The organism is Necropsobacter massiliensis (assembly GCF_000827595.2).
Lineage (GTDB): Bacteria > Pseudomonadota > Gammaproteobacteria > Enterobacterales > Pasteurellaceae > Necropsobacter > Necropsobacter massiliensis.
Genome location: NZ_LN776181.1, coordinates 1 through 42,422, shown reverse-complemented (window position 1 = coordinate 42,422; position 42,422 = coordinate 1). Strand labels below are relative to the sequence as shown.

Here is a 42,422-nt window from a genome sequence, read left to right as displayed (position 1 = left end):
TTTATTCTGCGCAATACCAGCTTTGTTTGTGGCGATATCAGCTTTATTTTTTTCAATATGGGCTTTGTTCGAGCTTATTTTAATCTCATTGTTTTGAGTGATGTAATTTAATGCTTTAATATCTCCTTGATGTGCGTCAAGCTGCTCTTGATATTTTTTTGTGGCATCTTGTAAGTTTTTATTTATATTGTCGTTGTCTTCAAGTGATTTTTGTAATTGTTCAATGGATTCTTTATTTTTGATGATATCTCTATCGTGTTGTGCACGGCTTTTGTTTAACGAATCAATTTTATCGCGATGTTGATCTAACGCTTCTTCAATGCTTTTATTTTTATTAGCTACATCCGTAATTTGCTGAGCATTTTTCTGCGCCATATCTTTTGCTGTATCTGCCGCGTCTTTAGCTTTGTTGATATTTTCTCTGTTTTTTTGTTCTGTTAACTCTAGACTCCGTAGTCTCTTACCAAAATAGTCAACCTGGCTTTGATTCGTTGTAGTCTGTTTTTTTAATGCTTCAATATCTTTTTTACTTTGTTCAATTGATTTTGTATTTTGTTCAATTGATTTTGTATTTTGTTCAATTGATTTTGTATTTTGTTCAATCTGCTCGATCTCATCCTTATCCAGATCATCGAGCACATCTGCTACCGCATAACTTGATGTCAGACTGATCAGTAAGGCAAGCGCCAAGGTTTTATTTGTGGTTAATTTTTTCATACCTGTCTCCAGAAAGTTATAAGTTTTATTGTTGTTATGCATATATGGCATATGCAGTGCGCGCATTTTATGTTTAGAAAAATAAGTTTCAATATTTGTGGCAGGGATAAGATGTTTAGCAATGGTTATATTAAATAAAATCAATGTGTTAAAAGTGGTCTGATCTGATTTTGTTTTTTATATAAAATAAGTTTTAGTATAAAATTTATTCTTTTATGCTGGTTTATGGCTAATAATTTAGTTATTTTATCTACTTTTTATCATTTATATAGATATATATTCTGTTTTTATTATTTTTATTTTATGCTTTCATGATTCAGCTATCTGATTCAGGCTATTATTCCATTTGGCGGAGTCGTTATTTTGGCAAAACGAGGTGGAATGATTATCTTGTGTCAAGGTTTTTTATGTTAACGAAAGTGGTTGAAAGGCGGTTTAGAGTTTGTGTTTATTGATTTGAGAATCTGTAAGGAAACAATTGGAAAGGAATATATTCAGCATGAAATCCTACAACCTTGGACTGTTTTGCGCAGGCCAAGGTGCAGGTGAATGATATTGTTTATGATTAGAGACCGGTTATTTCTGTGTTAAAAGTGCGGTCGGTTTTTCTTCTGTTTTTAGCTTATCCTCGACGGGCGGGGTTTTGATGTCCATTGCCGATTTTAAGCTGTCTTCGCGCACTTTGCGCGCTAGATCGGTGTCGCCCTGTTGCTCAAAGACGTAAGCCGCCATGGTGATATCATTCGGTTCAAGGTGAGCCTCACAGGCAATTACTTTTTTGAATGCGTCCGCGGCTTTGACGAAATCGCCGTTGCGAACATGCAAATAACCTAAGGCGCGGTTAATGCAGCAGCATTGCTCTTCATCGGCTTGCTGTGCCCGTTTTTCCACCAGTTTAAGCAGCTTGCTGTTATCTGTCGGTTGTAGGCGAGCAATTTGACGGCACAGTTCTTGGTTCAGCGTAGGCGAGCCTTCCGATTTCTTGAATGCGTCGAGCGCCAATTCATACGCGCTTTCATGATCGTTACAGTCGATCAAGCGACGGACTAAACCAACTTTCACATACAGATCATTGCGACGTTTACGCGGTTGCGCTTCCCACCACGCCAGCAGTCCGTCAACGCCTTCTTCGTTCATTTTTTCATCCATCAAGCCGTCTTCCACCCGATGCTGTAATACGGCAAAATCGGCGGCAGAATACAGATCAGCGTTCTTAATCTGATCTAAAATGTTGTCAAGTGCTTGAAACGCATTGGATTTCAGATAAATTTCGACCGCTAATTTCAATACTTCTTTATTGCGGTGAGTCATGACTAACAGACTGTCAATTGAGCTACGTGCAGCAGGCAGTTTGTTCTGTTGCAATAAAATACGAGTTCGGGCGATTTCCACCACCAAATTATCGGTGCCGGCAAGTTCCGTCGCCTGAATAAGATAACCGTTGGCGCTGAATTCGTCACCACGCTGTTGCGCCGCTTCGGCAGCTTTAATAAAGTTTAGCACCGGCTCATCGGAATGTTTGGCGTTTTTACCAATCAATTTTTCCGCTTTGGAATAATCGCCTTCATTCATGCGCATCAGACCTTCAAGGGTCTGTTTTTGCGCTTTGACTCGTTTTCGCCGCGAGAACCAGCCGTAAGTGTCGCTGCTTAAACGGAAGAAGCGGGTGATAATCCATTCGATCGCGTAAATTAGCGCCATGGCAAGGACGAAAAAGACGACCAGCGTGGTGATGGACATTTCGATGTTATAGGATGCCGTTTCGATCAGCACATAACCCTGTTTGCCCGATAAATAAGGTCCTGCAATTAAGCCGGCAAGCAACACCAGCATTAAAAATAGTGTTCTGAACATAGGATGCTATTTCCTCTACTGTTGTGTGTTTTCTTCAGGCGCTGCCGGAGTTTCCGGTGCAGTGTCGGCGTCATTTGGTGTTGTAGCGTTTTCCTCTTTTCCGTCTTTTGCCGCGGCGGCATCCTGCTCGGTAAGCGCTTTATCCGCCGAAATTTCGATTTTTTGGATTTCCTGCGGCTGTTTGTTCAGCAGTTTATCCAGCACATTGAGGCTGCTCAGCTGGTTCGGGACATCCACATAAATAGATTGCTCCGCCAGCTCGTCGATTTCTTTCAGGAAATTTTGTGCAATTTCAGTATTGGTGTCAAAATAGCTTCTGACCCAAGACGCAACAGTTTCCAGGGATTGTTTGTACAGTCCGTTTTGCTGACGCGGCACGGCCATAATTGCCAGTTGTAAGCGTAGACGGATGTTTTCACGCAAATAAATATCCTGATTTGGCGCAAGCAGCGCTTTTGCCTCGGTATTTCGTGGTGTGATGCGAATAAAGTGGTTGAGGAACGAGGCGGCACTTTTTTCCGCATTTTCTTTCCAGTCCGCCCAAGAATCGCTGAGTTGCCCGTCGTTGCCGTTCGGATCGTCAAAATTGATGTTCAGCACCGTCAGTTCATCTACGCTATTTGCCAGCTGGGATAAGCGTTGCATGATAGTGTTTTGATCCACATTGTTTAATGATAACAATTGCTTCAGATCATTATTAATTGCGGTGCGAACCGTCATAACATGCGGATCAGAGACTTTCTCCAGCGTTTCGTCGGCGACTTTCAATAGGGAAACGGTGGTATCCACATCATTGTCCAACACCAGTTTTCTCAACGCATTGTTCAGCAGAAAATCCGCTTCCGACAGCAACCAGTCGTTCGGCTGTTCCGCTTTGGTTTCTGAATTCAGCCGATTAATCTGGGTTTGCAGCGCCCCGATCGCCTGTTCTTTGATGGACAGTTCTTTTTCCAGCTGAGCAAGTTTGGCGTCCGTGGATTGGGCGGAATCGGTTAGTTTGGCAAGTTGGGCGCGCTGTTGCTCAAATTCAGCGACATCCTGTGTGGCGAGAGCGGAGGCGGGCGTTTTGGCATCCACTTCCTTTTCAAGTGCGGTCAGTTTTTGCTGAAATTCTGTGACTTGTTGCTGACCGAAATAATATCCGGCACCGCCCAAACCTAAGGCAATCAGGATTGCCAGCAGCGCTAAACCGGCACCGCCTTTTTTCACCACAACGGTGTCGTTATTGCGGTTCGCCGGCGCGTTACCGGCTTTTTCCGCGTTTATTTCGGCTTTTGTGGCATGCGCCATCTCTGCTTTCGGTTCACCGTTTTGTTTACCCGCTTGCGTATGGGGTTCGTTATTCGTACCGGCGGTCTGAGTTTTCGTGACTTCATTGTTCTCAGAAGTTGTTGCGTTATTTTCAGCCATATCCTATTCCTTAATGATTATTGAAAATGAAATGCAATTAATTTGATTGCAATAAAGTATGTAGTAACGTCTGATTATCCGCCCGCGGCGCGATGATCACATTTTGCCAGCCGGACTGTTCGGCGAATCGACCGATTCTTCGGCTGACCGTAATCAGCCGGCAGCCGGTCAACCAATTATGTTCGTTTTCGGGCACAAAATCCATCAGTGCGGTTAAAATCTCCATACTGGTGGCGACGATGGTATCGACGCCGGCGCGTTTGCACAGGCTGGTTTGCTCCGCATTATTGTAAATAATGGGAATACGCCGGTAACATTCCACGTATATCACTTCGGCACCGCGCGCGTCGGCTTGCTCTGCGAAAAATTCCCGCCCGCCGTTACCGCGTAAAATCAGGATAGTTTTGGCGTGCAATTCTTGCATCGCTGGCAGCGTTAGTAGGCCTTCACTGTTTTCCTGCCGAAAAGGGTAAGTGACGCACTGTTCGCTTTGACCGGCAAAGTATGCGGCGGTTCGCTGACCGACGGTAAAATAATGTAAATCATTGCGCCAATGAAATCCGGTATGCTTTAAGGTTGTAGCGGCGTAATCCACGGCATGTTTGGACACCGCAAAAACATAATCGCCGCTTTTTAATTGATTGACTTTATTCGGCAAATCGTTCAACTCGGTACCTGGCTCAATGGCAAACAGCGGCAAGTGAATAGCCGCGATACCGGCTTTATTCAGCATCTCGGTCAGTTGTCCGCCCCGTTCGTCGGGGCGCGTAATGAGCACCGCCATGAAGTTTCCTCCGAATCAGTCCTGATAAATCGAGCGTAAAATCCGATCCGCCCCTTGATGTAATAGTTGTTCGGCGATCTCAATGCCCAATTCTTCCGCATTTTGCACCGCACTTTTGCCTTCTGCGCGGATGATCTCCGTGCCGTTCAGATCGCCGACTAATGCGCGCAGATAGATTTCGCCTTGTTGCAAGACGGCATAGCCGCCGATAGGTACTTGACAGCCGCCCTGTAGGTGATTATTCATGGCGCGTTCCGCTGTTACACAATAAGTTGTCGCTTGATCAGCCAGCGGCGCCAGCAATTGTTGTACTCGACTGTCCTCAGTCCGGCATTCGATACCAACTGCGCCTTGTCCGGCGGCGGGCAGGGAGATTTCCGGTTCGATAAACGAAGCGATGCGTTCAGATAAACCTAACCGAATTAAACCGGCGGCGGCAAGGATTATGCCGTCGTATTCACCGTTGTCCAATTTGCTCAGGCGTGTGCCCACATTGCCGCGCAAGGAGCGAATGTTCAGATCCGGGCGACGCTGTTTCAATTGGCATTGACGGCGCAGACTGGAGGTTCCGACCGTTGCGCCAGTGGGCAATTCGGTCAGATTGCGGTAGTTATTGGAGACAAACGCGTCGCGCGGGTCTTCACGTTGACAGATGACACTTAATCCTAAACCGGCGGGAAATTGCATCGGGACATCTTTCATTGAGTGTACGGCGATATCTGCACTGCCGTTAAGCAAGGCGTTTTCCAGTTCTTTTACGAACAGTCCTTTGCCACCGATTTTCGCCAGTGGCGTGTCTAAAATCACGTCGCCTTTGGTCACTAGCGGAAGTAATTCCACTTGTAACGTAGGATATAAATCCAGCAGGCGATCCTTGATATAATTCGCCTGCCATAGGGCGAGCGGGCTTTGTCGGGTGGCGATTTTCAGCGTGTTTTTTGTCGTCATAGCAACTCGGATCCGATTATCAATGTTAGGCTTATCCTATCATTGTTGCTGAAAAATGTCAGTTTTGATTTAAATTTTTTGCTTTCATCGGAACCAAGTGATAGAGTAGAGGACCGAAGATAAACGGGTTCCGTTTTACCGAACGGTAATTTACTGTTGCAATCATGTAATGTGATTTTCTGCGATGTTAAAACCTTCCCCAATTTCTAGGATATTGTTTGAATTACGATTTTAAGCGTGCAAGAAAACAAGTGGAATACTTGGATAAATTGCGTTTCGAACGTGCATTATCGGGCAGCTCGGAACAGTTCCAACAAGTGTTTCAAGTCATTACCTTGCTGTTAAATATTAATCATATCAATTTACCGGGTTATGTCGAAAATGCCCCGGCAGGGATCGCTGATTTCAAATTATCCGCCTACCAGCATCATTATTTGTTTTTACATTTGCCTGAGTCGGAGGCCGCCGCATTGGAGGCGAAAATTAAAGCATTTTCCGACCGCACTTTGCCGCCGATGCTGGGTGTGTATGTTATGGGCAGCATTGCTTCCGTCAGTCAGACGCCGAACTCGGATCTGGATATTTGGGTATGTCATCGCGAAGATTTAACCCTTGAGGCGAAAAATCTGCTGCTTAAAAAAGCCGATTTATTACGACACTGGGCATTAGGGCTTGGGGTAGAGATAAATTTATATTTTATGGATCAGCAGCGGTTTCGCAGTTTCCGTTATGTGGAACCGCTGACCGCGGACAATTGTGGTTCGGCGCAATATATGCTGTTGCTGGATGAATTTTATCGCTCGGTTATCCGTCTGGCGGGCAAGCCTCTGCTATGGCTACATTTGGCGGTGGAGCAGGAAACCGATTATGAGGCGGAAGTAGAACGTCTGGCGCGCGCAAAAGTCATCAATATGGACGACTGGGTGGATTTCGGCGGATTGGGGGCGTTTTCCGCCAATGAATATTTTGGTGCGAGTTTATGGCAGCTGTACAAAGGTATTGATGCGCCGTATAAATCCGTCTTGAAAATTTTGCTGCTGGAAATCTATTCGTGGGAATATCCGAACACCTATTTGATTGCGCAGGAATTTAAGCATCAATTGTTGCGCGGTGAGCTGAATCATCATTTTGATCCCTATTTGACCATGCTGGAACGGGCGAGCAAATATCTCAACAGTTTAAATGAATTTAAACGCTTGGATTTTCTGCGCCGCTGTTTTTATATTAAATCCAATGAATATGGACAAAGTCCGCGGGAAACCAACTGGCGTTTTCTGCGCTTAAGCCGACTGGTGAAAGACTGGGGCTGGTCGGAAGATGTGGTGGCCGAATTAAATTGCCATGCCTGCTGGAAAATTAAACGTGCGCGCGAAAGTTATAATAATCTGATTAAATTCTTAATGCACAGTTATCGCCATTTGGTGCAGTTTGCGCGCAAATATAAGGTTAACGCCTCAATTATGCCGCAGGATATCAGCATTCTGACACGTAAGCTGTACACCGCGTTTGAAGAATTGCCGGGCAAAATCACCTTATTGAATTCTATGATTTCCGCCGATTTATCGGAGAAAAATTTAACCTTCATTGAGGTAAAAAATAATAAATTCTTTAAAGACGGCTGGTACATGGTCAATCAAACGCCCGATATTAAAGGATTTGAGCAGCAGCGTTATGTGGAATATGGCGAGAGCCTGAACAAGCTGGTTGCCTGGGCGTATTTTAACCGTCTATTGACATCCAATACCGGACTGCATATTTCCAGCCCGAACCTGAGCAAAGATACATTGCGCCGGTTTGTCACCGATTTGCGTTTATCGTTGCCGGTCAGCGTGCCGTCGGTCAGCAACGGGGAACTAAACCGTAATTGTGAAATCCGAAATTTGGTGGTGGCGATCAATCTGGTATCCGATCCGACCGTGCACCTGCAACAGGCGAAGTCTACTATCGTACCGAGCGATCTGTTCAGCTTTGGACCGGCGGAAGAAAGTTTGGTCGGCAGTATCGATTTGACCTACCGCAATGTTTGGAATGAGATCCGCACCCTGCATTTTGAAGGGCCGAACGCCATTTTGCTGGCGTTAAAAGTCTTGTCGAATAAAATCTATCGCGGCGCGGCATCGCCACAGTCGGTCAATGTGTTCTGCTACAGCCGTTATTACCAGAACACGCTGCGCAATATCGTGACCGCTTTAATCAATAAATGTATCAGTATTCAAATCGGTACCAGCGATGTACCGCAGAACAATTTATTGCGCGTTGCCGGCAGAAACTGGCAGTTTTTCTTTGAGGCGCGCGGTATTAGCCTACAGGAAATTCAAGGAACAAACACCAGAATTTATAATGAGGATTTCAATACCGCGTTACAAGGCACCATTGAAGAAAAAGAAGCCGAGGTGTTGGCCAATAAGAAACGCTATCCTTATGAAATCGATGCTTTTGCCAGCGAAGGTTTTTTACAGTTTTTCTTTGAAGATAACCCGAATAAATCTTTCAATGTGTATATTCTGGACGAAGCTAACCGAATTGAGATTTATCGGCACTGTGAAGGCTCTAAAGAGCGCAAAATTCATGAGATCAATCACATTTATCAATCGGCGGGATTTGACGGCGGCGATAATCCGTATAAAATCGTCCAACGTAATTTTAATTATCCGCAATTTTATCAATTATTATCCGGTGACGATGGGGTGAAAATCTTGCCGTTTCACAGTCGCCGGGTATTGTCATGATCGGGGGATATATGTCTGATAAAATGAAAGTCGTCATCATTGATGATCATCCGTTAATGCGTCGCGGCATTAAGCAATTACTTGAGCTGGATGTGATTTTTGAAGTGGTCGGGGATGCCGGCAACGGCGCCGAGGGCATTAATTTAGCGTTACGTAGCGCACCGGATTTGATTATTTTGGATTTGAATATGAAAGGGCTGTCCGGGCTGGATACGCTGAAAGCGCTGCGCGATGAAAATATCGATGCACGAATTGTGATTCTGACCGTTTCCGACGATAAAAACGACATTTTCAAACTGATTGATGCTGGTGCGGACGGCTATCTGCTGAAAGATACGGAGCCGGATACGCTGCTGGCGCAGATTAAGCGTATTGCTCAAGGTGAAGTGATTTTAAGCGATTCCATTAAAGATTTATTACTGGAACAGCGCCCGCAGCAGGATCCGATTCATTTGCTGACCGACCGGGAAATGGATGTGTTGCGCTTGATTGCCACAGGCTTGTCTAACAAGCGGATTGCTGGACAGCTGTTTATCTCGGAAGAAACCGTGAAAGTGCATATTCGCAATCTGTTGCGTAAGTTGAACGTGCATTCGCGCGTTGCCGCCACCGTATTGTATTTTAAACATCATGGCGCATAACGATTATCCGAGGGAGCAGCCGGTGATTTACCGGCTGTTTTTTTATGTAAATTATCGTAAAACCGACCGCACTTTGCATTGCTAACCCTTGATCTTAAAAGTAAACTAGGGACAACTTTCGCTAGGGGAATTTATGTATCACAAAAAAAAGTTTTTAGCGGCCCGTTTTGCCGTGCTTTGCGCCTGCTGCGCGCTGAGTTTACCCTCTTTGGCCGAGCATACGGTTGATCTTAAGGTGATCGGAGTAAAGGGCGTTAAAGCGATCGAAAACGTCAATATTTATACCGCCATGATTGATAAAGAAGAAGCCGACGGTTCCGAACGTTATCAACAATTGGTGCGCGAGGCGATCAGCAAAGCTTTGCGGGTGTACGGTTATTACAATATTCAAATTGACTTTTCGTTACAACCGGCTCAATCGGGCGGAAAGCGTCCGCTGCTGGTGGCGGATGTGAATGCCGGCAAGCCGGTACGCATTGAAGCGACGGATATTACCCTGCGCGGACAGGCAGCAGAAGATGAGGCTTTTCGCGCGTTAGATAAAAAATTGCCGAAAAAAGGCGATATGCTGTATCACTCGGTTTATGACGGCTATAAAAGCAGCCTGCAATCCCTCGCGCAGGGGCGCGGTTATTTTGATGCCGAGTTTGAACAATCCCGGCTGGAAGTTAAACCCTCCACCAATCAGGCGTGGTGGAAAATCATTTTCAACAGCGGTGAGCGTTATCGTTTTGGGCGCTTTAGCTTTGCCCGCTCGCAAATCCGTGAGGATTACCTGCGTAACATTATGCAGATTCAGCCGGGTGATCCGTATTCCATTAATGATTTATCGGCGCTGACCAACGATTATACCTCCTCCAACTGGTTCAGCTCCGTGCTGTTACAGCCGAAATTGGATGAAGAAAAAAAAGTGGTTGATGTGGATGTGTTGCTGTATCCGCGCAAAAAAAATGCCATGGACGTGGGGATCGGCTATTCTTCCGATGTGGGACCGCGCTTTCAATTCGGCTGGACTAAACCTTGGATTAACGACCGCGGACACAGTTTTCATACTAATCTGTATTTATCCGCGCCTAAGCAAACGCTGGAAGCCACCTATAAAATGCCGTTGTTGAAAAATCCGCTGAAATATTACTATGAGTTTTCCACCGGTTTTGAGCGGGAAAACGACAATGATACGGATACCACAGCAGCGACTTTTGCCGCACTGCGCTACTGGAACCGTCCGACCGGCTGGCAACATTCTCTGGGGCTGCGCATGCGATATGATTCTTTTACCCAAGCAAGCGTATCGGATACCACATTCTTACTGTATCCCACCGCCTCCGCTTCACGAACCCGTTTGCAGGGCGGGCTGTTTCCGACTTGGGGCGATTCGCAGCGGATTACTCTGGATTTAGGGCAGAAGTTGTGGTTATCGGATGTCAACTTCCTCAAAATTCAGGCGTCTAGCGCGTGGATTCGTACTTATGCCGAAAATCACCGCGTTGTTGCCCGTGCCGAAATCGGCTGGCTGCATACAGCAAATATTAATAAAATTCCGCCCGCACTGCGATTCTTTGCTGGCGGTGATCGCAGTGTGCGCGGTTACGGTTATAAAAAAATCTCACCCAAAGACGCTGCTGGCAAATTAGTTGGTGCCTCACGTTTGGTGACCGGCTCGCTGGAATATCAATATCAAGTTTATGATGGCTGGTGGCTGGCGACTTTTGCCGATACCGGGTTAGCCGCCAATTCTTTCAGTGCCGCCGAGTTGCGTTACGGTGCCGGCTTCGGTGTGCGCTGGGCATCACCGGTCGGGGCGATTAAACTGGATATCGCTACACCGATTCGCGATAAAGACGACAGCAAAAATATTCAGTTTTACATCGGATTAGGTTCGGAATTATAAATAGGTTCAGGCATGACAGAGCACATCGAAGAAAAAGACAAGCGCGCGGAAGACGGTGACGGCGCGACGGATAAAGCCGGTAGAACAGGCAACAGAAAGCGCTGTAAGCGGGCATTGTGCGCGGTAAGTGCGGTAGTTTTTTGCACTGTTTTTGGTTTGTCCGCCACCTTCATCACGGATGCTGGGCAACGCGGCGCGCTTCGGCTTGTGGATAAACTGATGGACAGTCTTGCCATTGAACGGATTGAGGGCGGTCTGCAAGATGGGCTGGTGCTGAATAATATCCGTTTTCAGTCGCAGGGCGTTGACAGCCTGATTGAACAGGCGCGCTTGCAGTTGGATCTGCGCTGTTTGTTGCAGGGGCAGATTTGTGTGGAAGATTTAAGTATCAGCGGTACGCAGATTCAGGTGGATACCGCCGCCTTGCCGCCGGCAGAAGAAAAAACGCAGAATAGTACGCCGATGCAGCGTATCACATTGCCGGTTGCCCTGTCTGTGCGTCGAGTTGCGGTAGAAAATGTAGGTGTGCAGGTGGATAACACGCTCATCGGTTTGGCGCGTTTTCAAACTGCACTGGAGTTGAATAATGACAGCGGTTTTACCTTGCTGCCGACCCGTATCGATAATCTTTCTATGGAAACCAAGGTCAGTAAAGCCGCTATTGTTGAAGCCGCAGTGAAGAAAACCGTGGAGCAGAGCGCACCGGAAGCGCAAAGCAAGAACACGCTTAACTGGGATGAATTGGAACAACGCCTGACGCCGCCGCTGTTGGCGGAGTTGGTCTCGGTGGAGTTACCGTTCGATATGCACATTCAGGATATTCAGGGCGAAAACTGGGAATATCGCCATGAAATCGGCGATTCGGTGCAGCAAATCAGCGTTCCGCATCTTCAGTTACAGGCTGATGCCACGGGCTACGCGGTGGCGTTGCAAACATTGCAGCTAGAAAGCTCGCTGGGAACCTTGCAAGGGCAGGGAACGATGCAGCTGAACGGCGATTTTCCGCTGGATTTCGTGATTCAGACGGCGATTAACCCATTCATGCAGAATAATCAGCTCTTGTTACCGGAAAGCCAAGTCCGCCTTGAACTGTCAGGAAATCTAAAAAAACAGACCGCACTTTCTCTTCAAACTGAAGGTGCGGCGCAAGCGCTGTTGACGGCGAAGGTGAATCTGAACGAGCAAAAAACGCCGTTTAGCCTGCATTTGGACAGCCAAAAAGTGCAGTATCCGTTTGCTAAAAACGCGCCGGATCCGTTGCAAATCAAGGGGCTGGCGCTGGAAGTCAACGGCGATTTACTCCGTTATCAGGCAACGTTGAACGCCGATATTGTCGGTATGGGCGCGCCAAAAACGCAAATCGACGCGGCATTGAACGGAGGATTGTCACATCTGCACATAGAAAAATTTCAGCTAAACGCGCTAAAAGGCAGCACCACATTGCAGGGGAACGCAGATTGGCGGCAGGGAGTGCAATGGCAAAGCGAGTTGGATTTTGCTGGCATGAACGTCGGCGAGTATTTACCCGCGATGCCGGCGGTGGTTTCCGGCAAAATCCTGACTAACGGGCAGATTGGCGATGAGCGCTGGTCGGTTGAGGTGCCAGAATTGAATATTCAGGGCTCGCTGTCACAACGCGCGCTGAACCTGAACGGCAGTTTGAGCGCGAATCAGGAAAAATTGTTGCATATTCCGCAGTTGTCGCTGAATTATGGCGACAATAAAATCGCCCTACAAGGCGAGTTAAGCGAGCAATCGGATTTGGCGCTGACAGTTAATGCGCCCGATTTACGCGGTTTATTGCCCGGGTTATCCGCCTCACTGAAAGGTAGCGCGAATCTGGGCGGCAATATTCGTGAACCGAATGTGAACGTAGATTTTGCTGGCAGCCGTATCCGTTTTCAGGATCTGAATTTGGATAATATTACGCTGCAAGGTCGCCTCAGTTCGGCAAACCTGATTCAAGGCAATATGGCATTGGCGCTGAACGGTTTGAGCTATAACGATGTGCGCATCAGCAACGCAACGCTGAGAGCCAGCGGCGATGAAAAAAATCACAGTTTGCAGCTGCAATCGCAGGGCGAACCGGCATCGGCAAATTTACATTTAAGCGGAAATTTCGACCGCACTTCGCAGGTTTGGAAAGGGGTATTGAGCAATATTAATATTCATTCGCCGGTCGGCGGTTGGAAAACCGATCAAAACATTAACCTCAATTATGATAATAACGCCATGCAGGTGAATGTGTCCGCACATTGTTGGACTAATCCGGATATTCTGTTTTGTTTCCCGCGGGCCTTTAATGCGGGGGCAAACGGCGAAATTGCATTTGAGCTGAAAAAACTGAATCTGGAACTGGTTAATCGACTGATTGAGCAGGAGCTGCTTAAAGGGCAACTGCACAGCAGTGGTAATGTCGCGTGGTTTACGGATAAGCCGATGCAACTGGCGCTTCAACTGGACGGCAATAATTTATCTTTGGCACACAAAATTGATTACCGCACTTTCCGATTGGACGTGCCGAAATTCAATGTTGACGCGCAGCTGCAAAATAATCAGCTCGGCGTAAAATCCGAAATCAATCTTCACAATCAGGGCAGTATCAGTACCGATTTGAAATTGCAGGATTTAACCGACAGCCGCACACTCGGCGGTTCATTGAATATTCATCGGCTTAATCTGAATTTGGCTAATCAGCTGCTGTCCAGCGGCGAAAGTGTCGGCGGCGAAATTGCCGCTGCGTTGACCTTTGGCGGCAATCTAAACGCGCCGTTGATCAACGGTTCTTTGCACCTCAAAGAGTTAAGCGCAGTGATGAAGTCGCTGCCGTTTGATATTAAAGACAGCGGCATAGATATTGCATTCCACGGTACAAGTTCAACCCTGCAAGGGCGCATTCAAACGCCGGACAGCCGGTTGGATATTAACGGCGAAGCCCGTTGGAAGGATTCGGCGCAATGGGAAACCCGCGTTCATGCCAAAGCGGATCGGTTTAAGCTGAATATTCCGTCGATGGCAAAACTGGTAGTCAGCCCGGATGTGGAAATGAAAGCAACACCGAAACTGCTTGAATTGTCCGGGTTGGTGGATATTCCGTGGGCCAGAATTGCCATTGAGAACCTGCCGGACAGTGCGGTTTCGGTCAGCGATGATGAAGTGATTCTGGACGGACCGGATAAAACCAAGGATAAAATCGTCGGCAAACAGCTGAATGCGCAAACACAAAGCGGTATGTTGATCCGTTCCGATCTGAAAATTCAGATCGGCGATGATGTGAATTTAAATGCTTATGGGCTGAATACGAATTTGGATGGTCTGCTCTCGGTACAGCAAGACAAAGGAAAGCTGGGGCTATTCGGGCAGATTAATCTGAAAAACGGGCGATATGCCTCTTTCGGACAGGATCTGCTTATTCGAAAAGGTCAAATTAGCTTTTCCGGTATGCCGTCGCAGCCGATGTTGAATATTGAGGCGATTCGCAATCCGACTGCAATGGAAAACAGCAGCGTGACTGCTGGCGTCAAAGTGGTCGGGATTGCCGATGCGCCGACGGTGACGGTGTTTTCTGAACCGGCAATGTCGCAGGATCAGGCATTGTCTTATTTGTTGACCGGTCGCTCGCTAGAAAATAGCGGTGAAAGCGGTTCTGGCGGTTCTATCGGCGTGGCACTGCTTGGTATGGGGCTGGCGAAAAGCGGTAAGCTGGTCGGCGGTATTGGCGAGGCGTTCGGTATTCAGGATCTCAATTTGGGTACGCAAGGCGTCGGTGACAGCTCGAAAGTGGTGGTCAGCGGCAATATTACGCCGCGTTTGCAGGTGAAATACGGCGTCGGCGTATTTGACGGATTGGCAGAGTTTACGGTACGTTATAAGCTCATGTCGCAGCTGTATTTACAATCGGTTTCCGGTGTGAATCAGGCGGTGGATCTTCTTTACCAGTTTGAATTTTAGGCAGTCTTATGAATAACGAAAATTTAATTGCGAAAGCCACGGCATTTGCCCATCATCGCGGTGAAGTACGTGAAATTGCGGCGATTGATTTGGGTTCCAACAGTTTTCATATGATTGTGGCACGCATTATCAATGGCTCGATTCAGGTATTGTCGCGCTTAAAACAAAAGGTTCAGTTAGCAGAAGGGTTGGATGAACACAATGTACTAAGCCAAGCGGCAATTACCCGTGGGGTCAATTGTTTGGCGCTGTTTGCTGAGCGATTGCAGGGGTTTAAGCCCGAAAATGTCAATGTGGTGGGTACCTATACATTGCGCAGTGCGGTCAATAAAGACGAATTTTTATACCAAGCCGGACAGGTTTTCCCTTATCCTATCAATATTATCACCGGACAAACCGAAGCAAAGACCATTTATGCTGGCGTTTCCCACACCCAGCCGGAAACCGGGCGTAAATTTGTAGTGGATATCGGCGGCGGTTCTACAGAAATGATCATCGGCGATAACTTCACGCCGCTTATTGCCGAAAGCCGGCACATGGGCTGCGTCAGCTTCGCTAAGAAATTCTTCCCTAAAGGCGAAATTTCGGCGGAAAATTTTCAGCGGGCAAAACAAAGTGCGCTGAATAAAATTGAGGATCTAGCGTTTGAATACCGTAATCTGGGCTGGCAAGCGGTGCTGGGCTCATCGGGAACCATCAAAACCGTTTATCAGGTGATTATGGCAAATTGTGATCCGAACGGCGTAATCACCGCCCAACGTCTGGCGCAGCTGACGGAAAAAGTGCTACGGGTTTCTCATTTTGATGCGTTGCGCCTACCCGGTTTAAACGACGATCGGGCGGATGTGTTTGTGCCCGGATTGGCGATTTTAAGCGCGGTATTCGAAACCTTCGCCATTCAGACCATGCGCTATTCCGACGGCGCCCTGCGTGAAGGCGTGATGTATAGTCTGGAACAGAATTTTCAGGTCAGCGATATTCGCCAGCGCACCGCCTCAGGGCTGGCGGAACAATTTAATCTGGATCGGGCACAATCGGAGCGAGTGTATAACAGCGCGCTGTTGTTATGTGAGCGCTACAATGCGTGGCAGCAGATTAAATGTGCAGATGAGATGAAAGAAATTCTGCTCTGGGCGGCGCGGCTACATGAGGTCGGCATCGTGATCAATCATAAAGGGTTGCAAAAACATTCCGCTTATATTTTACAGAATGTCGAATTGCCGGGCTTTGACAAAGAACAACAGCGTTTACTGGCAACGCTGGTACGTTATCAGATCAATGCTTTTAAACCGACGGAGTTCGCCAAATTCGCTCGTTATACGGAACAGGACGTACTGGTGCTGGTGCGTTTACTGCGTTTAGCGGTGATTTTGAATAAATCTCGTCAGGCGACGGAAACCACTGAGCAAATTGGTCTGAAAACCGACCGCACTTTGAACCGCTGGCAGCTGGATTTTGCCCCCGGTTATTTGGCGCGCAATCCGCTGATAAAAAACGAATTGCTCACCGAACAGGGATTGTTACAGGAATTGGGGCTGGAATTAACGTTTTAATTTATCCCCACCGCATGATGGGGATATGATCTGCACCTCAAAAGTTGGACTAAACAACCAACCCATTAAGGTGCAGATTTTTATTCATCTTTTCTGGTGAAAAACCGACCGCACTTTGGTGCGTGCTTGACTATTTTTTATTCATTGCAAGCGATGTACCGTCGGAGAGGTGAATATCCAACTGATTGTATGGAATCGCGATACCAGCTGCATCAAAAGCCAACTTGACTTTTTCGGTAATGTTAAACTGTACCGCCCAGTAATCGGCGGTATTGACCCACGGGCGCACGATCAACTGCACGCTGTTGGCGGTGAGGGCGCTGACGGCAATGGTCGGCTGCGGCGCTTTCAGAATGCGTTCGTCGGCTTGCAGACAATCGGCGACGATGGCTTTTGCCTGCGCAATATCCGCTTCATAAGCAATATCAAACACAAAATCAATACGGCGAGTCGGGTTGCTGGAATAATTGGTAATACTGTCGCCGAACACTTTGCCGTTGGGCACCAGTACGGTTTTGTTATCGCCGGTGCGCAATTCCAGCACCAGCAAACCGATTTGTTCCACCGAACCGGAAATGCCGCCGGTTTCGATAAAATCGCCTTTACGGAACGGTTTAAAAATTAAAATCATCACGCCGGCGGCAAAATTTTGCAGTGAATTCTGTAATGCCAGACCGATAGCCAAACCTGCCGCACCGATTAAGGCGACCAGCGAGGTGGTATTAATGCCAAGCTGCGATAAGGCGGCGATAACCACAATCAGCAGGAAGAGAAAATAGCTGATCGAGCGAACGAACCCTTGCAGCATTTCGTCTTTGGTGGAATGAAACGCCGCTTTACCCAGCAGGCGACTTAAAAACCGCGCCAGTATTTTACCGACAAGGTAAATAACCACCGCCAGCAGGAGCTTGGTGCCGTAGGGAATAATGTAGTCGTTTAATAATGCGTGCATATCCAGCGTTTGCACTTTATTGATCAGCTCGGCGGTTTGCGCCTGAATGTCTATTGTCGTTGCGCCTTGTGCGGCGCTATTCTCAGCAGTCATAAATTTTCCTTGTTATAGCTAAAATGAACAATGATTGTAGCGGAAATTGTTGGCAACGCGCAAAAAAATGTCATTGTGACGGAAAATAGCGCAAAAAAACACCGCACTTTTAATGCGGTGTTGAAATACCAATAGGCTATTTTTTCTTGCTCGGACGCTGCCAGCCTTGAATATGGCGCTGTGGCACGCGGGTCATTACTAGCTCGCCTTCTGCGATGTCTCGGGTAATGGTGGAACCGGCGCCGATGGTAGCGCCGTTTGCCACATTGACCGGCGCGACCAATTGTACGTCGGAGCCGACAAAAACATTATCGCCGATTAGCGTTTTGAATTTGTTGGCGCCGTCATAGTTACAGGTGATAACGCCGGCGCCGATATTACAGTCGCGTCCGATTTCCGCATCACCCACATAGGTTAAATGATTGACTTTGGAACCCTGACCGACGCGGGATTTTTTGATTTCGACGAAATTCCCCACATGGGTATCTGCTGCCAGTTCGGCGCCCGGTCGCAAGCGGGAGAATGGACCGATTTGCGCCCCCTGACCGACAACCGAATCTTCGAATACGGAATACGGTTTGATTTCCACATCGTCGCCGATTTCACAGTTTTTCAGCACGCAGCCTGCGCCGATACGCACACGATTGCCGAGGACGACTTTGCCCTCAATAATCACGTTTACATCAATTTCCACATCTTTACCGTGGATCAACTCACCGCGCAGATCAAAACGCGCCGGATCCGTCAGCATCACCCCGGCAAGCAATAATTTTTCCGCCTGCTTACGTTGGTAATAGCGTTCTAACGTTGCCAGTTGCAGGCGGTTGTTGGCGCCTTCCACTTCCATGGCATCGGTGGCTTGTACCGCCGCCACTTGGCAGCCATCCTGATTCGCAAGTTGGATAACATCGGTCATATAGTATTCGCCTTGCGCATTATTGTTAGTTAAACGCGCCAGCCATTTTTTGAAACTTGCGCCGTCGGACACCATAACGCCGGTGTTCACTTCAGTAATTTTCAGCTGCTCGGGCGACGCATCTTTTTGTTCCGCAATAGCGACCACACTGCCGTCGCGGCGGATAACCCGCCCGTAGCCGGTAGGCTCATCCAGATTCACCGTTAACAGCGCAATCCCGCCTTCGGGCTTGGCGGCGATCAGTTTTTGCAGCGTTTGCGGCGTAATCAGCGGACCGTCGCCGTACAGCATCAGAATATTTTCGTCGTCTTCAAAAAACGGCGCCGCCTGCTGCATCGCATGTCCGGTGCCGAGCTGTTCGGTCTGCAAAACCCAATTGACCGGTTCGTCGCGCAATTGCGTCTGCATGACATCGCCGCCATGTCCATAAATCAAATGGATATGCTCGGCATGTAGGTTTTTTGCGGTATCAATCACATGTTTGACCATCGGTTTGCCGGCGATTTTGTGCAATACTTTCGGCAAATCGGAATACATCCGGGTGCCTTTGCCGGCGGCAAGGATAACAACGCTCAGTTTTTTCATAGAAATTCTCTTTTACGCTAAAAAATCAGGGTTATTCTATAATAGAATAGCGTGAAATAAAATTATCAACTGCTTTAATCGACACAAACTAAGAGCAATCTCATGGATAGTAATTATTATCTCGGCATTATGTCCGGCACCAGTTTGGACGGCGTGGATCTGGCGTTAATGGATTTCAGCACCGAACCGCCGCGACTTGCAGCGACGGATTTCACCCCGATGCCGTCGGAAATACGGGAAAAACTGACCGCACTTTTAGCTACGGGCGAAACGTCGTTAGCCCAGCTCGGCAAACTTGATCACCGTTTGGCGCTGTTGTATGCAGACTGTGTTAATCAATTCTTGCATGCTCAGGGGCTATGCGCATCGGCGATCCGAGCGATTGGCTGCCACGGGCAAACCGTCTGGCATGCGCCGCAGGGGAAGTATCCGTTCAGCATGCAAATCGGTGATATGAATTTGCTGGCGGCAAAGACCGGCATCACGGTCATCGGCGATTTTCGCCGCAAAGATATAGCTTACGGCGGGCAGGGCGCGCCGTTGGTGCCGGCTTTTCATCAGGGGGTATTCAGTGCGCCGCAGCGGGTAACGGTGGTGCTGAATATCGGCGGCATCAGCAATATTTCAGTATTGATACCCAATCAACCAGTGAGCGGTTATGACACCGGAGTAGGTAATGCGCTAATGGACGGTTGGATTGAAAAACATCTGGGTAAAGCCTATGATGAAAATGCCACATGGGCGAGTAGCGGGCGGGTGAACCATGCGCTGCTGAGCGATTTGCTGGATGAGCCCTATCTTGCTTTGCCGGCGCCGAAAAGTACCGGACGCGAGTTATTTAATATGGACTGGCTGGCGAAAAAGTTGCAAAAACATACCGCACTTGCGCCTTGCGATGTACAGGCAACTTTGCTTGAGTTTACCGTGCAAAGCAGCTTGCCCTCGTTATTGGCGATTGGTCGTCGGACCGCGTTGCCGTGCCTGCTGCTGGTGTGCGGCGGCGGAGCAAAAAATCCGCTATTAATGGCGCGTTTTGCCGAGGTACTGCCCGACTGGACGGTGGTCACAACCGGTGATTACGGTTTGGATGCAGATTATGTGGAAGCCGCCGCGTTTGCATGGCTGGCCTATCGGCGCATCAATGGCTTAACCGGCAATTTGCCAAGTGTGACCGGCGCGCAAAGTGCGGTCGGTTTAGGCGCAGTTTTTTCGCCATGTTGATCATTTTTTACAGAGATTAAGCGACGAGTATAATGACAGAACAGAATCTTTTAGCGACCCTTGAACAGCTGCTCACCGAACAGCGTAATCCGCATTCTATGACCTTAGATAGCCTGTCGCCGCTGGCGTTGGTTACACTGATGAATCAAGAGGATAAACAGGTGCCGGCGGCAATCGAGCGGGTATTGCCGCAAATCGCGCTGGCGGTGGATCACATTGTGACTGCCTTTCGCTGCGGCGGTCGTTTGGTGTATATCGGCGCTGGCACCAGCGGTCGATTAGGCGTACTGGATGCCTCGGAATGCTCGCCGACTTTCGGGGTGTCGGCAGACATGGTGAAAGGCATTATCGCTGGCGGCGAACGTGCGTTGCGTTATCCCGTTGAGGGCGCGGAGGACAATCCGCAGAGCGCGCAGGAGGATTTACAGCGCATTAATTTTTCCGCTGCCGACATATTAGTCGGCATTGCTGCCAGCGGACGGACGCCTTATGTGATCGGCGCTTTGGAATATGCCAAAAAAACCGGTGCGATCACGATTGCGCTGGTCAGCAACCCGCAATCTTCCATGGCGAAAATCGCTGACGTTGCCATTGAAACACTGGTCGGCGCCGAAGTGCTGACCGGCTCCAGCCGAATGAAGTCCGGTACCGCACAGAAATTGGTGTTGAATATGCTGAGTACCGCCAGCATGGTATTGCTTGGCAAATGCTATCAAAATTTAATGGTGGACGTACAAGCCAGCAATCAAAAGCTGAAAGCCCGTGCGCTGCGGATTGTGATGCAGGCGACGGAATGTGCGGAAGACACCGCGGAGCGTGCGTTACAAGCGGCCGATAATCATGCCAAACTGGCGATTATGATGATCCTGAGCGGTCTGCCGCGGGAGCGTGCGGCGCAGCTGCTGGCGAATAATCAGGGCCGATTACGTCAGGCACTGCACATATAGCGGATTACTTATTTTTAAGTATGGCACTGCTTTTTCTGTGGCCATATAATTTCCTAGTAATTTACTCAACTATAATTATCTACTGAACAGGAGTCATTTATGTCATACCGTGATCTTTCTTTGGGCGATATTGCCGCCCGCTTACCGCGTTCTACCGCGCTGTTTTTGAAACTGGGACTGGATTTCTGCTGCGGCGGCAAGCAGACTTTGGACGAAGCGGCGGCGGAAAAAGGGCTGGATATCAATGTGATCGAAGCTTCACTGGAGGTGTTGGCGCAGCAGCCGGCGCAGGCGGATAAAGATTGGCGCGCGGCACCGTTGGGTGAGATTATTGATTTTATTATTCCGCGCTTTCACGATAAGCACCGTTCGCAATTGCCGGGTTTAATCGAGATGGCGGAAAAAGTGGAAAGCGTGCATGCCGATAAACCGGAATGTCCACAAGGACTGGCAGTGATTGTGCGCAAAGTCTATGAAGATCTTGTCAATCACATGAGCAAAGAAGAGCAGATTCTGTTTCCGCTTATTAAAGCCGGCAGAGGACCGATGGCGGCTGCGCCGATTTCGGTTATGGAAGCCGAACATGATGAGGCGGGAAATGATCTGGAGGAGATGAAAAAACTGACTGCGGATTTCACCGCGCCGGCGGAAGCCTGCAATACTTGGCGAGCGCTTTATAGCGGGTTAAATGAATTCGCCGCCGATCTTATGGAGCATGTTCATTTGGAAAATAACGTACTGTTCCCGCGCGCTTTACGTGGCGATCAGCCGTAATTGAAAGTGCGGTGTAAATCGCCGAGGTTTAGCGTACGGCGGGAGCTTGTAGCACGATATATTGCTGTTGAATGATGCGACGGAAGTTCTCGCTGGTGGTCGCCCAGTCCACAATGTCCACCCGCCAAGGCAAATCTGATTCGGAAAAATCCTCACTCAGATTGGCGTGTTCGGATAAGGAAAGCGGGGTCGGGGCGATCACCGCAAGATCCAGATCGGAATAAGGCTTTGCCTTGCCTTTCACCCGACTGCCGAAAGCCCAGACTGTATAGTGCGGTATGTTTTTTGGCAGAATATCTCGTACGATTTGCAAATGGACGGGTTTTATATCCAGCATTGAAATATCAAGCATTGCGTTCCTTTAATTGTCGTTCTTGTGTCGGACTTGCCGAGGTTAATTCTAAATAGCGTTTCAGCATTTTATGACTAATTTCATAGGTAAATTCAAAGCGTTGGATTAGACCATCACGTATTTGGGAATAACGGATTAAACCTTCCTGCAGCCGCTTAACTGCATTGGTTAACGGGGTGAGATCCAAGGTCGTCATGTTTACTCCTTAATACCCTTTCGATGTTATGATGTCTTGCAATAAGTTAACCACATCCTGCGCCCTAATCAAGTCAGTTTTTTCCCGTTGCAGATAAAACTGATTTTTACCGTAGGTGCCGATAAGTTTCGGATCTGTCGGACCATACAGCGTGATATTGGGTTTATCCAGTGCGGCGCTGAGATGTGCCAGCCCCGTATCCACGGAAATCACTGCGCGGGCGGCAGCGATTTCCGTGGCAAGTGCGGTTAGGCTGAGTTTAGGCAGCACCCGTGCATTTTCAATTCCGTCGGCGATCTGTTCTGCCCGCTGTTTCTCTTGCGCATTGCCCCACGGCAAACGAATTTGCAATCCAAGTGCGGTTAGTTTTTGCGCTGTTTTTTTCCATTCCTCCGTTTGCCAGTGTTTATCGGTTCTGGTGGTGGCGTGGATAAACATGATATAGGGCGGGGTATTTGATCCGACAGGTTTAAAACGGTGAGCAATCCCGTAATCGCCGCGGCTGTGCGGCAGCTCATAATGTAGGCTGTAGGCAAATAAGCGGCGTATCCGCTCGACGGCATGTTGTTGATAATCAATATAAAATTGATGCTCATAACAGAGCGATGCCAAGGGTTCGCGCGCGCACCGCCGGTCGTAGCCGTATGTTTCTCCGCGCGCAAGACGGGTGGCAAAAAAGGCACTTTTTAGCAAACCTTGTGCGTCGATTACGGCATCATAACGATTCTGACGCAATAAAGTGCGGTAGTTTTTCCATTGATTTCGAGTGGCGCACGAAAATGGTTGTTTACGCCAACGACGGAGCGCAATCGGAATCACCTGATCCACGGCGTCATGCCAGCGCGGAATTTCGGCGAAATTTTCCTCCGCCACCCAGTCAAAGCAAATCTCGGGCAGTGCGTTGCGGGCATCGGTTAGCGCCGGTAAGGTGTGCAGAATATCGCCCATGGAGGAGGTTTTGATAATCAATACTTTCATGCCGCGAGCAGGGATTCCAGTTTTTCCATGACCATTGCCGGTGTAATATCAATCAGGCTTTGATGATAGCCTTCTGCGCTGTCATGGCTTTTGCGCACTTTAATCAAGCCACCTTGAATTAAACGGATAATCACCGCCTGATCCGATAACGGCGGCGTGTATTGCGGGCTGGTTGGACCGTAAAGGGCAATTAACGGGCGTTTTAATGCAGCGGCGATATGCATTAAACCGCTGTCGTTGCTGACAACCGCATGGCAGTCGCTGATTAAATCTACCGCCTGATTCAGACTGGTTTGCCCGGCGAGATTAAGACAATAGCGTTGTAATTCTGCCGGCAACATTAAACGAATTTGTTCGCCTGCCGCATGATCTTTGGCTGAACCGAATAATCGAACGGCATAGCCGCGTTCAATTAGCCGTTTTGCCAGCGCGGCGTAATGATAATGCGGCCAGCGCTTCGCCGGACCGAATTCTGCACCGGGACAGAAACCGATCGCCGGACGATTTTTCGCCTGTGCCAGTTGGGCGGCGAAAGATACTTTTGTTTTTTCGACCGCACTTTGTGTTGCCGTTAAATACGGTGTTGGCAGCGGCAATGTGTCAGCGGCGGGGACGGTATTTTTGGCATAGCCCAGCGCCACATAACGCTGCACCATCATCGGGTAGTCGCCTTTATTGCAGCGCAAATCGTTTAAAAAAAGATAACGACTTTCGCCTTTCCAGCCGCGCCGCACGGGGATGTTGGCAAATAGCGGAATAAAGGCGGATTTCAGAGAATTCGGTAGCACGATTGCCATATCATATTGATTACGCAGTGATTTCCCAATGCGATAACGCGTAAGCAAACCGAATGTGCCATGCCCGACCGGCATACTCAGCACATTACGCACTTCCGGCATACGTGTCAACAGCGGCTTGCACCAGTCCGGCGCCAATACGTCAATGGTGCAAGCGGGATATTGCCGTTTCAGAGTTTGATAAAGGCTGTGCGACATCATCATATCGCCGACCCAAGACGGGCCGATGATTAAAATATTCATAGTTGTCCGTTTAGCGATTGTGGAGACTCGATTATTACGCCGCGTACGGTAAATGGCGTCGCGGCGTTGTTACGGCGCAAGGGTATTGAAGCTCCTGCGGATTATTTACGGTTCAGCCACGCCATATATTCGGTCACCCCTTCGGCGACGCTTTTAAACGGCGCGTCATAACCGGCAGCACGCAGCTTAGACAGGTTGGCTTGCGTATATGTTTGATAACGGGCTTTTAAATGATCCGGGAACGGAATGGTTTCAATCCGACCTTTGCCGTGGAAGTTCAATACCGCTTTGGCTACTTCCTCAAAACTTTCCGCTTTGCCGGTACCGCAGTTGTAAATGCCGGAAATGCCGTGTTGCCAACACCAAATGTTCACCTGCGCCACATCGCTGACATATACGAAATCACGCAGAAAATGTTCGCTGCCGGCGAAAAGTTTCGGGTTTTCACCCTGTCGAATTTGATTATTTAAGTGAAACGCAACGCTTGCCATACTGCCTTTATGCTGTTCGCGTGGACCATATACGTTGAAATATTTAAGTCCGCACACCGGTGATTTGGCTTGCGGCAGAATCCGGCGGACATATTCGTCAAACAGGAATTTAGAATAGCCATATACGTTTAACGGCCCTTCAAACGGACGCTCTTCAATAAAGTCGGTTTTGTCACCATAGGTCGCGGCACTGGAGGCGTAGAAAAACGGAATGTCGCGTTCCAAACAATAATGCAGCAGTTCTTTTGAATATTCGTAATTGTTCTGCATAATGTATTTACCGTCCCACTCAGTAGTGGCGGAACAGGCGCCCTGATGGAATATCGCATCGACTTTGCCCAGCTCGTCGCCGGCAAGTACCGATGCGATAAAATCTTCTTTGTCACAATAATCCGCAATATCCAAATCTACCAAATTAACGAATTTCGTTCCGTCTTTTAAATTATCCACCACCAAAATATCCCGACGTCCGAGATCGTTTAACGCTTTCACGATATTACTGCCGATAAAACCGGCGCCGCCTGTTACGATAATCATAATGTTGCCCTCTGTTGAGTGTCGATAGTAAGGTTATTTTAAAGGATTTTACCCGGGAAAGGTAATAAAAAATCCCCGGGGCGGCAAAATCCCGAGGAGATGAGTGGTGAAAAATTATTCTATACCAGTAGTGACAGAAAAGATTCTGGTTTCATGTGGTTGCATCATAATAAGTGAGCCATTTTTTTTAGCCGCTAAATAACCTTCCGGGCGGCAAGTCGCTGGTAAAACGAAAGCGCCGACTTGTTGATCTTCGTTGTATAAAATCCATCTGGTCGCATAGTTAAAATCTTGAGAAGAGAATTTGGTCAGATAGGTATGCCCTTGCGGCGAATACATGCGAAATTCTAAGTTTTGTTGATATTGGCGCAGATTATCCATGAAAAATACGATTTCTGGATTATACATGAGATCGTTATCTAGCGCGGTTAGTTGGTACTTGCCTTGCTTGATTTGCTCATTGAAGTTTAACCATTTCGGGGTCGGTTTTACATGTGCCGGAATAGTGTTACGCAATTCAATGAGCTGATCGGGAATGTTTTGGCTAAATGTAGCGCCGTGTTCGTAACAGTAGTTCATGTGGCACATATACTGTAACGGCATTTCGACACTCGCCAGATTGGTAACCTGCATTTTTATGTCAAATAGACTACTGTCAGCATGTAGTACTACTTCCGGTTTTGCCGAATAATGATCACCGAAACCTTTTACATATTCAAATTGTCCGCCTACCCCTACCGATTCATCGTCAATAACCAGCCATGCCTGATCCATTGCCGCACAAGGCATCTCTCCGTGTAATGGATGATTATCCTCTGGACTCGGACAACCGTTGCAGAGTAACCCAGAATGAAAAGCAAAGCACCCGTACGTATCAATAATAGTTGTTCCCGGTTTTGGTTCGTTGAACATGTTTTTCATTTTAAGATCATGGTTGTTGAATTTGGCTTCCCAAATGATTTGTCCATAAAACGGAAGAACCGTAATAAAGCCTTTACTGTTGATTAATCTAACGGCTTCAATTCCCGAATTATATTTAAAACCGACCGCACTTATTTTTTCATTTTGGAAAATCAGCTGTTCGTTAGCGGAAAACAGCGCTTTGTATAAATAAATATAGCTTTTCATGTTGTCTCCTTATTTGCTATTTCTGATTTTATCGAAGAAGTAGTAGCCTACGTAGGCAAAACAAAATAGTGGCACGATAAAGGCAAGTTGTAACGATCCTAAACTATCCGATACGTAACCGTGAATTGCCGGAACGACGGCAGCACCGATAATCGACATTACTACGACAGCACCGGCGACCTCACGGTGTTCCTGCTCGACGGTTCCTAGAACTGATGCATAAATCGTTGCCCAGCAAGGACCGAATAATACACTGGCGAAAATTGCCGCATAAACGGCAGAGAAATCATGCACGAGCGCGGTATATCCCAAGGTGACGACACCTAAAACGGAATACCACATCAATACCATATCGGATTTAAATTTTGTCATCAGGAAGTTTGCGACGAATTTACCAATGAAAAAGCCGATAAAGCTGTATACCATAAAATTCGATGCACCGCGTTCGTTCATATCGCTCAAGTTTAATGCTAGGCGAATAGTAAAAGACCATACTGCAACTTGCATGCCGACATACAAAAACTGAGCGATAATACCTTTTTTAAATGCCGTATTTTGAGCTAGATATTTTAAGGTATCGGTAAACTTCACTTGGGTCTGAGGATTATCCGCATTTATGATTTTGCATTTTGGAAATTGAGTGATTAAAAATAAGACGGTTACGGCAATTAAAATGAAGATTAAATATTTGTAAGGCTGTAATGTGTGTTCCAGCATCGCAAGTTTAAAGTTATGTATTTGTTCGGGAGTCATGTTTGCCATTTGTTCATGCAGGCTGGCGCCTTCCTGAAAAATGAGATATTTACCCAGTAAGATACCGGCGATAGCACCGACAGGATAGAAGGTCTGGCTGATGTTTAAGCGCAATGTGGCGTAATCTTTATGGCCGATCATTGAACTATAGGTATTGGCGGCAGTTTCTAGAAAACTGAGGCCGATAGCAATTGAAAAAATAGCGGCTAGGAACATAGTATAAGTTGCCATATGAGATGCCGGATAGAACATCGAACAACCGACAATATATAATGTTAGACCGATTAGAATCGCTATCTTATAGCTAGTTTTTTTGATTACCAAAGAAGCAGGTATAGCAATTAAGAAGTATCCGCCATAGAATGCACTTTGCACAAGGGCACTAGCAAAATCGCTGAGTGTAAATACACTTTTAAATTGTGTGATTAAAATATCATTTAAGCTCGCAGCCGCTCCCCATAATGGAAATAAGCAGGATAGTAAAATAAACTGAAAAAGCGGTGTTCTATTGAGATAGCCATCTGGCATTTGTTGTATGTTTTTCATAGAGGCGCTCCTTATTTGATAGAAGTTTGTATAAATTGCTCGAATTGCTCTTTGTTTGGATAAGATGATTGCGTGCCTTGTCCCGTGACGCTATAAGCGGCGAATAAGGAAGCCATTTGCATTGACCGCGGAATGTCTCCTGTGGTGATGTAATAATGTGCGAAGCAACCGATAAAGGCATCGCCGGCGCCACTTGTATCTATTGCATTTACTTTGTACGGTTCAATATATGTTGTATTGTTGTCATGCAGCCACACAGAACCTTTACTGCCCAATGTGACGATAAGATTTTTTAGCCCTTTTTCTAGTAATGTATTAGCCGCGATTTGAATCTGATCCATTGTGTCTACGGGTAATCCGGTTAGAATTTCAAGTTCGGTTTCGTTTGGCATAAAGAAATCGCATTTGCAGGCATAATTGAGATCAAGATTTTTACTTGCCGGCGCAGGGTTCAAAATAACGGGAATTTGGTGCGCATTAGCGAAATCAATGGCATAGTAAACTGTCTCTAAAGGGATTTCCAATTGCAGAATAATAAGTTTGCATTCTTTTAAGCGGGTTTGCGCACGATCTATGTCATTTGGTTTGAGATGAGCATTAGCGCCTTTAATGATGAGTATTCTGTTTTGTGAGGATTTGTCGACAAATATAGGTGCTACACCGCTGGATACTGCTGGTACTGTGTCTACATAGTCTGTATTTACCCCGAAGTGCTGGAAATTTCGGATAGTATTTTCTGCAAATATATCGTCACCGACTTTTGTCAGCATCATAACCGAAGCGCCCAATTTAGCGGCGGCGATCGCTTGATTTGCGCCTTTTCCTCCGCATCCCATGTGAAAACTTGGCGCTTCAATGGTTTCACCCATTTTAGGCATCGTCTCAATGTAGGTGATGAGGTCGACCATATTTGAACCGATAACGGCAATATCCATGATGTTCTCCTTAGTTGTTGATGTTTTTTTTATAACAAAATATTTGCTTTAAAGTCTATAATAAATAAAATGTGAAAAAAGTTACATCGATCACAGTTTTTATCTTTTTTTCCGGTATGATAAAAAAGAGCTTATTTTCTTTTCCACCCTAACAAGAGGTTATCAACATGCACGCACATGACATTGCAAAATACATCGATCACACCGCACTTACCGCTGAAAAAACACAGCAGGACATTATTCGGCTCTGTAATGAAGCCATTGAGCACGGTTTTTTCTCGGTGTGTATTAATTCGGCTTATATTCCGTTGGCAAAACGCCAGCTTGCTAATACGAATGTGAAAATCTGCACAGTGGTCGGTTTTCCGCTGGGCGCGAATTTGAGTTCTGTCAAAGCCTTTGAAGCGAAAGAGGCAATTCACGCCGGGGCGAATGAAATTGACATGGTGATTAATGTAGGATTGATAAAATCCAATCAGTGGCAGGCAGTTAAAGAAGATATTCAAGCGGTGCTGAACGCCTGTGCTGGCACGCCGTTAAAAGTGATTTTGGAAACCTGTTTGCTAACCAAGGCGGAAATCGTGCAAGCCTGCGAAATCTGCAAAGGGTTAAATGTAGCGTTCGTCAAGACCTCCACCGGCTTCAATAAGGGTGGTGCGACGGTTGAAGATGTCGCGTTGATGAAACAAACCGTTGGTGATATTGGCGTTAAAGCCTCCGGCGGTATCCGCGATACCCAAACCGCGCTGGCGATGATTAAAGCCGGCGCTACCCGCATCGGCGCCAGCGCAGGGATTGCGATTATCCATGGATTAGGCGATACTGACAGCCAATATTAATCAATTCAAGGGTTTACCCGTATGGATAACACACTCAGCCCGCGCGTACAGAAACTGGCGTTTTTGCTGAAACAAATGGATAAAATTCATCTGCGTGACGCAGCGGAAATTCTGAATGTGTCGGAAATGACCATCCGACGCGATTTAACTCATAATACGGGTCCGGTGGTGCTGTTGGGCGGGTATATTGTCGCCAATCCCAGCCAGAATACCGATAAACGGTATTTTATCGCCGAACAGCAAACCCGCAATATCGCGCCCAAAATGCACATTGGCTCACTGGCGGCTCCGCTGGTGCAGGAAGGCGATGTGGTTTTTTTCGATTGCGGCTCCACCATTCCGTTCATCGCTTCGCAAATAGATAACGGGATAAAATTCACCGCACTTTGCTATTCACTGAATGTGTTTATGGCGTTACAGGATAAGCCGAATTGTGAGGTGATTTTGTGTGGCGGGCATTATACGCGCCATAATTCCTGTTTTGCGCCAGTGCGTTTGTCCGCCGAGCTGGAGTCGGTTTGTACCGGTAAAGCCTTTATTTCCGCCGCCGGCGTGGATGCCAGACAAGGCGTAACCTGCTTTAATTTTGATGAAGCGCGCATTAAAACTCATGCTATGGCGAAAACACAGCAGGCGATTTTGGTGTTCGACCACTCTAAGCTGCATAAAGTGCGACAAGCATATATCGGCGAGCTGAAACAATTTGATTTGGTGGTGTCGGATCAGCCGTTGCCGGATGAGTTTAGAAATGATGGGCAAACGATATTGTATTAATACTACCATTTTGCTTTACGCTACAATAAGGCATATAATTTTTATCTGACTGTTTTGACCGTTTTGGGGAGTAAAGATGCAAACCAGAGCAGATTTGATTTTACATGTTGTAAATACGTCGGGTAAGGTGAAAGTGGATGAACTGGCGCGGCGGTTTGAGGTGTCGGTGGAAACCATTCGGCGGGATTTAAACGGATTGGAAGAACGGGGATTGGTTTACCGAGTGCACGGTGGTGCGGTGAGTTGCCAGTCAAAAGATGTCGGGAGTTCTTTTCAGGTGCGTCAGCGTGCCAATTATGATGCTAAACGTGCTATTGCAACGCGCGCGGCGGAATATGTGTTTGAGGGGGCAGTTATCGGTTTGGACGCCAGTTCTACTAGTTGGCATTTTACCCAGCTTATTCCCGATATTCCCTGCACAATCGTTACTAATTCGATGCATAATATTGCTGCATTAGTCAATAAACCCAATGTTACCACAATTGCTACTGGCGGTGTTTATTCAAGTAAATATGACGCCTTTTACGGGCCGCTGTCCGAGCAGTTGTTGCAACGATTGCATATTGATATTTGCCTGTTTTCCTGCACGGGCATCGACAGCAGTGGTTCTATTTGGGAATCCAATGAATTGAATGCGTCGGTTAAGCGTAAGATGATGGATGCGTCCGGGCAGAAATTTTTATTGCTGGACAGCTCTAAGTTTGAACGTAAACATTTAATTAAATTGGCTGATTTGTCGCAGATTGATATTTTGTTTACAGAACGTGAAACTACCGAGGAATTGCAGAATTATTGTAAAAATCACGATGTTCTTATTTCCATCAAATAATTAATCGCCTGTTTGAATTGCCTGTTTTGTTGTTTTATTGCATAAAACGGGCATTTTTGTCACTGTCATAGTCTTTTTTCTTGTGATCTCTCTCACGAAAAGAAGCTAAATTAGCAAAAATGCTATTCTCGCTGTTTTTTTGTGAAAAAATAACCCTAGGCAAATGAATTGGTTATCAGGCAAATGAAATAAGGAGTTGTTATGTTAAAAGGTATTCATCCGGCGATTTCGCCGCAATTGTTAAAAGTGCTGGCCGAAATGGGGCATGGTGATGAGTTGGTGCTGTCTGATGCTCATTTTCCAGCACATCGTTTGCATTCTACAGTGATTCGAGCCGATGGGGTCGCGGTGGATATTTTGCTGAAAGCCATTGCGCCGTTATTTGAGTTCGACAGCTATGTCGGCGCACCGTTGGTGATGATGCAGCCGGTTGCCGGTGATTCGCTCGATCCGGATGTGGAGGCGCGCTATCTGGCGGCGATTAAAAGTGCGGTCGGAAATGTACCTAATTTGGAGCGGATTGACCGTTTTATGTTTTACGAACGCGCGCAGCAAGCCTATGCTGTTGTGATTACCGGCGAAACGGCGAAATATGGCAATATTATCATTAAAAAAGGCGTAACGCCGTTTGCAGAATAACGCAACGGTGCGAATCACATTCCAGAACATGATTAATATTGATACGGAGGAGTACAATGGCAAACAGAATGATTTTGAATGAAACCAGCTACCACGGAAAAGGTGCAGTGGAAAATGTGGTGGTGGAAGCGCAAGCGCGCGGATTTAAAAAAGCCTTAGTGGTTACTGATAAAGATTTGGTGAAATTCAATGTCGCGAAAAAAGTGACCGCACTTTTAGATGACGCGGGATTGGCTTATGAAGTATTTGATGAAGTGAAAGCCAATCCGAGTGTGGCGGTGGTCAAGCGCGGCGTTGAACGTTTTAAACAGATTGGCGCGGATTATTTAATTGCTATCGGCGGCGGATCGCCGATTGACAGTGCCAAGGCCATCGGGATTATTATTAATAACCCGCAGTTTGCCGACGTGTTGTCGCTAGAAGGCGTGGCACCGACGAAATATAAAAGTGTGCCGATTATTGCCGTGGCGACGACAGCGGGAACGGCGGCGGAAGTCACCATTAACTATGTGATTACCGATGAAGCGAAAAAACGCAAATTTGTATGCGTTGATGTGCACGATATTCCGGTGGTTGCGATTGTCGATCCCGAGATGATGTCCAGTATGCCGAAAGGGTTGACTGCGGCAACCGGTATGGATGCGTTAACTCATGCCATTGAAGGATATATTACGAAAGCTGCGTGGGAGTTAACCGATACGCTGCATTTGAAGGCGATAGAATTAATTTCCCGTTCGTTGCGTGCGGCAGTGGCAAATGAGCCGAAAGGGCGCGAGGATATGGCGCTGGGGCAATATATGGCGGGCATGGGCTTTTCTAATGTCGGGCTGGGCGTGGTACACAGTATGGCGCATCCGCTGTCCGCTTATTATGATACACCACACGGTATTGCAAATGCCGTATTGCTGCCTTATGTGATGGCGTTTAATAAAGATTACACCGGCGAGAAATATCGCGAAATCGCACGAGTGATGGGCGTACCTGAGGTTGATCGTATGAGTCCGGAGCAATATCGTAATGCCGCGGTGGCGGCGGTGAAGCAGTTGGCGATAGATGTCGGTATTCCGCAAAAACTGTCGCAGATTGGGGTGAAAGAGGAAGATTTGCCGGCATTATCGGTGGATGCGTTTAATGATGTGTGTACCGGCGGTAATCCGCGCGAGTGCAGTGCGGCGGAGATTCTGGAAGTATATAAAACGGCATTCTGATGCGGCAACAAGTATAATCAGGCGGGTTTGTTGTAATAAGCCCGCCTTTTCCGTGCAAAGTGCGGTCAGATTTTTCCTTTTTCTTTTTGGGCGGTGTAATCGGCGCCTTTTGCCAACATGCGTAATTGTAATACCACCCGTTCTTTGAGCTCATCCCGTTCTTTTTTATTTATATCCAAGGCATTTGCGCCGGCGGTGAAGACCAGCGTGACGATACCTTCCGCCTGCACATAGGCGATATGGGGCGGGTAATTGTTGCGCTGCGCGATATATTCGGTCAACTCGTCGATAAAATGTTTAATTTCGCGTGCCGCAGCGGTACGAAATGCTTGCGAAGTCCCCGAGCTTTCGCGTAGCAGCAGGCGAAAAACATTGGGGCTGTTGTTAATGAACTCAAAGAAAGTGTCAAGAGAAATGGCGATAACGCTGCCGCCGTTGGCAATCCGTTTACGCGCCTGACGCATGAGCTGGCGCAGCATTAGACCGGCTTCGTCCACCATTTCCAGCCCCAGTTCATCCATATCGCGAAAATGCCGGTAAAATGAAGTCGGCGCGATGCCAGCTTCACGGGCAACCTCGCGCAGACTTAGATTGGAGAAACTTTTCTCGGCGCTGAGTTGATTGAATGCGGCATCCACCAATGCCCGACGGGTTTTTTCTTTTTGAACTGCACGTATTCCTGCCATCGCGGTTTCCTTCTAGACAAGAATGGGTTTAACTGCACTGGAAACCATATCTGCGATACGTTCATAACGGTTACGCAGCGGTGAGCCGGGGCGATAAATCAAGGCGACGGTACGCGCTGGTTCCGGTGAGGTGCAGGGAATGTATTTCACGCCGGTGCGGTTGCCTTCGCTTAATACCGCCAGTTCCGGCATTAAGGTCATGCCTGCATTGGCGGAAACCATGTTGCGCAGGGTTTCCAGACTAGTAGCTTGAAAATGCTGGTTTTCTTTTGCGCCGGCAGTAAAACAATAACCCAGTGCTTGACCGCGCAGGCAATGGCCGTCATCTAGCATCAGCATTTCGCAGCCTTTCAGTTTTTCCATTTTGATCGATTCTTTATTCGCCCATGGATGTTGATCGGAAATCGCAAGCAACATTCTTTCGTTAAACAGCGGTACTTCGATAAAGGCTTCTGTTTCCGCCACCGAGGCGAGAATCGCGCAGTCTAGTCTGCCCGTTTCCAGCTGTTCCAACAATTGTTGGGTTTGCGCTTCGTATAGAAACAGTTCCAAATCGGGAAATTCCTGTTTCAGCGTCGGTACGATATATGGCAGCAGATAAGGCCCGATAGTCGGGATCACGCCAATATGCAACGGTCCGGTCATTTCTTTGCCCTGATTGCTTGCCATTTCTTTTAATAATTTGACTTCGCGCAATACTGTTTTTGCCTGATTGACTAATAATAAACCGGATTGAGTAAAAAGTACCTTACGGCTGGTTCTTTCCAGTAAAATAATGCCGAGTTCATCCTCCAGCTTGCGGATCTGTCCGCTCAGGGTTGGTTGGCTGACGTGGCAGGAATCGGCGGCGCGGCGAAAATGTTTGTGTTCGGCCAGTGCAACCAGATATTCTAAATCGCGGATATTCATATATTCACCTTATAGAAGGAATCAATTAAAAAGATAGGTATTAATCGTTTGTAACTATAGCATAGATTTTACTATAATTTACAGCGTAGTAAATAAGCCACTCAAAAATAGGAGAAAAATTATGCCAGCAATGGAAGGAAAACACGTTCCTCAAGTCACATTCCATACCCGTCAGGGTGACAAATGGGTTGATATTACCAGCGCAGAATTATTTGATAACAAAACCGTCGTACTGTTTTCATTACCGGGCGCTTTTACGCCGACCTGTTCATCCACTCATTTACCGCGTTATAACGAACTGGCTGCGGAATTTAAAGCCTTGGGCGTAGACGATATCATCTGTGTTTCGGTGAATGACACCTTTGTAATGAATGCGTGGCGAGCGGATGAGGATGCTTCCAATATCACGGTGATTCCGGACGGCAACGGAGAATTTACTGCCGGTATGGGCATGCTGGTGGATAAAGAGGATTTAGGTTTCGGTAAACGTTCATGGCGTTATTCCATGCTGGTCAAAAACGGCGTGATTGAGAAAATGTTCATTGAACCGAACGAACCGGGTGATCCGTTTAAAGTGTCCGACGCCGATACCATGATCAAATACATTAAACCGGATTGGCAGCCGAAACCGTCAGTGTCTATTTTTACCAAACCGGGTTGTCCGTTCTGCGCCAAAGCAAAAGCGCTGTTGCAGGAAAAAGGACTGCCTTACGAAGAAATCGTGCTGGGTAAAGATGCCACTATCACATCGGTACGCGCGATTAGCGGTCGAGTAACCGTGCCGCAGGTGTTTATCGGCGGTAAGCATATTGGCGGTAGCGACGATCTGGAAGCCTATTTTGCATAATTGGATTTGTTCATAAGTTTTGGGATGTGTGCGCATCCCTTTTTTATACCAATGAGCCGATTAATAATGAGGTGGCGGCGTTTCCTCCGCCTGACTGGCGATATTCGACGGCTGCATATCTTTAAGTTTATTTGCCAGATAGCGCAATTGTAGCTGCATTTTATCGAGCGCGAACTGCTGTGCCACCAACGCCTGATTTAAGTCTTCCAGCATTTTTTCCTGAAACGCGATTTTCGTTTCAAGCTCTGCCAGCCGTTGGTCTGAATTGTGTTGAGTTTGCATAAATAATCCTCAAATAAAGGTTGTGAATTTGTTAAATACGATTTAACCTATTCGCGATGATTTCAACGTTTATTATAAAGGATCAACAACGATGTTAAAAATTCAAAAATTATCAGCGATTGCTGTCGTTATCAGCGCGTTGTTTTCCGGCGCGGCTTTTGCCGATCAGGCAACGGATAAGAAGTTCAGCGATGATGCCTCATACGTTGTCGGTTATGCAACCGGACAGCAATTCCTCAAGGGGTTGATCGACGATCAAAAAGACATCATTAATTATGATCATGCCCGCATTTTAGCCGGTATTAAAGATGCGCTGGACGGCAAAGGCGCGTTATCCGAAGAAGAAATTCAAAAACAATTGCAGGCTATCGGCGATAAGGTTTATGAAGCGCGTCAGGCAAAAGTGAAAGCGGAAAATGAAACCTTTGCTGCCGAATTCATGAAAAAAGACGGCGTGAAGAAAACTGCCTCCGGGTTGCTGTACCGTATTGAGAAAGCCGGCAGTGGTGAGGCGATTAAAGAAGATGATCTGGTTAAAGTGCATTACACCGGTAAACTGGCGAATGGCAGTGTGTTTGACAGCTCGGTGGAACGCGGACAACCGGCGGAGTTTAAACTGAATCAGGTAATCAAAGGTTGGACTGAAGGTCTGCAACTGGTGAAAAAAGGCGGTAAAATCGAATTGGTGATCCCTGCTGGCTTGGCTTACGGCGAACAAGGCGCCGGCCCAATTCCACCGAATTCGACTTTATATTTTGACGTGGAAGTATTAGACGTTACACCGGCTAAAAAAGAACAGACAAAATAATGAAAAAACCGACCGCACTTTAATACGCTCGGCATAAAGTGCGGTTTGGCGGATAACCATTTGGGCATCATACTATGTTAACGGACAGACGGCCTTTTACCGATGAGGATCGCATAATTCTAAATTCTTATGTAGCAGTGGTAGAAGGGGTAAGCGCTTTAATCGGTAGTCACTGCGAAATCGTTTTGCACTCGCTGGAAGATTTGGAACACTCGGCGATCTGCATTGCCAACGGGCATAATACCCATCGTAAAGTCGGCTCGCCGATCACGGATTTTGCCTTGAAATCACTGCGCAGCATGCACACGGAAAACGTGTCAAAACCTTATTTTACCCGGGCTAAAGGCAACGGGCTGATGAAGTCGGTGACGATTGCCATTCGTAATAAAAACAGGCGTATTATCGGCTTGTTGTGTATCAATATCAATCTGGATGTGCCGGTTTCCCAATTTTTACAGGCGTTGATGCCGACGACTCAACCCAATCAAGCGCCGGAAGTGAATTTCGCCAGTTCGGTAGAAGAGTTGGTGGCGCAAACCATTGAACAGACCATTGAAGAAGTGACGGCGGATCGACAGGTTTCCAACAATAATAAAAACCGCCAGATTGTGCTTTCATTATATGAAAAGGGCATTTTTGATATTAAAGACGCCATTCATCTGGTTGCCGAACGGCTGGATATCTCGCGTCATACCGTGTATCTGTATATTCGTCAAATCAAGCAAGAGCAGGAAGAAACCAAATAAATGCGTTATGTACTTGCGGTGAAACAACCGGTTTATGGTGCTGAGGGGGCCTTTTTAGCCTATCAGTTTGCGCAGGCGCTACTGCGTAAAGGGCATCAAATCAGCCAGATTTTCTTTTTTCAGGACGGCGTGAGCAACGGTAATGCGCTGGTGAATCCCGCCAATGATGAATGTAATCTGGTTTCAGGCTGGCAAAGCTTGCATCAAACATACGGCATTCCTCTGCATTTGTGTATTGCAGCGTCGCAGCGGCGCGGAATTGCCGATAAACTGACCGCACTTTGCCCGGAACACACCAATTTAGCTGCCGGTTTTACCCTTGCCGGACTCGGCGAATTCAGCAAAGCCGTACTGGAAGCGGAACGGGTGATCACAATATGAAACTGGCTTATGTGTTCCGCACTGCGCCGCACGGCACGGCAGTCAGCCGCGAAGGGCTGGATGCGCTACTTGCCGCCACGGCATTTTGTGAAGAAGAGGGCATTGCCGTGTTTTTTATGGATGATGGCGTGTTTAATCTGCTGTGCGGTCAAAAACCGGAACGTATTTTGCAAAAAGATTTTATCAGCGCATTGAAATTGCTCGATTTATATGGCATTATGCAGCGTTATGTTTGTCGTCAGTCCTTAGTTCAGCTTGGACTGGAAGCCCAAGATAGCATAATATCCTGTGAAAAAACCGACCGCACTGTGATACTGCAACAACTTGCACGGGCGGAAAAAATCTTCACTTTTTAGAATAACCATGATGCTTTATACCTTCTCTCAGGCGGTTTACGACGCCACTTATCTGCGCCGTTATTTAATCCAAACCACTGCGCAGGACGCCATATTATTGTGGCAGGACGGTGTCTTGCTGGCGCTGAAATACCCTGCTTTGTTTGCCAATTCGGCTGCACCCTGCTATGCGCTGGAAAGTGATGTTACCGCCCGCGGAATCAGCGCATTAATGCCCGCGAAAGTGCGGTCGATTTCGCTTGAGCTTGTGGTTGAATTGAGTGAAAAATATACGCCGCAATTTGCCTTGTAATTCTGTACGTTATAACGAGGACCGTATTAAATCCGCGTGAAATAATTTGAGCTCGGTACCATACCGAGCTCAATATTTAACTGAGGTTTATTTAGTGTTCAAGTTTTGAAGCGCAGAGCAAAGTGCGGTCAAAATTACCAGCCTTTGACTACGCCGTCTTTAAAGAATTTCACGGCTTCCTGATAGACTTCTTCGGTCTGATAGGCTTTTACGAAATCCTGAACGGCTTTGCTGTCTTTATTATCTTGACGTGCCACAATGATATTGACATAAGGCGAATCTTTGTCTTCGACAAACACGCCGTGTTCGGTGGTATTTAGACCGACTTGAGAAGCATAGGTATTGTTGACGACGGCCAAATCAACATCGTCTAAAGCGCGTGCCGCAACTGCGGTATCAACCGGCTGAATTTGCAGATTTTTCGGATTTTCTACGATATCCAACGGCGTGGCTGCCAGATTCGTGTTGTCTTTCAGTTTAATCAGACCTTGTTTTTCCAATAGAATCAAGGCACGACCTTGATTGCTCGGATCGTTCGGTACGGCGATTTTCGCACCGTCTTTTAATTCATCGACTTTTTTGATGGTTTTTGAATAACCGGCTAACGGATAAACAAAGGTATTGCCGACAATCACAAGGTTATTCAGGTTGTTGGCTTTGACATCGGAATCCAGATAAGGTTTGTGCTGCATCGCATTGATGTCCAGATCGCCTTTGCTGACCGCCGGATTAGGCAGGGCGTAGTCGTTAAATTCAACGAATTCCACATCCAGATTGTATTTTTCTTTGGCGATTTTAGCCGCAATTTCTGCCACCTGATGTTCAGGGCCGGACATCACGCCGACTTTGATTTTTTGCGGCGCAGCTTGTTTCGCCGGTTCGACCGCGGCGCTTTCCGGTTTTTTTTCGTCTTTACATGCGGTCAGGGCAAAAACCGACGCCAAAGTCGCAATACCTAATACTTTTTTTAAGTTCATTGTAAAAGTCCTCTAAATACAGGTGAATAAATTAACGATGATCGAAATGATCAGCGAGCTTGTTACCATATCTTTCGCATAGCATCACGATTAATACGATGATAATTGTTGAAACCCACAGCACGTAGCTCATGTTGCGGTGTAAGCCGTAAGAAATGGCGGTATTGCCTAATCCGCCGCCGCCTACGGCGCCTGCCATGGCGGAGTAACCGATAAGCGTGACGAGGGTCAATGTCATAGCTTTAATTAACATCGGCAGCGCTTCAGGCAAATAAAACCGAGTGACCATTTGCCATACGCTAGTTCCCATCGCTTTGGCGGTTTCGGTCAATCCACTTGGCACATCGCCCAGCGCATTAATTGTTAAACGGGCATAAAACGGCAATGCGGCAACGCTCAACGGGATGATCGCCGCAGTGGTGCCCAGCGTGGTGCCGACCAAAAAGCGGGTTAGCGGCATCAGGTCGAATAATAAAATAATGAACGGAATGGAGCGACCGACATTAATGAGCGCTTCCAAGATGCGATTTAATCGTCGGTTTTCTAATGATTGTCCCGCTTGGGTCAGAAACGTAATAATGCCGAGCGGCAAGCCCAGTGCCACGGCAAAGAATGTTGCCAGCAGGCTCATATATACCGTTTCGAACGAACTCATTCCGATCAATTGCCAAACTTGCGGGGTTAATTGGCGTGAAAATTCAGCGCTAAACTCAGTCCACATAGCCTAATACCTCCACGCGTACATTATTTTCCATAAGATAAATCTTCGTCTGTGTAATGGCATCTTCATTGCCTTCCACTTCGGCAATCGTAAAGCCGAACTTGACACCGCCGGCATAATCGATTTGCGAGGTTAAAATACTCAGTTCCACGCCGAACCGTTTTGACGCCTGTGACAACAGCGGCGCATCGACGGAGCGTCCGGTAAATTCAAATTTGATAATCGGATAAGAAGCGGCGTGTTTTGGCGTTGGCGACAATTTTTCCATGTATTCGTCCGGCAGGCTGATGTGAAAGGTTGAACGAATAAATTCCTGCGCCAGTTCTGTTTTCGGATTTGAGAAAATATCGCTGACCGAACCCTGTTCGATGAGTTTCCCGTGATCAATTACCGCAACCTGATCGCAAATGCGTTTTACCACGTCCATTTCATGCGTGATCAACAGAATGGTAATGCCTAAAGTGCGGTTGATTTCTTTCAATAATGTTAAAATAGCTTGCGTCGTGGCAGGATCCAGTGCGCTGGTGGCTTCATCACACAATAGCACTTTCGGATCGCAGGCTAACGCACGCGCAATGGCGACCCGTTGCTTCTGACCGCCGGATAAATTCGCCGGATAAACGTCTTTTTTATCGGTTAGTCCGACCAAGGCCAGCAACTCATCGACTTTTCGAACGATGGTTTCTTTCGGTGTATGTTCTAATTCCAGCGGTAACGCGACGTTGCCGAATACCGTGCGTGAACTCAACAGATTAAAATGCTGAAAAATCATCCCGATATTGCGCCGCTCTTGAATCAGTTGACGTTCGCTCAAGGCAGTGAGTTCTTTGCCGTCAACAATTACCGCGCCGAAAGTCGGTTTTTCCAATAAATTAACGCAACGGATAAGCGTACTTTTCCCTGCGCCGGATGCGCCGATAACGCCGCAAATCTGACCTGTCGGCACCGCTAAGGTCACGTTGTTCAGCGCGGTCAGCTTTTTCCCCGTAACATCAAAAATTTTACTGATATTTTTTAGCTTAATCATATAAGCCCTTTTAGTTTATTTGCTTAAATTTAAGTTTAACGGGTATTCTAGACGTCTAGATTGCCGTGTCAATATTTATTGCGCGGATTTTTATAATGTTCGGCTATTAGTTAGAAGAAAATTAAGTCATAATGCGACAAATTAATCATCACTTACAAGGATAAAATGTGAACAAGGCCATTTTTCTGGATCGGGACGGAACGCTGAACATTGATTACGGTTATGTGCATGAGATCGAGCGGTTTAAATTTATTGACGGCAGTATTGAAGCGCTTAAACAATTGAAAAATATGGGGTATATGTTAGTTGTCGTGACTAATCAATCCGGTATTGCACGCGGTTATTTTAGCGAACAGGAATTTTTGCAGTTAACCGAATGGATGGATTGGTCGCTGGCAGATCGCGGCGTTGAGCTGGACGGTATTTACTACTGTCCGCATCATCCCGACGGGCAGGGCGATTATAAACAGGATTGTGATTGCCGTAAACCGAAGGCAGGTATGTTGTTGCAGGCGATTGGTGAATTAAAAATTGATCCGGCGCGGTCGCTGATGGTCGGAGATAAGTTTGAAGATTTGCAGGCAGGTAAAAGTGCGGGAGTAAAATACGGCGTTTTGGTAAAAAGCGGTAAAACGCCGACAGGCGCGGCATTGCAGGCCGCAGATTATGTACTGGATTCCGTGGCGGCGCTTCCCGCCTTGGTTAGACAGTTAAAAAACGCTTAAAAAAACGACCGCACTTTGGTTTTTTTTGACCAATTTGACGAAAAGATCAACTTTCGATAAAAATTTTGAAATTTTTTCCAAAAAGCGCTTGCAAAGGTTGATGAAATCCCTATAATACGCCCCACACAACGACGCGACGTTGTAAGCAAAGTGAAACTGACTCGCGTCGTTGTTTTTTGTTCTTTAACAATCTATCAGACAATCTGTGTGGGCACTTGTTGATTGACTTTGTTTAAAACTATTTTTTAATTTTAAAGTCTTGATAAGTGCTTAACTTAAAATTCATTTTGTGTTTGTTGGGAGGCATTGATTGCGTCCACAAACAAAAATTAAAGCTAAGTGATTTATTGAGCGATTGAACTTGAATTGAAGAGTTTGATCATGGCTCAGATTGAACGCTGGCGGCAGGCTTAACACATGCAAGTCGAACGGTAACGAATGAAAGCTTGCTTTT

At 47.1% G+C, this 42,422-nt stretch carries 39 protein-coding genes, 1 rRNA gene and 2 pseudogenes; 21 read left to right on the top strand and 21 right to left on the bottom strand.

Annotated elements, in window-relative coordinates; genetic code table 11:
• From BN3349_RS03990 to hemC, 5 genes and pseudogenes are all read right to left on the bottom strand, one after another.
• Positions 1–717, bottom strand: a pseudogene (locus tag BN3349_RS03990) (hypothetical protein); the annotation flags it as partial.
• 576 nt (positions 718–1,293) lie between these two features.
• Complete coding sequence (locus BN3349_RS03985; protein ID WP_040976087.1) at positions 1,294–2,571, bottom strand: heme biosynthesis protein HemY; 1,278 nt, start codon at positions 2,569–2,571, stop codon at positions 1,294–1,296.
• 15 nt (positions 2,572–2,586) lie between these two features.
• Entirely contained in the window at positions 2,587–3,981 is a 1,395-nt protein-coding gene (locus BN3349_RS03980) for a uroporphyrinogen-III C-methyltransferase (protein ID WP_048736480.1), read from the bottom strand.
• Positions 3,982–4,018: 37 nt separating this feature from the next.
• Complete coding sequence (locus BN3349_RS03975; RefSeq protein WP_040976086.1) at positions 4,019–4,765, bottom strand: uroporphyrinogen-III synthase; 747 nt, start codon at positions 4,763–4,765, stop codon at positions 4,019–4,021.
• Between the two features lie 15 nt (positions 4,766–4,780).
• Positions 4,781–5,713: a hydroxymethylbilane synthase gene (gene hemC, locus BN3349_RS03970; protein ID WP_040976085.1), complete on the bottom strand. Its 933-nt coding sequence runs from the start codon at positions 5,711–5,713 to the stop codon at positions 4,781–4,783.
• A gap of 218 nt (positions 5,714–5,931) precedes the next feature.
• On the opposite strand from hemC, the gene BN3349_RS03965 reads away from it, so the two are divergent.
• The 5 genes from BN3349_RS03965 to ppx all read left to right on the top strand — a co-directional run bounded on the left by BN3349_RS03965 (position 5,932) and on the right by ppx (position 16,478).
• Entirely contained in the window at positions 5,932–8,442 is a 2,511-nt protein-coding gene (locus BN3349_RS03965) for a class I adenylate cyclase (protein WP_040976084.1), read from the top strand.
• 11 nt (positions 8,443–8,453) lie between these two features.
• Positions 8,454–9,083, top strand: coding sequence for a response regulator (locus BN3349_RS03960; RefSeq protein WP_040976093.1), 630 nt, complete (start codon positions 8,454–8,456; stop codon positions 9,081–9,083).
• A gap of 133 nt (positions 9,084–9,216) precedes the next feature.
• A complete protein-coding gene (tamA, locus tag BN3349_RS03955) occupies positions 9,217–10,974 on the top strand; it encodes an autotransporter assembly complex protein TamA (protein WP_048736477.1) in 1,758 nt (585 codons plus the stop codon).
• Between the two features lie 12 nt (positions 10,975–10,986).
• A complete protein-coding gene (tamB, locus tag BN3349_RS03950) occupies positions 10,987–14,925 on the top strand; it encodes an autotransporter assembly complex protein TamB (RefSeq protein WP_082024875.1) in 3,939 nt (1,312 codons plus the stop codon).
• Between the two features lie 8 nt (positions 14,926–14,933).
• The gene (gene ppx / locus BN3349_RS03945; protein WP_040976083.1) at positions 14,934–16,478 is read left to right on the top strand and encodes an exopolyphosphatase; all 1,545 of its coding nucleotides are present in this window, start codon (positions 14,934–14,936) and stop codon (positions 16,476–16,478) included.
• Between the two features lie 130 nt (positions 16,479–16,608).
• On the opposite strand, the gene BN3349_RS03940 is transcribed toward ppx, so the two are convergent.
• On the bottom strand, positions 16,609–17,523 hold the full coding sequence (locus BN3349_RS03940) for a mechanosensitive ion channel family protein (protein WP_040976082.1): 915 nt from the start codon (positions 17,521–17,523) through the stop codon (positions 16,609–16,611).
• Positions 17,524–17,659: 136 nt separating this feature from the next.
• Positions 17,660–19,024 (bottom strand): bifunctional UDP-N-acetylglucosamine diphosphorylase/glucosamine-1-phosphate N-acetyltransferase GlmU, encoded by a 1,365-nt coding sequence (glmU, locus tag BN3349_RS03935; RefSeq protein ID WP_040976081.1) that lies wholly within the window; start codon positions 19,022–19,024, stop codon positions 17,660–17,662.
• Between the two features lie 102 nt (positions 19,025–19,126).
• On the opposite strand from glmU, the gene BN3349_RS03930 reads away from it, so the two are divergent.
• From BN3349_RS03930 to ytfE, 3 genes are all read left to right on the top strand, one after another.
• Positions 19,127–20,245 (top strand): anhydro-N-acetylmuramic acid kinase, encoded by a 1,119-nt coding sequence (locus tag BN3349_RS03930; protein ID WP_040976079.1) that lies wholly within the window; start codon positions 19,127–19,129, stop codon positions 20,243–20,245.
• Between the two features lie 32 nt (positions 20,246–20,277).
• Positions 20,278–21,192: an N-acetylmuramic acid 6-phosphate etherase gene (gene murQ, locus BN3349_RS03925; RefSeq protein WP_040976077.1), complete on the top strand. Its 915-nt coding sequence runs from the start codon at positions 20,278–20,280 to the stop codon at positions 21,190–21,192.
• A gap of 99 nt (positions 21,193–21,291) precedes the next feature.
• Positions 21,292–21,966, top strand: a complete 675-nt coding sequence (ytfE, locus tag BN3349_RS03920; RefSeq protein ID WP_040976075.1) for an iron-sulfur cluster repair protein YtfE — start codon at positions 21,292–21,294, stop codon at positions 21,964–21,966.
• 28 nt (positions 21,967–21,994) lie between these two features.
• Here the strand turns inward: ytfE and BN3349_RS12030 are convergent, their stop codons facing one another.
• The 8 genes and pseudogenes from BN3349_RS12030 to rbsK all read right to left on the bottom strand — a co-directional run bounded on the left by BN3349_RS12030 (position 21,995) and on the right by rbsK (position 28,922).
• A complete protein-coding gene (locus tag BN3349_RS12030; RefSeq protein WP_040976073.1) occupies positions 21,995–22,318 on the bottom strand; it encodes a nucleotidyltransferase family protein in 324 nt (107 codons plus the stop codon).
• A gap of 22 nt (positions 22,319–22,340) precedes the next feature.
• Positions 22,341–22,514, bottom strand: a pseudogene (locus BN3349_RS12025) (nucleotidyltransferase substrate binding protein); the annotation flags it as partial.
• A 9-nt stretch (positions 22,515–22,523) separates the two neighbouring features.
• Positions 22,524–23,492 carry a lipopolysaccharide heptosyltransferase RfaC gene (gene rfaC, locus BN3349_RS03910; RefSeq protein ID WP_040976071.1) on the bottom strand — a complete coding sequence of 323 codons (969 nt, stop codon included), beginning with the start codon at positions 23,490–23,492 and terminating at the stop codon, positions 22,524–22,526.
• Entirely contained in the window at positions 23,489–24,532 is a 1,044-nt protein-coding gene (waaF, locus tag BN3349_RS03905) for a lipopolysaccharide heptosyltransferase II (protein WP_040976069.1), read from the bottom strand. Before waaF ends, rfaC begins: the two co-directional genes overlap by 4 nt.
• 101 nt (positions 24,533–24,633) lie before the next feature.
• Positions 24,634–25,560, bottom strand: a complete 927-nt coding sequence (gene rfaD / locus BN3349_RS03900; RefSeq protein WP_040976067.1) for an ADP-glyceromanno-heptose 6-epimerase — start codon at positions 25,558–25,560, stop codon at positions 24,634–24,636.
• A gap of 114 nt (positions 25,561–25,674) precedes the next feature.
• Entirely contained in the window at positions 25,675–26,688 is a 1,014-nt protein-coding gene (locus BN3349_RS03895) for an aldose 1-epimerase family protein (protein ID WP_040976066.1), read from the bottom strand.
• A gap of 9 nt (positions 26,689–26,697) precedes the next feature.
• A complete protein-coding gene (gene fucP / locus BN3349_RS03890) occupies positions 26,698–27,987 on the bottom strand; it encodes an L-fucose:H+ symporter permease (protein WP_040976064.1) in 1,290 nt (429 codons plus the stop codon).
• Between the two features lie 11 nt (positions 27,988–27,998).
• Positions 27,999–28,922, bottom strand: a complete 924-nt coding sequence (gene rbsK / locus BN3349_RS03885) for a ribokinase (RefSeq protein ID WP_040976062.1) — start codon at positions 28,920–28,922, stop codon at positions 27,999–28,001.
• 167 nt (positions 28,923–29,089) lie between these two features.
• On the opposite strand from rbsK, the gene deoC reads away from it, so the two are divergent.
• The 5 genes from deoC (at position 29,090) to fucO (ending at position 33,211) form a co-directional block, all read left to right on the top strand.
• On the top strand, positions 29,090–29,761 hold the full coding sequence (gene deoC / locus BN3349_RS03880) for a deoxyribose-phosphate aldolase (protein WP_040976060.1): 672 nt from the start codon (positions 29,090–29,092) through the stop codon (positions 29,759–29,761).
• 21 nt (positions 29,762–29,782) lie between these two features.
• Positions 29,783–30,535 carry a DNA-binding transcriptional repressor DeoR gene (gene deoR / locus BN3349_RS03875; RefSeq protein WP_040976058.1) on the top strand — a complete coding sequence of 251 codons (753 nt, stop codon included), beginning with the start codon at positions 29,783–29,785 and terminating at the stop codon, positions 30,533–30,535.
• Positions 30,536–30,611: 76 nt separating this feature from the next.
• Positions 30,612–31,364, top strand: coding sequence for a DeoR/GlpR family DNA-binding transcription regulator (locus tag BN3349_RS03870; RefSeq protein ID WP_040976057.1), 753 nt, complete (start codon positions 30,612–30,614; stop codon positions 31,362–31,364).
• 201 nt (positions 31,365–31,565) lie between these two features.
• On the top strand, positions 31,566–32,003 hold the full coding sequence (gene fucU / locus BN3349_RS03865) for an L-fucose mutarotase (RefSeq protein ID WP_040976056.1): 438 nt from the start codon (positions 31,566–31,568) through the stop codon (positions 32,001–32,003).
• A 56-nt stretch (positions 32,004–32,059) separates the two neighbouring features.
• On the top strand, positions 32,060–33,211 hold the full coding sequence (gene fucO, locus BN3349_RS03860; RefSeq protein WP_040976055.1) for a lactaldehyde reductase: 1,152 nt from the start codon (positions 32,060–32,062) through the stop codon (positions 33,209–33,211).
• A gap of 65 nt (positions 33,212–33,276) precedes the next feature.
• On the opposite strand, the gene fabR is transcribed toward fucO, so the two are convergent.
• Positions 33,277–33,897: an HTH-type transcriptional repressor FabR gene (gene fabR, locus BN3349_RS03855; protein ID WP_040976054.1), complete on the bottom strand. Its 621-nt coding sequence runs from the start codon at positions 33,895–33,897 to the stop codon at positions 33,277–33,279.
• A gap of 12 nt (positions 33,898–33,909) precedes the next feature.
• Positions 33,910–34,806, bottom strand: a complete 897-nt coding sequence (gene oxyR, locus BN3349_RS03850; RefSeq protein ID WP_032108055.1) for a DNA-binding transcriptional regulator OxyR — start codon at positions 34,804–34,806, stop codon at positions 33,910–33,912.
• 121 nt (positions 34,807–34,927) lie between these two features.
• Between oxyR and BN3349_RS03845 the strand changes: the two genes are divergently transcribed.
• Positions 34,928–35,653 (top strand): redoxin family protein, encoded by a 726-nt coding sequence (locus BN3349_RS03845; RefSeq protein ID WP_040976053.1) that lies wholly within the window; start codon positions 34,928–34,930, stop codon positions 35,651–35,653.
• 60 nt (positions 35,654–35,713) lie between these two features.
• Here BN3349_RS03845 and BN3349_RS03840 read toward each other — a convergent pair whose 3' ends face one another.
• Positions 35,714–35,935 carry a SlyX family protein gene (locus BN3349_RS03840; protein ID WP_040976052.1) on the bottom strand — a complete coding sequence of 74 codons (222 nt, stop codon included), beginning with the start codon at positions 35,933–35,935 and terminating at the stop codon, positions 35,714–35,716.
• Between the two features lie 91 nt (positions 35,936–36,026).
• On the opposite strand from BN3349_RS03840, the gene BN3349_RS03835 reads away from it, so the two are divergent.
• The 5 genes from BN3349_RS03835 to tusB all read left to right on the top strand — a co-directional run bounded on the left by BN3349_RS03835 (position 36,027) and on the right by tusB (position 38,518).
• Positions 36,027–36,743 carry an FKBP-type peptidyl-prolyl cis-trans isomerase gene (locus BN3349_RS03835; protein WP_040976051.1) on the top strand — a complete coding sequence of 239 codons (717 nt, stop codon included), beginning with the start codon at positions 36,027–36,029 and terminating at the stop codon, positions 36,741–36,743.
• Between the two features lie 74 nt (positions 36,744–36,817).
• Positions 36,818–37,489, top strand: coding sequence for a helix-turn-helix transcriptional regulator (locus BN3349_RS03830; RefSeq protein ID WP_040976050.1), 672 nt, complete (start codon positions 36,818–36,820; stop codon positions 37,487–37,489).
• On the top strand, positions 37,490–37,870 hold the full coding sequence (tusD, locus tag BN3349_RS03825; RefSeq protein ID WP_040976048.1) for a sulfurtransferase complex subunit TusD: 381 nt from the start codon (positions 37,490–37,492) through the stop codon (positions 37,868–37,870).
• Complete coding sequence (gene tusC / locus BN3349_RS03820; protein ID WP_040976046.1) at positions 37,867–38,226, top strand: sulfurtransferase complex subunit TusC; 360 nt, start codon at positions 37,867–37,869, stop codon at positions 38,224–38,226. Before tusD ends, tusC begins: the two co-directional genes overlap by 4 nt.
• Positions 38,227–38,236: 10 nt before the next feature.
• Positions 38,237–38,518, top strand: coding sequence for a sulfurtransferase complex subunit TusB (gene tusB / locus BN3349_RS03815; protein ID WP_040976089.1), 282 nt, complete (start codon positions 38,237–38,239; stop codon positions 38,516–38,518).
• 134 nt (positions 38,519–38,652) lie between these two features.
• Here tusB and BN3349_RS03810 read toward each other — a convergent pair whose 3' ends face one another.
• From BN3349_RS03810 to metN, 3 genes are read right to left on the bottom strand one after another with little or no spacing between them, the layout of a single operon-like run.
• A complete protein-coding gene (locus BN3349_RS03810; protein ID WP_032108063.1) occupies positions 38,653–39,495 on the bottom strand; it encodes a MetQ/NlpA family lipoprotein in 843 nt (280 codons plus the stop codon).
• 31 nt (positions 39,496–39,526) lie between these two features.
• Positions 39,527–40,216: a methionine ABC transporter permease gene (locus tag BN3349_RS03805; RefSeq protein ID WP_040976042.1), complete on the bottom strand. Its 690-nt coding sequence runs from the start codon at positions 40,214–40,216 to the stop codon at positions 39,527–39,529.
• On the bottom strand, positions 40,206–41,243 hold the full coding sequence (gene metN / locus BN3349_RS03800) for a methionine ABC transporter ATP-binding protein MetN (protein WP_040976040.1): 1,038 nt from the start codon (positions 41,241–41,243) through the stop codon (positions 40,206–40,208). Before metN ends, BN3349_RS03805 begins: the two co-directional genes overlap by 11 nt.
• 167 nt (positions 41,244–41,410) lie before the next feature.
• On the opposite strand from metN, the gene gmhB reads away from it, so the two are divergent.
• Together gmhB and BN3349_RS03790 are read left to right on the top strand one after the other, a co-directional pair.
• Entirely contained in the window at positions 41,411–41,968 is a 558-nt protein-coding gene (gene gmhB / locus BN3349_RS03795) for a D-glycero-beta-D-manno-heptose 1,7-bisphosphate 7-phosphatase (protein WP_040976039.1), read from the top strand.
• A gap of 363 nt (positions 41,969–42,331) precedes the next feature.
• A 16S ribosomal RNA gene (locus tag BN3349_RS03790) occupies positions 42,332–42,422 on the top strand; the annotation flags it as partial.

Bases quoted from the DNA above. Each gene is read 5' to 3' on its own strand.
- BN3349_RS03940 (WP_040976082.1), bottom strand. From the start codon at position 17,523: ATGACTGCTGAGAATAGCGCCGCACAAGGCGCAACGACAATAGACATT.
- ytfE (WP_040976075.1), top strand. From the start codon at position 21,292: ATGTCATACCGTGATCTTTCTTTGGGCGATATTGCCGCCCGCTTACCG.
- fucU (WP_040976056.1), top strand. From the start codon at position 31,566: ATGTTAAAAGGTATTCATCCGGCGATTTCGCCGCAATTGTTAAAAGTG.
- BN3349_RS03830 (WP_040976050.1), top strand. From the start codon at position 36,818: ATGTTAACGGACAGACGGCCTTTTACCGATGAGGATCGCATAATTCTA.
- fabR (WP_040976054.1), bottom strand. From the start codon at position 33,897: ATGGCAGGAATACGTGCAGTTCAAAAAGAAAAAACCCGTCGGGCATTG.
- BN3349_RS03845 (WP_040976053.1), top strand. From the start codon at position 34,928: ATGCCAGCAATGGAAGGAAAACACGTTCCTCAAGTCACATTCCATACC.
- ppx (WP_040976083.1), top strand. From the start codon at position 14,934: ATGAATAACGAAAATTTAATTGCGAAAGCCACGGCATTTGCCCATCAT.
- BN3349_RS03835 (WP_040976051.1), top strand. From the start codon at position 36,027: ATGTTAAAAATTCAAAAATTATCAGCGATTGCTGTCGTTATCAGCGCG.
- murQ (WP_040976077.1), top strand. From the start codon at position 20,278: ATGACAGAACAGAATCTTTTAGCGACCCTTGAACAGCTGCTCACCGAA.
- BN3349_RS03980 (WP_048736480.1), bottom strand. From the start codon at position 3,981: ATGGCTGAAAATAACGCAACAACTTCTGAGAACAATGAAGTCACGAAA.
- deoC (WP_040976060.1), top strand. From the start codon at position 29,090: ATGCACGCACATGACATTGCAAAATACATCGATCACACCGCACTTACC.
- BN3349_RS03840 (WP_040976052.1), bottom strand. From the start codon at position 35,935: ATGCAAACTCAACACAATTCAGACCAACGGCTGGCAGAGCTTGAAACG.
- metN (WP_040976040.1), bottom strand. From the start codon at position 41,243: ATGATTAAGCTAAAAAATATCAGTAAAATTTTTGATGTTACGGGGAAA.
- rbsK (WP_040976062.1), bottom strand. From the start codon at position 28,922: ATGGATATTGCCGTTATCGGTTCAAATATGGTCGACCTCATCACCTAC.
- BN3349_RS03895 (WP_040976066.1), bottom strand. From the start codon at position 26,688: ATGAAAAGCTATATTTATTTATACAAAGCGCTGTTTTCCGCTAACGAA.
- BN3349_RS03810 (WP_032108063.1), bottom strand. From the start codon at position 39,495: ATGAACTTAAAAAAAGTATTAGGTATTGCGACTTTGGCGTCGGTTTTT.
- fucO (WP_040976055.1), top strand. From the start codon at position 32,060: ATGGCAAACAGAATGATTTTGAATGAAACCAGCTACCACGGAAAAGGT.
- BN3349_RS03870 (WP_040976057.1), top strand. From the start codon at position 30,612: ATGCAAACCAGAGCAGATTTGATTTTACATGTTGTAAATACGTCGGGT.
- BN3349_RS03930 (WP_040976079.1), top strand. From the start codon at position 19,127: ATGGATAGTAATTATTATCTCGGCATTATGTCCGGCACCAGTTTGGAC.
- deoR (WP_040976058.1), top strand. From the start codon at position 29,783: ATGGATAACACACTCAGCCCGCGCGTACAGAAACTGGCGTTTTTGCTG.
- BN3349_RS03805 (WP_040976042.1), bottom strand. From the start codon at position 40,216: ATGTGGACTGAGTTTAGCGCTGAATTTTCACGCCAATTAACCCCGCAA.
- glmU (WP_040976081.1), bottom strand. From the start codon at position 19,024: ATGAAAAAACTGAGCGTTGTTATCCTTGCCGCCGGCAAAGGCACCCGG.
- rfaC (WP_040976071.1), bottom strand. From the start codon at position 23,492: ATGAAAGTATTGATTATCAAAACCTCCTCCATGGGCGATATTCTGCAC.
- BN3349_RS12030 (WP_040976073.1), bottom strand. From the start codon at position 22,318: ATGCTTGATATTTCAATGCTGGATATAAAACCCGTCCATTTGCAAATC.
- oxyR (WP_032108055.1), bottom strand. From the start codon at position 34,806: ATGAATATCCGCGATTTAGAATATCTGGTTGCACTGGCCGAACACAAA.
- tusD (WP_040976048.1), top strand. From the start codon at position 37,490: ATGCGTTATGTACTTGCGGTGAAACAACCGGTTTATGGTGCTGAGGGG.
- tusC (WP_040976046.1), top strand. From the start codon at position 37,867: ATGAAACTGGCTTATGTGTTCCGCACTGCGCCGCACGGCACGGCAGTC.
- BN3349_RS03985 (WP_040976087.1), bottom strand. From the start codon at position 2,571: ATGTTCAGAACACTATTTTTAATGCTGGTGTTGCTTGCCGGCTTAATT.
- fucP (WP_040976064.1), bottom strand. From the start codon at position 27,987: ATGAAAAACATACAACAAATGCCAGATGGCTATCTCAATAGAACACCG.
- tusB (WP_040976089.1), top strand. From the start codon at position 38,237: ATGCTTTATACCTTCTCTCAGGCGGTTTACGACGCCACTTATCTGCGC.
- waaF (WP_040976069.1), bottom strand. From the start codon at position 24,532: ATGAATATTTTAATCATCGGCCCGTCTTGGGTCGGCGATATGATGATG.
- BN3349_RS03960 (WP_040976093.1), top strand. From the start codon at position 8,454: ATGTCTGATAAAATGAAAGTCGTCATCATTGATGATCATCCGTTAATG.
- tamB (WP_082024875.1), top strand. From the start codon at position 10,987: ATGACAGAGCACATCGAAGAAAAAGACAAGCGCGCGGAAGACGGTGAC.
- rfaD (WP_040976067.1), bottom strand. From the start codon at position 25,560: ATGATTATCGTAACAGGCGGCGCCGGTTTTATCGGCAGTAATATCGTG.
- tamA (WP_048736477.1), top strand. From the start codon at position 9,217: ATGTATCACAAAAAAAAGTTTTTAGCGGCCCGTTTTGCCGTGCTTTGC.
- BN3349_RS03975 (WP_040976086.1), bottom strand. From the start codon at position 4,765: ATGGCGGTGCTCATTACGCGCCCCGACGAACGGGGCGGACAACTGACC.
- hemC (WP_040976085.1), bottom strand. From the start codon at position 5,713: ATGACGACAAAAAACACGCTGAAAATCGCCACCCGACAAAGCCCGCTC.